Source organism: Acidihalobacter sp. (genome assembly GCF_037381185.1).
Taxonomy (GTDB): Bacteria; Pseudomonadota; Gammaproteobacteria; order DSM-5130; family Acidihalobacteraceae; genus Acidihalobacter_A.
The window spans coordinates 1-53468 of record NZ_JARRQY010000046.1 but is presented as its reverse complement, the minus strand read 5'-3'; the positions used below and the strand labels follow the sequence as shown (position 1 = coordinate 53468).

Here is a 53468-nt window from a genome sequence, read left to right as displayed (position 1 = left end):
TAGCCGTCGGCGAGCGACAGAACGGTCGCGGCAAGTGGCTCGGCCAGTTGTCCGGCCAGTTCGGCGCTTTCGACAAGCAGCACCTTACGCACGCCTTCAAGCCTGGCGGCCTCTTCAGCGGCTGGCCTGGCGGCCTGGCCGGCCACCAGCACATCAATGTCGGAGCCGAGCTTTACGGCCGCCGAGAGCGCTTTGGCCGTCTGTTCGGAGAGCGATTGATTGTCGTGTTCTGCAACGAGGAGAATTGCCATCTGTCTATGCCCTCCAATCACCGTTCAAAGGACGCCGGCTTCGTTCCGGAGCTTGTCGACCAACTCGGCAACAGCGCCCACTTTGACGCCTGCCTTCCGGCCCTGCGGTTCCTCGGTCCTCAACACCTTGAGCCGAGGCCTGATTTCGATGCCGTAGTCGGCCGGCGCCTTCTGCTCGAGCGGCTTTTTCTTGGCCTTCATGATGTTGGGCAACGAGGTGTAGCGCGGCTCGTTGAGGCGCAGGTCGGTGGTGACGATGGCCGGAAGCCTGAGTTCGACCACCTGCAGGCCAGTATCCACTTCGCGGGTCACAGTGGCCTTGCCGTCGACAAGCTCCACTTTGGAGGCGAAGGTGCCCTGCGCCCAGCCCAGCAATCCGGCCAGCATCTGACCGGTCTGGTTGGCATCGTCGTCGATCGCCTGCTTGCCGAGCATGACCAGTTCCGGCTGTTCCTCTTCGGTCACGCCTTTAAGAACCTTGGCCACATCCAGCGGCTGCACCTCTTCGTCGGTCCGGACCAGAATTGCTCTGTCGGCGCCCATGGCGAGCGCTGCGCGTAACGTTTCCTGCGCCTTGTCCGGACCGATGGACACGGCCACGACCTCCGAGGCCACCCCCGCTTCCTTGAGGCGGATCGCCTCCTCGACCGCGATTTCGTCGAAAGGATTCATCGCCATCTTGACATTGCTCAGTTCGACGCCCGAACCATCCGCTTTCACGCGCGGCCGCAGATTGGCGTCGATCACCCGTTTGACGGACACAAGTATTTTCATCGTGGTCACCTCCGCGTTCAGACATCCTTCAGAAGACGCAGTGCGTCGAAAATCGCCGCATGGGTGTTGCGCGCCGCGACCGCATCGCCGATACGGAACAACTGGAAGCTGCCTTGCGGATTGCGCACCACTGACTGGGGCTCGCCGACGATCAACTGATCGTGGGACATCTCCCCGTGATTGCTTGAGTGTGGCTTGAGATCGAAATACAGCTCATCGAGCGGAATCGTGCCATGGTTGATGATCACCTGATCCACCATACGTTGCTTGGCAACGCCGCCGTAGTCGCTGCCCACGTGGGCAATCAGCTGCCCCCCCTCCCGCTCCACCGCAGTGAGTCTGAAAGTGACCGTGAAGGTAACGTCCTGCTTCTGCAGCGAACGCATATACGGGACCAGGTTCATGCCCATGACCTCCGGCGCAAACGACCGGTCCGGCGACATGATCTCAACCTCGGCGCCAGCATCGGCGAGAATTTCGGCCGCCTGCAGACCGGCGTGATCCCCGGCGTCGTCGAATATCAGCACCTTGTCGCCCGGCTTGGCGTCGCCGGAGATGATGTCCCAGGCGGAAACGACGAGTTCGTTGCCCTCGGCCAGCACCTCGGTATGCGGCAGCCCGCCCGTGGCGACGACTACCACATCCGGGTTCTCAGCCTGCACGGTCTCCGCCTCAGCCCAGGTATCGAAATGGAAAACGACGCCCAGTTTCTCGCACTGACTCATACGCCAATCGATGATGCCAATCATTTCCCGGCGCCTGGGACTCTGCGCGGTGAGACGGACCTGCCCGCCCGGTTCGCTGGCCGCCTCGAAGACAACAACGTCGTGACCGCGTTCGCCGGCCACCCGCGCGGCCTCGAGTCCGGCGGGACCGGTTCCGACGATCACCACCTTCTTGCGAACCTCGGCCTTGGCAATGGTCTGGGGCATCGTGAGTTCGCGCCCTGTCGCTGCATTATGGATGCAGTAAGCCGAGCCCCCCTGATAGATCCGGTCGAGACAGTAGTTCGCCCCGACGCAGGGGCGTATGTCGTCTTCGCGTTTTTCGACGATCTTGCGCACGAGATGCGGATCGGTCATATGCGCGCGGGTCATCCCGACCATATCGACCTTGCCAGCCGCGATCGCGTGACGCGCGGTCGCCACGTCCGGGATCTTCGCGGCATGGAAGGTCGGGAAGCCGGTGGCCTCACGGACCTCGCCGGCGAAATCGAGATGCGGGGAATTCGCCATGCCCTGAATCGGGATGACGTCGGTCAGTCCAGCGTCGGTGTCGATATGCCCCCGGACCACGTTGAGGAAGTCGACCAGGCCGCTGTCTCGGAGGCGCCTGGAGATTTCCAGGCCGTCATCCTCGCTCAGACCGCCATCGAGCATTTCGTCGCCGGTATAGCGGACACCGACGATGAAGTCGGGACCGACGCGATTGCGGATCTCACCCAGAACGTCGAAGGCAAAGCGCAGCCGGTTGTCCAGGGAGCCGCCATAAGGGCCGTCGAGTTCGTTCGTCAGCGGTGACCAGAACTGGTCCATGAGGTGGCCGTAGGCCTGCAGTTCGATGCCGTCCATGCCGCCGGCCTTCATGCGTTCGGCCGCATCGGCATAGTCCTTGATGATCCGCTCGATGTCCCAGTCTTCCATCTTCTTGGGAAACGCGCGATGGGCTGCTTCCCGACGATGAGACGGCGACACCACCGGCAGCCAGAACTCCTTGTCCCAACGCGTACGGCGCCCGAGATGCGTGAGCTGGATCATCACCGCGGCACCCTGCTCGTGCACCGCGTCGGTCAGATCCTTCATCCATGGCACCACCTCGTCCTTGTAGACGAGCAGGTTGTTGAACACCGGCGGGCTGTCCTTCGAGACGGCGGCGGAACCGGCCGTCATCGTCATGGCCACCCCGCCCTTCGCGCGCTCCACGTGATAGGCACGGTAACGCCCTTTGGGCATCCCATCTTCCGGATAGGCCGGCTCGTGAGCCGTCACGATGATGCGGTTGCGCAACGTCAGGTGCTTGAGCTGAAAAGGCTGCAGGAGAGGATCGTTCGACATCTGCCGGCTCCGAGTTGGGTCACGCCGAGAGCGTAGCACAGGAATGTACATACATGTACATTTGATGTTCATATGTGTTTTTAAAATTGACATGCCTGTATATTCCGATAGCATTCGCGCATGGAGCAGACATCGAGCGATAGCGGCTGGCGCGGTTCCCAGGACGCCTGGCTGGCAGCAGCCTACGAGGTTCTATTGGAAGCCGGCGTGGATGCCGTCAGAATCCTGCCATTGGCGAAGAAGCTGGGATTGTCGCGGACAAGTTTCTATTGGTTCTTCAAGGACCGCGAGGAACTGCTCGATGCGCTGGTCTCGCGTTGGCGCGAGAAAAACACCGGCAACCTGATCAAGCAGTCGGAGGCCTACGCCGAAACGATCGCCGAGGCCATGCTGAACGTCTTCGACTGCTGGTTCGACAGCGAACTCTTCGACGCGAAATTCGAATTCGCGATCAGAAGTTGGGCTATCCAATCGCCTGAACTACTCGCCGAAGTCCAGCGAGCCGACCGGCGACGCCTGGATGCCTTGACGCGCATGTTCGGTCGGTTCGGACAGGATGAACCGCATGCCGACGTTCGCGCACGCACTGTCTATCTGGTGCAGATCGGCTACATCTCCATGCAGACGGAAGAGGAAGTCTCCGCGCGCAGGAAGCGCATTCCGGCATATGTTGAAATCTTTACCGGAAAGGCGCCCGAGCAGAGGGAGCTTGACCGCTTTTTCGCGCGGCACGGCCATGCCGGATAGCGGCAGTGCGAGGCGATGATGAGCGACAACTTGAAACTCGGTGTGATCGGCGGTGGCGGATGGCTGGGTGGCGCCATCGTCGCATCGCTGCTGGACACGGGGCTTGCAGACCCTGAACACCTAACGCTTTCCTATCGCAGTGAACGGCCGGACCGTTTCCCGGGCGCTCGCTGGACGCGCGACAATCAGCAACTGGCCGACCGATCAGACATCGTCATTGTCTCAGTCCGGCCGGCGGACTGGCCCGCTCTCGCCATCAATGCGCAGGGCAGGCTCGTCATCTCGGTGATGGCCGGCATCCGGCTGCAACAACTCTCCGACCAGCTCAACACGAAACGTGTCGTTCGCGCTCTGCCGAATGCAGCGGCGGAGGTCGGAAAGTCCTACACCCCCTGGGTAGCGTCGTCCGACCTCGATGATCGTGATCGCCTCGCGGTACAGCGCATTTTCGCCACGTGCGGCAACGCCGACGAAGTGACCAGCGAAGCGGAAATCGACTACCTGACCGGCCTTGCCGGCTCGGGTCCGGCGTTTCCGGCCCTGCTAGCGACGGCAATGATGAATGACGCCATCAAGCGCGGCTTTCACCCGGACGTCGCCCGCCGCGCAGTGGATGCGGTCATTGTCGGGGCCGGCCGACTGGTCGAACTTCGCGACGAATGCCCGGGCGACACGGTGGAAAGATTCCTCAGTTACCAAGGTACGACCGCGGCGGCCATTGAAGCGATGCGTTCTGCCGGCTTCGACGCTGCCGTCCGCTGCGGCCTTGCCCAGGCGTTGGAGAAATCGGTGGACATGGGCAACTGCCCCGCTTCCTGATGGATGTCGAATACGGGGCTGAGTTTCGCTGCGGCTTCGTCCGCCGTGGCCGCCCAGCCTACGCCTCCACGGTCACCCGCCCGACCGGATTGGAACAGCAGGCCAGAATATAGCCCCGGGCTACGTCCTCGTCGGTAATCCCGGCGTTGTGCACCATGTGCACCTCACCCCGGGTTTTGCGAATCTTGCAGCTGCCCATGGTGCAGCCAGAAGGAAGCGCCAACCCCGCTGCGCGAGCGGCCCCGAGTATGGTGTCGGTCTCCGTGCATTCCGCGGTGACGCCGGAAGACGCAAACTCCACGACCACATCGACACGCTCGTCCGGGAACACATCCCCCGGCACCGCTTCGGTTTCCGGCAGTGGCGCGTGGAAGCTTTCCTGATGGTAGCGATTCATGTCATAGCCAAGGCCCGTCAGCGCTTCACGCACGGCCTGCATGAACGGCGCAGGGCCGCAGCAGAAGACCTCGCGTTCGAGATAATCCGGCGCCATCAGGCCCAGCATCAGCTGGTTGAACATACCCCGATAGCCGGTCCAGGGCTTGTAGCGATCGGTCTCCTCGACCACCCATTTCAGATCGATGCCGGTCGCGCGCGAGGCCATGCGCTCGACCCGCTCGCGGAAAATGATCTCGGAGGGGCGACGCACGCAGTTGACGAAGACGATGTCCGGATCGCGCCCGGAATCGTAGAGCTGGGTAGTCATCGACATCATCGGCGTGATACCGGAACCTGCCGAAATGAAAAGGTATTTATCGGCCGGGTGGCGCGCAATCGAAAAGCTTCCGCCAGGCCCTTTTGCCCGCAGCCGCATTCCCGGCCGCAGATTGTCCAGCATCCATTGGCCACCGATCGAATCGGCCTGCGCCTTCACGGTGACGGTCAGGGAGGTCGGTCGCGAGGGGGGAAGAGGAAATCGTGTAAGTCCGGTAAATCGGCCCACCGCGGACGGGCAGCTCCAAGGTGATGAACTGTCCGGGATCGAAACTGAACAACGCCCCCGACGGCGGCCGGAAACAAAAGGTCATCACGTTGGGTGTTTCCGGAAGAAAGGAAACGCATTCAAGCTCTTCAGCCTCCCTCCAGAACTCGAGCTTGGGTTTTGCGACAACGTTCATGCCGTCAGCCCGCCACGAGCCGAACCGGGCTCAGCGCCTTTTCAATCCGGTCCACATACCAATCGACGAATTGCGCCACGCCGCTTTCTTGATCCGGCGAGTAGGGCCCGGGGACGTAGGCGGGCGAGAAGATACCCCATTGATTGGTCTCGACGACCTCGCGATCCTCGTTGTTGGTCGCTACCCAGACCTCCGTCAGGCATTTGAGATCATAGTCGACGCCCTCGACGGCGTCCTTGTTCACCAGCCACGTGGTGGTAACCTCGGTTTCCGTCGTGCTGATCGGCATCACCCTAAAGGTCAGAGAATGGTCTGGGAGGAAATGATTCCAGGTCGTTGTGTAGTGGAACATCAAGAGCGGGCCGGCATCGGGAATCGCGACACGACCGAGGTTCCTGGCGACCGCCGGCTTGCCGTCCAGCGTGTAGCTCAGGGCATTGGCCTGCAGCGGCATCCGGGCCAAGCGGAACTGCCCTCCTCCGGCAAGCCTGAATTGCGCAGGCGCGCCGGCAGCTTCACAACGGTCGAAATGCGCCTGGAGCGACGCCGACACGGAGCCGTCGGCAGCCACACCCGCCACTTCGGGATCGAGCGAGAAGGAGCGGCAGAGCGACGGATGGTTGCTGGAACAGTGGTAGCACTCGCGGTTGTTCTCCCAGACCAGCTTCCAATTGCCTTTCTCGACGATGGTCGAGGTATAGGCGACTTTTGCATTGGCGAGATCATGGACCTCGAGATAGCGGTGCGCCAGCTCGGCAAAAGACTCGAAATCCGGCGGTGTGTCGGACAGGCAGATATAGATCAATCCATCAAGGTGGCGCAGGCTCACGGTCTTCAGCCCGTGCTTTGAGGCATCGAACTCGGCCCCCATGTCCCCTGCCCAGATCAAAGTGCCGTCCAACTCATAGGTCCATCGATGATAGGGACAGACCAGCTTCGCCACCTGCCCCTCACGTTCCTTACAGATCAACGAACCGCGGTGGCGGCAGGTATTCTGGAACGCACGGATTTCACCATCCTGAGCTCGGACGATGACGACCTCATAGGCACCGACACGCAGGAATCGCATAGAGCCATTCCCTGTAGAAAATATGCTGCAGATCGAGTTCGTAGATGTCGGGAGAGGTATAGAAAGGCTGATCAAGGGAATAGCCTGAAACCCGTCGCGCAAGCAGATCCGAGATCGATGATGCGGTAGCTGCCATCTGAGGACTCCATAGTCTCTTTGTTGAAAAGAACTAAAAGTCTCTTCCTTACAGGGCAAGCTTACAACAGCATATTTTCTCATCTCAGATTAGAATAATTAACCCTTAAGCCTCCCACAACATCTAAGCAAACGCTTCCGTAAAACCCCTATGCCCAGCCCATACGACCTCCCTTCCATGACTGCGCTGACCTGCTTCGAGGCGGCCGCCCGAAATGTGAGCTTCAAGAAGGCCGCAGAGGAAATGAGCGTGACGCCCGCCGCGGTCAGCCATCAAATCAAGGCGCTCGAAACGGACCTTGAATGCAGCCTATTCCGGCGCCATCACCGCGGGGTCGAACTGACCGAAAAAGGCGCATTTCTGTTCGTTGCGATTCAGCGCGGCTTCGAGACGATCTCCGATGCTGTCGCCGAGCTACGGGAACGCCCGGAAACAGTCGACGTGACAATCCGCAGCTCGACGGCCGTCAGTTCGCTCTGGCTCACGCCGAAGATTTCAGCCTTCTGGAAAATCCACCCCTCCATTACGGTTTCGCAGATCGTGAGCGATGTACCGGGAATGCACTGCCGCTGCGATCTGAGCATCCACTACGGAGATCCGGTTCCAGGATCGCATCATCGCCTTGGGAACGCCGGCTTTGGCCGGCGAGCACGACATTACCCGAGTGGACGACCTGCGGAAGGCCCCCCTGATTCATCTGAGCAATGAGGAAACCGTCTGGATGGCCTGAAACGGCTGGTTCCAGGCGCTAGGTCGCCCCGCGGCCAAGGGCCGGAGCTTCTACGTGAACAATTACATGATCGCACTGCAAGCGGCTCAGGACGACATCGGCGCTGTGCTGGGTTGGGAAAGCCTGATCAGAAACCTCGTGCAAGATGGACGGCTTGTACAACTGGTGCCGGAGAGCATCCCATCCCCTGCAGCGTTTCATCTGAAAATCCATCCCCGAGCAAGCTCTAAGGCCCGCCTGTTCACAGACTGGCTTACCAGGACTTCCTGATCGACCGATACATTGGCTTGGCAGCACACTGAACGGCTCACCGGGCATTTTGCCCCCGCACAGGAGCCCGACGGTCACGTTCGTGACTAACCGCAAGCGCGTACTGCCAGACTGCCCGGGGGGAAGCATGCGTAGACAGTATCCAGGGTAACTTTCGCGCGAATATCAGCCGAAGAAGCGCGAAGCGCTTGGCCTCACCTGATGGACGCGCTCGGAGACCGGCAATATCACTGGCCCAAAACCACGCCAATTCGATAGACTTCCGCGGATGTCCAGCACTCTGAAAACCGCCTCTCAACACACCCCCATGATGCAGCAGTACCTGCGCATCAAGGCGGAACAGTCCGACCGTCTGCTGTTCTACCGTATGGGCGATTTCTATGAGCTGTTCTACGACGACGCACGCCGCGCCGCGCGGCTGCTCGATCTGACCCTGACCGCGCGCGGCCAGTCCGCCGGCGAGCCGATACCCATGGCCGGCGTACCGGTACACGCTGCCGATCAGTACCTCGCCCGCCTGGTGCGCCTGGGGGAATCCGTGGCGATCTGCGAACAAATCGGCGATCCGGCCGCCAGCAAGGGCCCGGTCGAGCGTCAGGTGGTGCGTATCGTCACTCCCGGCACGGTCACCGACGATGCCCTGCTAAACGAGCGCCAGGACAATCTCATCGCCAGTGTGCACCAGGCCAAGGACGGACTTTACGGTCTCGCCGTGCTTGATCTGAGCAGCGGACGCTTCGTGATCGGCGAGGTGCAGGGCGACGAGGCCCTGCTCAGCGAATTCGAACGCCTGCGTCCGACGGAACTGCTGTATTGCGACGGGGCACGGCTGCCGGGCGAGGCGCGTCCAGGTTTCACCGCCTATCCACCTTGGCATTTCGACCTCGAAGTCGCCACACGCCTGCTCACCAAGCAGTTCGGCACGCGCGATCTGGCCGGTTTCGGCTGCGATGCGCTGCCGGCCGCGGTGACCGCAGCCGGAGCGCTGCTGCACTACGTGCAGGAAACCCAGCGCAGCGCCCTACCCCACATTACCGGTCTGCGTGTGGAGCGTCGCGAGGAAGCGGTCATCCTAGACGCCGCCACGCGGCGCAACCTCGAACTGGAATGGAACCTGTCCGGCGGCCAAGCGCACACACTGGTGGACGTGCTCGATCAGACGGTCACGCCCATGGGCGGCCGTTGCCTGCGGCGCTGGATCAACCGCCCGCTGCGCGACCGTTCGGCGCTGCGCGCACGCCAGGGCACCGTCAGCGCTTTTCTGGAAAACGACGCGCATGCAGGGTTGCGCGAAGCCTTGCGCGGCATCGGCGACATCGAACGTATCCTGGCCCGCGTCGCCCTGCGTTCGGCCCGCCCCCGCGACCTGACGACGCTGCGGCGCGCGCTGGAAGGACTACCGGCCCTGCGCGTCCAGCTCGAAACGCTCGATGCTCCATTGCTGTCCAACCTCGCCGCGAACCTCGGTGAGCATCCGCAAACCGTGGACCTGCTGCAACGCGCTCTGATCGAGGAACCGCCCGTATTGCTGCGCGACGGTGGCGTAATCGCTCCCAGCTATGACAGCGAACTGGACGAACTGCGCACCCTTTCGGAGAACGCCGACCAGTTCCTCGTCGACCTGGAGGCCCGCGAGCGCGAACGTACCGGCATCGCCAACCTCAAGGTGGCCTACAACCGCGTACACGGCTACTACATCGAAATCTCGCGCTCCCAGGCCGAACGTGCGCCGGTGGACTACACCCGGCGCCAGACGCTCAAGGGCGCAGAGCGTTTCATCACACCGGAACTCAAGCGCTTCGAAGATCAGGTACTGTCGGCGCGCGAACGCTCCCTGGCCCGTGAGAAAGCGCTTTACGACGAGCTGCTGGAACACCTGCAGCCCGAACTCGGCGCGCTACAGCGCTGCGCGCAGGCGCTGGCCGAACTCGACGTTCTGGCGACCCTGGCCGAGCGCGCCGAAGCGCTGGACTACTGTGCGCCCGAACTGAGCGATGCGCCGGGCCTGTTGATCGAGGGCGGACGGCATCCGGTGGTCGAAGGTGTGCTCGATGAGCCCTTCGTTCCCAACGATCTACGCCTCGATGATCGGCACCGCATGCTGGTCATCACCGGCCCGAACATGGGCGGCAAGTCGACCTACATGCGCCAGACAGCGCTGATCGTACTGCTGGCGCACATCGGCAGCCACGTTCCCGCCCGACGCGCCGTCATCGGTCCGATCGACCGCATCTTCACCCGTATCGGCGCGGCCGACGATCTGGCCTCCGGCCGCTCCACCTTCATGGTGGAAATGACCGAAGCGGCCAACATCCTGAACAACGCCACACCGGACAGTCTAGTGCTGATGGACGAGATCGGCCGCGGCACCAGCACCTTCGACGGCCTGTCGCTAGCCTGGGCCTGCGCCGAACAACTCGCGGAAACCACCCGCGCCTTCACCCTGTTCGCTACGCACTACTTCGAGCTGACCACTTTGCCGGAAGAACACGCAGGGGTGGCCAACGCACACACCGAAGCCATGGAGCACGGCGACGAAGTCGTCTTTCTGCACCAAGTTCGCGAAGGACCGGCCAGCCAGAGCTATGGGCTGCAGGTGGCACGCTTGGCCGGCGTTCCGACCGCCGTGCTCAAACGCGCTCGCAAACGCCTGGAAGCGCTCGAAATGCGTGCCGCTGGCGAAGTCGAAACACCGCAGCTCAGTCTGTTCGGCGCCACTCCCCAGCCCGCAGAAGCGGAACCTCATCCTGCCGTGGAAGCCCTGCGTGAACTCGAACCCGACGCACTCACTCCACGCCAGGCTCTGAACGAGCTGTACCGCCTGCGCGAACTGCTCGGGGACACCGGTTAGAGATTGTACAAGAGCGTCCCGCGGGTGTAGTTGCGCGCCGTCCCGAGGTAATATTGTTCACCGACGGACCCCCCCGCCGCGCGGCGCTCGCCGAATACTTTTGGAGGAACCATGACGTTTGTCGTCACCGACAACTGCATCAAATGCAAGTACACCGACTGCGTGGAAGTCTGCCCGGTCGACTGTTTCCACGAAGGTCCCAACTTCCTGGTCATCGACCCCGACGAGTGCATCGACTGCACGCTGTGTGAGCCCGAGTGTCCGGCCGAGGCGATCTATCCCGAGGATGACCTGCCCGAGGGACAGGAAGCGTTTCTTGAACTCAACGCCGAGCTGGCACGCGACTGGCCGGTGCTTACCGTGCGCAAGCCGGCGCCGGACGATGCCGAGGAATGGAACGGCAAACCGAACAAGCTGCAGTATCTGGAGCGGTGAGCCGTCTGATGCGGCGCACCCAGAAACGAGAAGCCCCGCTTGAAGCGGGGCTTCTCGTTTCTGGGGTTATAAATCGATGTCTCAGATGCGATCAAAGTTTAAGGCTCTGATTGATTAGCGCGGCGAACGTCTCACTCCACTAATCGCGAAGTTTGTCTCAGGAGGGGAAATCGACGTTTCCAGTTAATCAACGCATGAGTGAAAGACGATGTACCTGCTGGCTACGGGAGCCGATTTCGGGCGCGATTCGGCGTGAAGTAATTTTGATTTGAATCGGTGACGCGCCCGAGCCTCTTTCTTTGCATGCCCAAAGAAAGAGGCGAAAGAAAGGCACCCGAAAGGCCTTATCCCTGACGGGCAAACCTCGAGCGCACACCCCGGCCCGGGGCACCGCAGGCACTTGCCCTCCTGGCAAAGCCTGCTCGGGCGGCGTCCTGCCGCCCGACCCCGCGCCGGGGCGCACGCTCGAGGCAAAGCCACACGGGAACCGGGAAGTCAAAACAGAACGCAACCCAAACGTTTGATTTACTACCCAGGTGACACAGAACAATTTCGCTTCGGACTCGCCCAGTTTTGACGTTCGCCCCCCCTGATCGCTTGCCTCGCGGGCGTGCGCCTGAGCGGGAATGGCCGGCAGGACAACGGCCAAGCAGCTTTTGGCCAGGATGGACAATAGCTGCGGGCCCCGTTCAGGGGTACGTTCGCGAGGTTGCCCGTCAGGGACAAGCGATCCCGGGGGTGCGTTTCTTTCGCCGGTTTCTTTGCGCACTCAAAGAAATCGGCTCGGGCGCGTCACCGCGATTGAGCGAAGTTCCACATCTCGAATCGCGCACGAAACACGCTCTGACGGTCAGAAACAGCGCCCAAATCCATCCACCGCCAAAATCAGCGACAACCCCTAGTCGAGCGCGTCGTGATCCACCGTACCGACGTCCTCACCCGCCATCTGCCGACGCACGAAACCAACGTCCTCGGAATTCAGCGCGAACGGGAAAGAACGGATGTCGGTCGGGCTGGAATCCCCGTAGGGGCGGTTGCAGGCGGAGACTTCCTCGTCGGACTTGCCGGGGCAACCGGAGGTCTGGAACGGCTTGCCGGAAGCGATCAGATCCTCGACTTCCTGCTCGTCCAAACCAAAATCGATGATCCGGCCCTGGTCGTCGAACTTCATGTCGTCGATCCGGCCGCCCGCGTAATCGATGATGAAACGACCGAGCTGCACACGCCGCCACTGATCCTTGGACACCGGCGGCCAGTCCTCCATCAGCGAGCCTTGCTCGGGGAAGAAGGCGAACATGTGATTGTGGCCGCCCATGTCGCGCATCTTCTGGCAGACCTCCATCATCTCCTGTTCGGTCTCGCCCATGCCGGCGATAAGGTGGGCACCGAACTTCTCGGGGCCGAAAATCTCGGCCGCCCATTCGATCGCCTGCCAGTACTTGTCCCAGCGGTGCGGGCTGTCGACCGTCTTACCTCGAGTGCGTTCGAAAATCTCCGGGGTCACCGCATCAAGCGCCACGGTGAAGATGTCGGCACCCTCGTCGCGCAGCGTGACCAGGTCTTCGTACTTCATCGTGGTCGGGTTGGAGAGGATGGAAACCGGGATGTGCGGCACTGCCTTCATCCACTTGCGCAGCAGCACCAAGGTATCGTGATCGGAGTTCGGATGCGTGATCATGGAGATGCACATGCGTTCGAACTGACCTTTGTCCGCGTTCGCCTTGACCCGCTCGATGACCTCGTCGTAGCCGACAGTCGGCCAGTCGACTCGGATGAAGTTGCGGTCGGCATAATCACGCGATTCCTCGCGGTGGCGCGCTAGCCCGCAGTAGCTGCAGTTCGCGCGGCAGCCCTCGGGGTAGGTCACCAGTAGATTCAGGCAGTGCGTGCAGGCGGTGCGGTGCATGCTGCCGGGCACGAGACCGAGTGTGATCGCGGCGGCAGTGGAAAGCTGCACGTAGTTCGGAGAACGCATCTCCGGCGTCTTCACGTGGTAATCCGGCCGATAGAAATTGACCGGCGTCACGGTGTCAGGGCTGGCACTCACTGTTCAATCCTCCAAACTATCGGCGGCTTGGCCGCAGGTTATAGCAATGTTTCATCCACAACCGCTTAGCGCATCAGTGCGGAAGCGGTGAAAAATACTCGTCGAAGGCGATCCAGCCGCGGCGCATCATCACGTCCTCGTTCGCGGCGACGGTACGCCAGTGCTGCTCCAGGTACAAGCGCCGCTCCAGCGCCCGAGCGATGGTCGTTTCGAACTGATCGCGTACGTCTTCGTCGTAGTCTTCGAACGCACCCTCGTCGCCGCCCAGATATTCGGCAGCCGCCTCGCCGGCACGCTCGCCGGACACCACCGCCGCGGAAATCCCGCCGCCGGTGATGGGATGGGTCAGTCCGGCGGCATCGCCGACGAACAGACAGCGCCCGACGACCAGGAACTCGCGCAGGCCGCCGACCGGGATGGCGCCGCCGGTACGATAGAGAATCTGCTCGCCGACCAGGCCTTCGCGCACCAACTGATGGTGCAGCGATTCGAGCGGTTCCTTAAGGTTATCCTCGAAGCGCTTGTCGGCCCCAAGCCCGAGATTCGCCAGATCGCCCTTGGGAAACAACCAGGCGTAGCCGCCCGGAAAATCGTCGGAGAGCCAGATGTCGGTATCGGCATAAGGCTTGAGCAGCGGCACGGTGTATTGACGCGTCTGCACCACCTTGAGCGGCGGCAGCTTCATCTGCGCGGCAACCGGTGAATGCGGCCCGTCGGCGGCGACCAGCACCCCGTAGCCGATCTCGATGGTCTCCCCCTCTCGGCTCAACGTGGCAATGCGTGCCTCCGCATCCAGTCCGATCAGGCGGGTGTGCGTCCACAGCGTCGCGCCGGCCGCCTCGGCCTCCTCGGCGATGGCCTGATCGAAGCGGGCTCGGTCGATCATGTAGCCGGGAAACTCGGAGTCATGGCGCTTCCCGGAGGGGAGGATGCTCTTCATACCAGTGATACGCTGGTGCAGCACGCCCTCCGACTTGGCGTAGGCACCCATCGGCATGGGAATGAACTCCGCGCACTGCACGGGTTCACCGACCCTGCGGTTGCGGTCGACGCCGAGCACCTCGAGACCGGCCTGCGCCGCGACGCGCGCGGCCGAGGCACCGCCCGGACCGAGACCCACCACCAGCACTTGCACGCGCTTCATGCCGAGGACTCCCGTATGGGCGCAGCTTCGGCAACGGCATTGCGAATGACCGTGACGAAGTCCTCCGCGGAAAGCATCAGCATCTCGGCATCGGCGTTTGAAAAGAAGGCCTCGACGTTGCGCTCCAGATCGGCCAGCGGCGTATCCTTCAGCGCCGCCTCCAGATCGAGCACAACGCGTCGTGGCTTGACGAAGAAATCGCCTGTGATCCAGACCTGCTTGAGGTGCTGGCGCGGCTGATCCACGGCCACGCTGGCGCGCAACAGGCCTCCGCGCGAACGATATACGCCGTCGAGCATGGGCGCATCGGCCAGCGGGCGGTTGTGCTGGTAAATCCATTCCGGCGTGTCGATTTCGACCAGCGCTTCCTCAAAGGCGGACCGCTCGGCCGCATTGATCGTCTCGGCCGACTCGAATTCGACGCCGAAGGCTTCGCCGACCGCATCCCTGATATTCCGCTCGACCACGTCCAGCGCCGGTGCGCTGCCAAGCAATTCGCTCAGGCTGACCACACGCTCACGAGCCGAACTGATCGCCTTGTCCGACAATTTCTCGGCCGGAATACGCAGCACGCGCAACATACGTTCGACGTCGAAATCGAGCAGCAGCGTGCCCTGGTAGAGAATCGAGTCGCCGTCGAACGCGCCTCCGGTGCCGGACACCTTCCGCCCGTCGATCTCGATGTCGTTGCGCGGGCGAAAGCGCGCATCCACCCCCAGGCGCGAGATACCGTCCGCCACCGCGGTGCAGATACGTTCGGCGATCAGCCCCATCTCCGCAGTGCCCAGTGCCTTGCGGTCCAGGTAAAGTTCCCAGCCGAGCACGGTTTCGTCGAAATACAGCGCACCGCCGCCGGTTACGCGGCGTTGCACGTCGATCCCCTGATCCAGACAATAGTCCAGGCGCAGTTCCTGCTCGACGTGTTGGTGGAAACCGATCAACGCGGAGGGCTCGAAGCGCAGGAAGCGCAACGTATGCGGCGAGTCGCCCGCCTGATGGCTGGCCAGCAGCGCCTGATTCAGCGCGAAATTTTCCGCCGCCCGCAGTATCCCGGTATCAATGACGCGCCAAGCGCGTCCTGCCGCACGGGTCATGCCGAGCAGCACCCCGCGCCGGCCGTATCGGCACCTTCAGTGACGATACGGATACCGCCCAAGCCACGGGCAGCGGTGCGCGCAAGAGCGCGCCGCTGACGTTCCTGTTCAATGATCGCGTTCAGGTCTATATCGAGTCCGGCGTCTTTGCCGTCCAGCGCCATAACCTCGTCACCGACGGCGATCGAGCAGCACGCAGGCGTCACCTTGACTCGCCGGTCGAGCCGCGCGGCCAGTTCGACCGAGCCGTCTGCCGGATGGGCAATGCCGTTGAGACCGGCCATCACCGCATAGCTGTCGATCTGCGATTTCGCCATACCCGTCGGACGCGCGCAACCCAGCAACAGCGGCGTCTGCGGCAGCGCCTTACGTGCATCCATAAAGAAACGGCCAACCGCATGGCTGTCAGGCGTCTCGAAGGGGCGACTCTCGGGCGCATAGAACGGCATGACCACCACCAGAACCACGGCGTCAGGCAGATGGCGCTGGATCATTTCCAGCGCGTTCCATTCGCCGAGCAGGCGGCCATAGTGCAAGCCGATGACGATGTGCGGGACGACCTTCATTTTGGTCGCCACGAGGCTCTCGAGGGTCGCTTCGAAGTCGTCGACGCTGCGGCGCAGATGGTAGACCTGGGTAATCGTATCCTGCGCGCCGATGACATCCATCATCGCTGCGTCGATACCTGACTGCTCCATGCTGAGCGCGATGTCATCGTCGACCAGCGCGGTGTGCAGGGCGATCTTGAAGCCGGGGAATTCGTCCTTGATGCGACGAATGGTCGAATAATAGGCGTCGTATTCCACCTGGTTCTGGTGGTTGGAACCGCCGGTCAGCAGCATCCCCTGGGCGCCGTCTTCGATGATGCCATTGACTACCCGCCAAAGGTCCTCCGGCGTGCGTGCCGGCATCATCGGATCGAGAATCTTGGCTTTGCAGTGGTCGCACTGCAATTTGCAGTCGCCGCCGGTAATGGACACCGCCGGCCATGCGCTCTTGCCGCAGTCCTTCAACTCGGAAGTTTGGAACACCTTGAATGTCGGCGTATAGAAATTAATCGCGGGAGCAGCGGTTGCCTCCACGGCACCGAACTCGCTTTCCATGGCGCCAACCAAACCAGCATCGAGGGTGATGTCCTCGAGCGGTTCGACATGGCGCAGACGTTCCAGCCAATCCGACATTGCAGAGTCCTATACGAAAACGGGGGCGAAGCTACGCGGCTAGCTGCCGCTGCCCCTTCCGAGTGGTCAATCACCACTTACGAGGTGCGGCCAATGGATCCAGCCGCGCTCAGGGGCCGGTCCGGGGCATGCCCCGGACCGGCCCTGAAATCAGCCTCAGCAGCCGCCGAAGCCGTCAGCGTCCATCTTGGCCTCGAAGGCAGCCAACGCATCGGCCCCGGTCTTCAGCTCGGCAGTGTCGCCGTCCCAATCCGCAGCGCTGATCTTCACCAGCCATCCTTCACCATACGGATCGTCATTGATCAGACCCGGGTTGGCGGAAACGGCATCGTTGATCGCAGTCACTTCGCCGGCCACGGGGGTTTTCGCCGGACCGACCCACTTACCGGATTCAACGGTAGCGCAGGACTTGTCCTTCTTCACGTCTTTGCCCACCTTCTTCGGCGTGTAGGACACGATCTGCCCGGCCAGTGAACAGGCATAGGAAGTCAGGCCGACCGTGACGGAGCCGTCACCTTCCTGGCGCACCCAGACGTTATTGTCTACGCTGTAAAGCAAATCTTCGGGGATGTTACAACCGCGCACGGCGCCCATTGGCTTCCTCCTAATTGGAACGGTTAAGGGATGTGCATAAACAGGGAGATCGGGCTCCCCTTATTAGAACGAAATCACTTTATCGCAGCGCAATACCAGATCGGCCAACTCGCTGGCTCTGGCCACCCGATCGACCTCTTCGATCAGGCCGGACGCTTCATCGATTCTATATCCAGGTAAAGCGGGCTGGCAAACATGCAGAGTCACACCCGCGCGCTTAGCATCGCGGATGAATTCAATGATCCGCTTGCCGCCCTCCATCGCCCGAAGACCCTCGGCTACGCCGCGCTCCATCAGGCGCACCCCCTCCATCGTGAAAAAGATGTGAACCTCCACATCCATTGCTGCGAAGATGGACCCAAGGTAGAACGGCGTGGCGCAACGGTTAGGCGTAGATGGCCCACTGGTCATCAGAATGACGACTGTCTGTTCGTCGTTGTCCAGGTACTGATCGGCGTCGACCATATATTAGCCCTTAAACGTCGCCGTGAAATTCGTCGCGCGCATGGCGACACGCAAATTTCAGCGCAGCTTGCGATGACAATGGATATCCTCGTCACGCGCCCGCTTGCAATAACCCTCATGCGCTTCCTCACCCGTGAGAAAACTCTCCAGGGCACGGTCTGCCCCATCCGCCGCCTCGACACGCGCGATCCAGGCATTGTAGGGATCGCTGTTGAGCAGCACCGGATTCTCGAGCACCTCGGGATTACCCTCGATGATCGAACAATGAATGAAATTAGGGATCGGCCCGGCCCACTTGCCGCTCTCGATCGTCGCCACCGGCTTGCCGGGCGGGCGCACCGTCCCCGGACGCCGTACCCGAACATGCAGGATCTTCCCGGCGATGGACTGGGAAATATCGGTCATCCCGACGGTCAGGGAGTCATCGTGTTCACGCCGCAGCCAGATCTGGAACTCGGCGTCGTAATATAGCTCGGGATGGAACTCGCAGCCATTACATTCCATGTCACCTACTTACCGTTGAGTGTCGGAAGCCATGAGCAGCAGCCTGCAGGCGGCATTACGGCGGCACGGCGTTATGCTGGGCGGCGTACCGCCGCCCAGCCTCCGTCGAGGAACGGACTTAGATGATACCCTTCTCCTGGAGAAGGCCGATAGAGTCGCTGATGTTCTCGTGCACACCGAGCTTGCGCGGCGACAGGCCGAGCGCCAGACCGAGCAGCTGGGTGAAATAAATCACCTTGACGTTGCTCTTGATACCAAACTCGGTCTCTGCACGCACTTGGTGCATTTCCAGGCCGGAATGGCAGGTCGGGCACTCGGTGGCGATGACTTCGGCACCGGCGTCCTCAGCGGCCTGGATGATGTTGAGCACCAGCTGGGTCGAGGTATCGGAATCCGACAAGGTGTGGGCGCCGCCGCAACAGGCCGTCTTGAGCGGAAAATCGATGTTGACCGCACCGGCAGCGCCGAGTAGGTCGTCCATGAAATGAGGCTTATAGCTGGATTCCGAATCCGGCCCCTGATCCTTCTCGGGGAAAATCTGCCGCGGACGCACGTACATGCAGCCGTAGTAGTTGGCGACCTTGATCCCGTTCAGGCTTTTCCGCATCTTCTGCTTGATGCCCTCGGTGCCCAGCTCTTCCATCAGCCACTCAAGCAGATGCAGGGTCCGCACGTCGCCCTCGTAGACCGGGTCGTCGGCCTTCTGCGCCAGGTCTTGCACGGTCTGCAGGGCTTTTTCGGAGGTCGCGGTCTCGTATTCCGCCTTCTTCAGGTTGTGATAGCAGCCGTTGCAGGGAGCCATCACGGTATCGATGCCCATTTCCTGCGAGGCCAGCGCCATCACCCGCGACGACAGATAGGTCTGCAGCATAGGATGGATATTCTTGACCTCCATCGCTCCGCAGCAGTTGTAGTCACGGATGTTTTCCATTTCCAGGCCCAGCGCCTTGACCAGCACGCGGGTGGACTTGTCGTAGGGACCGCCCGATCCTTCCAGGGCGCATCCGGGATAATATGCGACCTTACCCATGGGCGGCCTCCTTCTGCTCTTCAACGTATGCTTTCAGCACTTCGCCGGTCTTGCCCCAGGACTTGGTGCGCGGGGTGATGGCGAAGTTGAGCCCCATCTTCAGCATCTGCGCGACGGGCATGTATTTCATCATGCGCTGGCCAAAGGTCATCAGCCATTCCTGCACCAACGGCTGGTTGGTCTTCTTGAAGAAGCCCATCATCACGCTCGCATCCTCGATGCGACCGGTGTGATAGATCTCATCCCAGAAGGTTTCATCGAAGTGCGTCGACGGGCTCTTCTCGGTGATGCCCTGATCTTCCATCCAGTGCGCCAACGCCTTCATCACGCCTTCCGGACGCACGTCCTTCGGACAGATGTTCGTACACTTGTTGCACGACACGCACTGCCAGATGATGTCCTTGTCTTTAAGGATTTCGTCTTTCAGACCGAGACGCGTCAGGTAGATCCAGTAGCGCGGGTTGAACTGCACGTTCTGCGCGTACATCGTGCACGAATTGGTGCACGAACCGCACTGCCAGCAACGGTGCACATTTTCGCCACCGCCGTACTTCTGGATAACGTCCTCGAAGTCGTCATCGTAATCGCGCAAGGTGCGCGGGGTTATCATGGTGTTCCAGCTACCGGAGACATCGACGCCGTCGACCACGAGCGACTCGTGGTTCAGCAGCCGTTCCGGCTCGATCAGTGATTTCTCGTGAATCGCCATTCCGCTCTCCGTGTATTCCCAGCAAATTAATGCAAGGTGCGGTCCGCATCTCCGCCTTCGACGCTCTTGCGTCCACCGGCATCGACGCCAAGCAATTTGAGTACAAACTCCAGGGGATGCTGATTGCCGCCGAATTCCGCCTGCACCATACCAAGCCCGTTCGACATCGCCTTGACATAGTCCGCATAGGCCTGCGCCAACAGCATATCGATCAGGAACGGCAGATCACGATAGAAACCCGCTTCCGTGAGCGCTTCCGCGAACCAACTGCGTGCGCCCTCGTAGGTTTCCGGACGATTATCCAATGGAATCTCCGGCATGCCGTCATTCCCACGGATGAACTCGCGCAACGCGCCGCTTGCGGTCTCTTCGTCCCACACCCAGCGCGTCATGAGCGGCATGCCCTCGGGATCGCGGAAATGCAGAATTTCTGCCGCCAGATCCCAGATGGCCCGCCTCTCCTTCTTGCGCTCGGCCGGAACGATCTCGCAAAACTCACGCATGCGCTCCGTTACCGATCCATCGCCGTAGACCAGCGTTTCCGCCAATTCCTCGGCCTTGGAAGCATCGAGTTCGGCAAAAAATGCCGCCAGCTTGCGCCGTGCAGGGAAAACCGCGCTGAGCACGATCAGGAAAGCCTCGCGACTCAACCCCCAGTCTTCCGTACGCGTGACAGGAAAAGCCTTCTGCATCAGTTCCTGCTTGGTACGCAGCGCTGCCAGCAGCGTTTCGAGCCCACCCTCGAACTCGTTCACCTCATCCAGCAACACCTGAAGCTTGTTGCCCGTGATCGTGCCGTCAAACACGACCTCGAGCTTCGCAGGGCGGATGACCGTCGGGTCATCCGCGCCTTGCGCCGACTCAGCTTGCTTCCCGAACCAGAGCATTGAGATCAGCCACCGTCCGCGAACCAGCCGCCGCACCCTGAGAGATCGAATCGTCGATCGTCTCCGGGCCATAGGCCGCGCCGCAGGAGTAAATGCCGCGACGGGTCGTGCCGCAGGTGTTGGTGTAATGTTCGGCACGTTCGATGAAGCCATGCTTCTCGAGGCCGACGCCGAACACCTTGGAGATTTCGGGGTTGTCCTCGTTCGGATCCATGCCGATGGCATGCACCACGATGTCGAACGGAATGATGATCGGGCGCTTGACCAGCGTGTCCTCACCCTTGACCAGCAGGCGGCCGTCGGGGGAAGCCGTGACTTCGGCGATACGCGCCTTCACGAACTTGGTCTTGAACTCTTCCTGCGATTTCCAATAGAACTTGTCTTCGTACAAACCGAATGTACGGATGTCCATGTAATAGATGAACACATCGGTCTGCGGCGAGATTTCCTTGATTTCCATCGCCAGGTTCGCCGAAACGGTGCAGCAGATCTTGGAGCACCATTCGCGGCCGATCTGACGGTCGCGCGAACCCACGCACAGCAGGATCGCCACGCGCTCGGGCACACGGCCATCGGACGGGCAGGCGATCTTGCCGCTCGACACCATCTGCTCCATCTGCGTGGTGGTCAGCACATCTTCGAAAGTGCCGAAGCCCCACTCGGGCTTGTTGATGGAATCGAAGTGCGTGAAGCCGGTGGCCAGCACGATGGCGCCGGCAGCGACTTTCTCGCCGTTGCTCAGGGTAGCAGTGAAATCGCCGGCCTCGCCTTCGAGCGACTCGACCTTGGCACTCTTGTGCACGGTAACGGCCTCATCCTCCTCGACGCGGCTGACCATGCGGCCGATCGCATCCTTTGCCCACTCACCGGAAGGCACCAGCTTCGCATAGCCGGACAGAATCGGGGCGCCGCCCAGAATCTCTTCCTTCTCGACGACCACGGCCTTGTAGCCTGCGGCGCTCACCGTTGCAGCAGCGGACAGGCCCGCCGGGCCCGCCCCCACAATCAGCACTGTGTCCTGCATTATGCCTGTCCTCCGTATGCCAACTCGGGGTTATAGAGATATTCGATATTTCCCTTTTCGACTTCTTTCAGATATTCCTGGAAGTTCTTCTTCGCCTCGGACCAGGAAATCCCCATCTTCTCGACCAGGTCCTCGCAGGGCGATGCATGCCACTGCAGCTGGACGATCTTGAACGGATCTGCGCCGCAAGCCAGCGCCGCGAACTGCACGTCGGCGACGATCGGAATCGAGAAATCCTGGTCGTGCGCCTTACCGATCCACTGGTTCTTGTCCATGGTGGTCACGCAGCCCGTGTCGTTGGCGAGCATGACGTCGGCGTTCGCCTCCTCACGGGCCACACGGATCTTACGGTCCATGGTGAACGACCGTGTGAACTCGCGCTCGGAGATGATGTGACGGAAGCCGAAGCCGCAGCAGTCGTACCAGGTCGAATAGTCGATGGTCTGCGCGCCAAGGGCTTGCGCGATCGAGGTAATGATCGCCGTACGGTTGCCGCCGAGCACATCAGGATCGTACACCGCATCCTCGTGCACCATCTTGTAGTAGTGGCAGGCCACATGGGTGGTGGTGCGGATGTTCGAGACGTCGATCTTCTGCAGCTCGGAGGCGATGCGGTTGCGCATCACGTGTACCCACTCGGAATAGTGGATGATCTCTTCCGGGATGACCAGCTTACCGTCGACCAGGCGACCCAGCTTGCCGAGGATCTTAGTGACCTTCTCGCGCAGCTCGGCAGACTCGATCAGGTACTTGCGGATCTCCTTGTAATTGCCGAAGGAGGTCCCGCAGTGCACCAGCGGGAAGAAATGCCCCAGCTCGTGGCCGTGCTGCTTGCCGGACACGTAGGCCTGGTGGAAATTGCGCAGGAACACGGCCGCCAACGCTTCGACGTTGCCGATACCGGAACCATGGTAGTTCCACGCGGTGCAGGACGTCTGATCAGTTTCGTCGAGGTAGTCCTTGCCCGGCACGAAACCGAACTCGTTCATGAACCACATCAGCGATGTCGGGTAACCCGGAATATTGCCGCATTGGCCACAGGACTTGTGATGCCAAAGCTGCTTGGTGGGGACCTTCTTGTCCCAACCGAACAGCGTCTTCACCATCTTCGGCTCGTGTTCGTCCGTGATGCGGTGAATGATGATTTCGCCTTCTTTTTCGAGCTCGTACATGTGCTCGCGGACGTCGTCCATGCGATCACCGAGATCGACGGTGCGGCGGTCGACGTGCTTGCGCACCCAGTCGGTGGCTTGGACGGCTTCTTCACGGGACAGGTCGGTCTGCTGGAAGAACGAACCGTGACCGGCTACGCCCTGACCTTCGGTGTTCGAAGTACCGTTTTCATCGCCAGGATTCATGATGAACCTCCTCAATAGTGGTCGGATTCCTTCTGCCGCCGCTGCTCAGGCGGCGCGGAATCGTTCAATCGTCGTCTTCCTGCTCCTCGAGCCACTCTTCGTATTCTTCGCGCTTCTCGTCGATGAAGTCTTCGATGACGTCGAAGAGGTTTTCGTCCATGAGCTCCAGCGACTTCATGACGCCGGTCATTTCCCAAATCGTGTACATCTCGACGGAGGTCTTCAGCGAAACCTCCCAGGCCGTTTCGACCGTCTGCAGGGTCTTGACCGGGATCGCCTTGCGAAGAACCGCCAGATCACCCTCGACCTTCTGAATGTTCGGGCCCCAGTCGGGGAAGTGATCGGGCTGGATCATGTCGGGAGACAACTGGTTTCCCGTCGTGATGAGTTTGAGCATCACGCGACCGAAGGGACGAAGCACGTCCTTGGCGGACTGCATCTCGTGCTTGATGGCAACCTCGCGCATGATCGCGACCAGACCACCGGGGGAGTTTTTGAAGGGACAACGCGCTGCGCAGGTCATACATTGCGCACAGGCCCAGATCTTTTCCTGCATCGCATCATAGATCTGCTCGACGTTCTCGGTCCAAAGCAGTTGCACGATTTCGCGCGGGCTGTAGTCATAGAACTGCGCCGACGGACAGGTCGCGGTGCAAATCCCACAGTTGAGACAGCCATTCAACTCATGGTCGTAGCGAAAGTCACCACGAATGTCGTCATAGATTTGCTGCATCTCGGCATAAGTAGCCATACAAGCACCTCATTTTCCAGATTTCAGCCTGCGTTCGCACCGCTTCGCAGATCTTTTGGGTAAACCCAGAACCGCAGTGCGCGGTCACTCCTCAACCTGCTAGTGATTCCATAGACGGAACGGCTAGCTGGGCACCGAATGCCGCCCATGCCACAATCCCGCCCCGCAGGTTATATACGTCATCCAGACCGCGCTGCGCCATGAAAGCGCAAGCTTGCGCGGAACGCGCGCCGCTCTGGCAATAAAAGACAATCCGTTCGCCGGAAGAAAATTCAGTCGCACGGACCGGCACCAGATGCAGCGGCATGAGTTCAGCGCCATCAATCACGCCCCGCGACATTTCCGCCGGTGTACGCACGTCCACGAGACGAAACCGCTCGCCACTTTCCTGCCACTGGCGGAGCGTTGCCGCATCGACTTCGTGAAACCCGTACATCCCAAAAAACCTCCTTATGGGGACTAATGCATATGCTTATGCGGTTTAAGCATATTAACACATTCTGCTGAGGCCCCACCCTGGTCGTCAACCACAATGTCTCTATGGGGTTATTACCGCCCAACCCAGCGCAGCACCACCGTTGCGCCGGTCGCAGCCCGCGGCTTGGGCAGAGTCGACGGCGCGGTCCATGCGGTATTCTGGCGCTGGGTTCTACTAACGATTAGACACCGGTGATAATCTAATGGTCCGGATCCACCCCCATAGTTTACCTTCCATCTCGGGAGACCACCGCCCACATCACCGAAGACAGGCAGGAGATCGGCACATTGAACAAAAGTAAATTTCAGGAAAACACGCGTTACGCCATCACCCTTAAAGACGAAAGCGGCCGGCTACGTCCCGCCAATGTCTATGTCTACAAGCTGCACGACGATTTCATGGTCGTACGCTTCACGGACAAATCGGGCATGCTTCACAAAGTCCCCTATGGCGACGTGACCAAGATCGTCAAGACCACCGAAGTGGAGCCCGACGCCCGCTTCATGGTCCCGGACGTTCTTCTCAGTGCGAAAACGTGGCAAAGTCGTACCTCAATGCAGGCCTACAGCTCCAGCCCACGGGTAGGCAAGTAGGCTCTACCAGCGCGCGGGGCCGGCATCCCCGCCCCCGCGTATCAGCTGCCCTGAGAACGGCACTTCAAAAGCTGTCGGCCAGCTGCGCCGCAATCCTCCTGCTGGCATCGACTACGGCAAGCTTTGCCGCGTCGGCGATCGATCTGCCGGATCTCGGCGATCCGGCCGACGCCGAGTTCTCGCCTGTTCAGGAAGCCCGGCTGGGCCGGGCCATCGAGCAGAACATCCGCACCCAATTGCCACTGGTCGACGACGTCCAACTCAACAGCTACATCCAGGCGCTCGGCGAACGCTTGGCCGCCAACGCCCCCGAACCCCACATCCCGTTCACTTTTCTCATTGTCCGAGATGCATCCATCAACGCCTTCGCCGCCACGGGCGGCGTCATCGTCGTCTATTCCGGATTGATCGAAGCGGCGCACAGCGAGTCGGAACTGGCCGCAGTCATGGCACATGAGATAGCGCACATAACCCAGCGCCACATTGCCCGCACCCTGGAACAGAACCAGCGCATGAGTCTTGCGACCATGCTCGCCGTACTCAGCGGAATCGCCCTAAGCGCCAACGCACCACAGATCGGCAGCGCCGTGACCGCAGGCGCTGTCGCCGGCAGCCTGCAGAACCAGCTCAACTTTTCACGCGCCTTCGAACGTGAGGCTGACAGCATAGGCATCGACATTCTGGGTCGCGCCGGATACCGGCCGATCGCCATGGCCGATTTTTTCGCCCGACTGGCGCGCACCGAGTCGCCATCCGACGCCGGCGTTCCCGAACTGCTGCGCACTCATCCGGTCACCGGTGACCGCATTGCCGAAGCCGAAGCGCGCGCCGCTCAGCAGCCGAACACTGGACGCAACGACACGCTTACCTTCGAATTCGCCAAAGCGCGACTGCAGGCCTTGCTGACGCCACCGCGGACAATCATGGAAGCCTATACCAAAGCGACACCGCAGGTCCGCACGCGACCCGAGGTTCGTTACCGCTACGCGCTGGCGCTGCGGCGCGCCGGCCAGGCGCGACAGTCGCTCGCAATCCTGCAAACACTGGTCGCCCAATACCCCAACAGCATCGCCATGCGCCTGGCACTCGCCATTAGTACCAGCGACTCCGGACAGCCCGACGCGGCACTGCGACAGTTGCGCCGACTCGACAAACTCTACCCACGACAGGAAGCCATCGTAATCGAACTGGCCCGTCTCGAAATAAAACACGGACAGGCCGCCGCGGCACTGCGGCATCTGCGCGAACTCGTCGAAACCCGGTCCGTGCAGCCCGAAACCCTTCACCTGGAAGCACAAGCCGCAGCACGGGCCGGACGGCCGGCATTCAGTCACGAAGCACTGGCGCTGTACCACTTCCGCCTCGGCAACAGCACCTCTGCTCTCGAGCAGATCGAACTCGCCCTGCACACCCCCGGACTCGGCGCCGTAGAGGAAACACGCCTACGCAGCCTGCGGCGGCAGATCCAAAGACACCTCCCATAGCCCTTCCTATCGACACGATTCCGTGCTCGTACGTCAATGAATACCTATATACAGACTCCCCCAGCAGATCTCACGCCTTTGCCGATCCGTGGATAAATGGAATAAAGCGTTATGGACACGCATCAGTAGCAACTGAGATCGTCTGAATGAGGTTATGGAATCATTAATATAGAAGAATGCTTATAAACATCCTGATTTGTTGTGAATTAATTCGATCACGCTATAGTGGAATCCGAGCCAAAAAGTGCCGACGGCGCCATTTGGCGCGACCCCACATAAGACACGACCAACACCTCGTAGAAAGGTGCCACTCTTAAGGAGGCTGACATGCGGAATCCCGTAAGGCTCGTTACAACCGTGGCCGCCATGGCCGCACTCACGGGAAGCCTTGCGCTTGCCTTACGTCGCGATGAAGGCCCGCTTCCCCGACCGCCAGAAACTCTTCGACCAGATCTGGGATCCCCGGCACATGAACCCGCATACGATCATGCCTCCCTTCGGCGCTAACCGGATCCTCGACAAGAGCCAGATCAACAAGATCATCGATTTTCTCTACACCCACTGAAATCTCATGGAGCAAGAACGCATGAACAACACCCGTCGTGTCTTCCTCAAGGGGAGCTTGACCGCGAGCGCGCTCGGCGTCGCCGCCGGTGCGGGCCTGCTGACACCCAGCAGCGTGCTGGCCGCGACCTGGCCGAAAGGCGCCTTCGAGCGCAAGGACCTCAAAGAAGCGATGAAAATGATCGACGGTTCGAGTAGCGCCGAAAGCGGTCACGTGACCCTGCGGGCACCGGACATCGCCGAAAACGGCGCCGTCGTTCCCGTCACCATGTCGTCCGACCTCGATAACGTGGTCAGCCTGACCCTGTTCGCCAAGGACAACCCCTATCCTCTGAATTCCAACTACGTTTTCAGCAATGGAGGCATGCCTTACGCCTCCAGCCGTATCAAGCTGAGCAAGACGATGGAAGTGATGGCCGTTGCCCGCACCTCCGACGGCAAGCTCTATAGCACCAAGAAGCAAGTCAAGGTCACCATCGGCGGCTGCGGCGGCTGACGCTAACCTTACGATCAAGCAAAGGACGATACGCATATGCCTAGCAACACCATTCGCATCCGTGCCCAGGTCAAAGGTGGCACGACCGACGTCAAGTCACTCATCAAGCATCCGATGGAAACCGGCTTGCGCAAGAACAAGGCCGGCAAGCCGATTCCTGCCCATTTCATCGAACAGGTAACCGCCGAACTCAACGGCAAGCAGGTCATGCTCGCCAACTGGAGCATCGGCATTTCCAAAAACCCCTTCCTGTCGTTCAAGGTCATGGGGGGCAAGGTGGGCGACACACTGAAGCTCAGCTGGGTCGACAACAAAGGCGAATCCGATTCGATCGAGACCAAGCTCTCCTGAATCGTCCCGCCGGGCCACACACGAGGGAGGAGATAAACACGATGAAAAAGCTCATCACAATCGCCGTGACACTGACGGCTATGCTGCTGGCGATGCCCGGAACCTCCCTGGCATCGCCACAGCAGGACCTGAAGAACTTCAGGCAGTACTTCGAGAAGCGCTTCCCCGACACGCCGTTCAAGGACTTCGCCAATGGCGCTCTGGCCAAGGGCATCGGCACCCCTGACATGATCAGCCAATGGCAGGACATGATGCAGTTCCCGCCGTTCGACTTCGCACTGGCCAAGGGCAAGAAGCTGTTCAACACGCCGTTCCCAAACGGCAAGACCTACGCCAGCTGCTTCAAGAACGGCGGCATAGACATTCGCCAGTACTATCCATATATCGACAACAAGACCGGGCAGGTACATACGCTGGAAAGCGACATCAATGCATGCCGCGTAAAGAACGGTCTCAAGCCGCTGGGCTGGAAGAAGGGCGACATTGCCGACATCTCTGCCTATATGGCTAGCACCTCGGATGGGCAGCCTCTACAGGTCAAGACGCCCACCACTCCGGCCGAGCTTGCTGCATACCAGCACGGCAAGGCGTTCTTCTACGCCAAGCGCGGGCAGCTCAACATGGCCTGTGCCGATTGTCACATGGTGCATGCAGGCCAGTGGATCCGTGCAGAGATCCTCAGCCCGGCGATCGGTCAGCCCACGGGCTTCCCGACCTACCGCGCCAAGTGGGGTGCGCTGGGCACGCTGCAGCGCCGTTTCGCCGGCTGCAACAACAACATCCGCGCCAAACCCTTCAAGGCGCAGAGCACGCAGTACAAGGATCTGGAGTACTTCCTCACCTACATGAGCAACGGCGAGCCGGTCAACGCGCCGGCATATCGCAAGTAGGCGATTCCTGATGCCTCCACCACTAAGCCCGGTTCGCCGGGCTTTTTTCTGCCCGCCGTACGGTAGAATGGGATCCACTCGAATACGCACGATCCCCCTCCCGGCATGGCACACGCCTCTTCGCAGTCCCTGCTCCACGACCTGTTCATCGGACGTCAGGCGATCTGCAACACCCAGCTCGGCGTCTACGCCTATGAACTGTTGTTCCGCACCGCGCACCGTACGGCGCTGCCCGACACGGCTCGCGCCGACGCCGCAACGTCCTCAGTCATACTTGCCGCATTCCAGGACATAGGCATCGACCGTCTTGCCGGCGACAGGCCGGTTGCCGTCAATCTCAGCCCGGGGTTGCTGGAACTGGTAGCCAGCCTCCCCGCACCACCCGAACGGGTGATCCTCGATCTGCCGCTGACCCTGGCGCGCCCTCACACTCTTCCTGCGCTGCAGGAGCTGAAAGCACTCGGCTACACCCTCGCGCTGGACGATTTCGAGTTCGACACGCGCCTCGCCGCGACCTACGACCTCGTTGACATGATCAAGGTCGACATACGCACCGCGGACAATTCCACACTGGCACGCCTGCCCAAACTGCTCAAGCGGCTGGGCGTACTCAGCGTAGCCAAGAAGGTCGAAACGATGGAAGAGTATGAACGGCTGCGCGATCAGGGTTACGAGTTGTTTCAGGGCAAATTCCTGAGTCGTCCGCGCACGCTGAAAGCAAAGACACTCACCGCCAACAAGCATGCACTGCTCACCCTGCTCTGTACTCTATATGACCCACACAGCGAAATCGGACAGATCGAGAACGCACTGGGCAGCGATCCCGGCTTGAGTTACAAACTGATGCGGCTGATCAACTCCGCCTTTTTCAACCCACCTCGAACGATCAATTCTCTGCACGACGCTATCGTCATCCTGGGTCGCCGACGGCTTGCCACCTGGGTCGCACTGACCGCCCTGGGCCGTCTCGACGACCGTCCACCGGAAATTTTCAGAATTGCACTGGCACGCGGCAAGATGTGCGAAAGGCTCGCGGAACATACCGGGCATCCCGGCAGCGATGGCTTTGCCGTCGGCCTGTTTTCGGCGCTACACCTGCTACTCGGACAATCGCTGAACAAATTGCTGCTGCCACTGCCGATTTCGGAACGCCTGAAATGCGCCATCCTTGCACACGAAGGCCCGCTGGGCGAACTGCTGTCGACGGTACTCGCCTACGAACGCAATCGCTGGAAAACCGTCACACACGCGGCACTGCCGATGGATCTGCTGCGCCAAGCGCGCCTCGAAGCCCTGGAGTGGGCCGACTCGCTAAGCGGTATGCTGACAGGCAGCGAATAGAACCGGTGGGCGCGGACCTCGCCCACCGGGCTTGGCTCACCCCAGAGCCGCGGTTTGCGCCGCATGCGCATCAGCCACCGTCAGCGTGGCCATGTTGACGATACGCCGCACGGTCGCCGAAGGGGTCAGAATGTGCACGGGGGCCGCACAGCCCAGCAAAATGGGGCCGACTGCCACGTTGCCGCCGACACTCGCCTTCAGCAGATTATAAGTGATGTTGGCGGCATCTACGTTCGGCATGACCAGCAGATTGGCCGCGCCCTGCAACGTCGTATCCGGCAGAATTTCCTTGCGCACGGATTCGCTCAACGCGCTATCGCCATGCATCTCGCCATCGACCTCCAGATCCGGGACCCTCTTGCGCAGCATCGTCAGTGCTTCTCGCATCTTCGCGGCTGACTCGTAATCGCTGCTGCCGAAGTTCGAGTGCGACAGCAGTGCCACCTTCGGCTCTATACCGAAACGCCGCACGGCCTCAGCGGCCATCAGCGTGATCTCCACCAGCTCCTCGGCACTCGGGTCCGGGTTGACGTGAGTATCGGCGATGAACAACTGATGCGTCGGCAAAATGAGTGCATTCATCGCCGCGTAGACGCTGCAGCCCTCACGGCGGCCAAGGACTTGATCGATGAAACGCAGGTGGCGGTGAGTGGTGCTGATAGTGCCGCAAATCATGCCGTCGGCCTCGCCCTTTTGCAGCAGCATTGCACCGATCAGCGTGGTTCGGCGGCGCATCTCGAGTTGCGCGATCTGCTTGGTCACACCACGGCGCGCCATGATGGCATGGTAGGCCTGCCAATACTCGCGGAAACGATCATCGTTCTCTGGATTGACCACCGTAAAGTCGCGCCCCGGCTGCAGCCTCAGGCCGTAGCGAGCGATGCGGCTTTCGATCACCGTCGGTCGACCGACCAGAATCGGCGTGGCAAGGCCGTCGTCCACGAGCGTCTGCACGGCACGCAGCACGCGCTCCTGCTCGCCCTCGGCAAACACCACCCGCTTGTGTTCCGGTTGGATCATACGGGCCGAGGAGTAGATAGGCTTCATCAGCGTACCGCTGTGATAGACGAACTCCTGCAAGCGCTGCTTGTAGGCCACGAAATCCTCGATCGGCCGGATCGCGACACCGTCGTCCATCGCCGCACGCGCCACGGCCGGAGCGATCTTCACGATGAGGCGCGGATCGAAGGGTTTGGGAATCAGATATTCCGGACCGAAAGTCAGATCCTGAATGTCATAGGCTGCAGCAACGATGTCGCTCTGCTCCTGGCGCGCCAGATCGGCGATCGCCTGCACCGCGGCAATCTCCATGTTGCGCGTGATCGTCGTCGCACTGACATCCAGGGCTCCCCTGAAAATGAAAGGGAAGCACAACACGTTGTTGACCTGATTGGGATAATCGGAACGCCCCGTGGCGATGATCGCGTCCGACCGAATTTCCCTGGCCAGTTCAGGAAGAATCTCCGGCGTCGGATTGGCGAGAGCGAATATCAAGGGCTGCTCCGCCATCGCCTTGACCATATCCGGCTTGAGAACTCCGCCAGCCGATAACCCCAGGAACAAATCCGCCCCCTCGATGACCTCACCGAGCGTGCGCGCATCGGTGCGCTGCGCAAAGCGTGCCTTATACTCGTCCATCAATTCGGTGCGGCCCTCATGAACCACGCCTTCGATATCAGTCAGCCAGATGTTCTCGACCGGCAACCCCAGGTCGATCAGCAGATCGAGACACGCCAGCGCGGCAGCACCGGCACCACTGACCACCACCTTGATCGAACCGATATCCTTGCCCACCACCTTCAGACCGTTGGTCACCGCTGCGGCGACTATGATCGCGGTTCCGTGCTGATCATCGTGGAAAACGGGAATGCGCATGCGCTCGCGCAAACGCTTCTCGACCACAAAGCATTCCGGCCCCTTGATATCCTCCAGATTGATGGCACCGAAGGTCGGCTCCAGCGCCGCGACGACGTCGACCAAGCGTTCAGGATCACGTTCGTCGATCTCGATGTCGAACACATCGATGCCGGCAAATTTCTTGAATAACACCGCCTTGCCTTCCATCACCGGCTTGGAAGCCTCCGCACCGATAGCCCCTAAGCCCAGCACCGCGGTGCCGTTGGTGACGACACCCACCAAGTTGCCGCGCGCGGTGTAGCGGAAGACGTTGAGCGGATCGGCCACGATCTCTTCGCAGGCGGCAGCCACGCCTGGCGAATATGCCAGCGCCAGATCGCGCTGATTGACCAGCTGCTTGGTCGGCGTAACGGACAGTTTTCCGGGACTGGGACACTCGTGGTACTTCAGGGCAGCTTGGCGCAGCATATCACTGGACGACATCAGTTCTCCTTTAAGCCGCGGCTCCGCCACAGCGCAAAATAGCTAGGTACGATAGACCGGCAAACGGCATGCATCCTGCGTTACCGGACGGCCGGTTCACGCCGCGAAACTGCAGGGAGCGAAACCGCTTGGTATCGCCCATGGCACCTCGAGACGGGTTCTGTGAACACGTGCAGACTTAAGCATAGACCGGGCCTGCGCCTCCAGCCAGTGCGTAGCCGCACACGATACGAAATTGCCCCCCGGACCGACACGTGCCAGGATCGGCAGTCGCCCTGCCCGCTCGGATAATTGGAACACGACATGGAATGGCTGCTTAACCCTCAAGCCTGGATCGCCCTGGTGACGCTGACGGCACTGGAAATCGTGCTCGGCATCGACAACATCATATTTATCTCGATCCTGGTGGGCCGCCTGCCGGAACACCAGCGCGACCGGGCACGCATCCTCGGACTCGGCCTGGCCATGCTCACTCGGCTGGCGTTGCTGCTGTCTCTGATCTGGATCACCGGACTGACCAAGCCATTGTTTTCGGTGTTCTCGTACGCCATATCCGGGCGCGATCTCATTCTCTTCGGCGGTGGTCTGTTCCTGCTGGCGAAGAGCACCTTGGAAATACACGGGGCGCTCGAAGGCAATAAAAGCGCGGAACGCAAATCCGTTGCCGCCGGTTTGACGAGCGTGCTCGTGCAGATCACACTGCTGGACGTCGTGTTCTCGCTCGATTCGGTCATCACCGCCATCGGCCTGGCCCAGCAGTTGGCGGTGATGATGCTCGCCATCGTGCTCGCGGTGCTGGTCATGATGTTCGCCGCCAAACCGGTTGGAGAGTTCGTCGATCGCCATCCAACCATCAAAATGCTTGCGTTGAGTTTTCTGGTTCTGGTGGGAGTGACCCTGATCGCCGACGGCATGGGCTTCCATATTCCCCGCGGCTATATCTACTTCGCCATGGCCTATGCCGTCGGCGTGGAAATGCTCAACCTGCGCGTGCGCCGTCGGGGCGCGGTGCCGGTCACGTTGAGCAAGGCCTACGAGGAGGACAATCACTGAGAGGACGGGATAATCTTGAAGTAAAGCACGCGGTCCCGGATCCCGCGCCGAGCACGTGAATCGGGTTAGCGATTTAAATGGTGGGCCGTGTTGGGCTCGAACCAACGACCATCGGATTAAAAGTCCGGTGCTCTACCAACTGAGCTAACGGCCCTGAAAGGGCGCAATCATACCTTTTCCGCGCCGCTGCTGGAACCCCGCAACGGCACGGAAAAACAGCGGCTACACCGCTTCCAGCTTGCGCAGTCGATTCGGCAGCAAATGCATGTCGGCCAGTGCCGCCACCAGCGCGCTGAACACCGTCGCCTCGCCCTCGTAGACCAGGCGGTAATACTCGACCTTCATGGTCAGCGCACTGCCGAAAATGATCGAAGCGAGCGTCATGTACGAGCCCAACGCCAACGTCGACACCCCGGTCACACCCTGGCCGATCGTGCAGCCCATGCCCAGCACGCCGCCGACTCCCATCAGGAAACCACCGACCACGTGCCGCACGAAATCGCTCCAGGACGAGAACCATTCAAAACGAAAGCGGCGTGTCAGGAGCGCAAACAACAACGACCCCAGCACCACGCCGCCCGCCGCCATCATGCCAAAGGTGACGAGATTCTTGGCGAAGCCAGTGCTGATGTAATAGGAAAACTGACCGCTGGGGGAAACGAAGGTGAAGGACTGCGCCCCGACGGCAGCCGGCGGAACATCCATGAAAGCCGCATCACTCTGCCACTGCTGGCCGAGCGGCCCGGCCGTCACCCACCAGGCCACCACCACGGCGAGCCCGACCACCAGTCCGCCGAGAATGTTGTCGAAACTGGAACGAAAATCCTTGGATTTAAATGCCCAAGCGATCAGCGCAACACACAGAACAACGCCGACCACACTGCTGACCAACGCCGCCGAGGACAAGCCGAACAGCCCGGCGAGAATATCCCCAATACCCTGGGTGTTGCTGCCATGGGCACTCAGATCGATGAAGGCGGGCTGCATCCAGCGCAGGAACACCTGATATCCGAAATTGGTGTACATCATCAGATAGGCGCCGATGCCCATCATCGCAAAGACGAGGACCGACTTCAGATTGCCGCCGCCGATACGGACCATGGTCTTGTTGCCGCAGCCGCTGGCGAAAGTCATACCGACCCCGAACAGGAAACCGCCGACCAGATAGCGCGGCCAGGCCAGGCTGGAAGTCAGATAGGGCGGAAACGAAGTGCTGTTACTCGCCACCATGGACATCTTGGCCATGCCGGTCCACTGCAGTAAAAGCACACCGGCGATCGCTACGGCGATGGCGAAAAACCAGGCGCGGATGCGACCGGTATCGCCCATGTTGACCAGATCGGATACCGCGCCCATGGTGCAGAAATTGGTTTTGTTGACCACCGCACCCATAACCACCGCAATACCCAGACCCGACAACAGGATCTGCTGGGTTGAACTCAAAGCCATACCGCCGCCCTCCAGAGCTTCCTTCGTTAACCATTGCCCCGACGGCGCTCAGCCGTCCGTACCGATTTCTGAAAGATGCGACGGAACGAAGGATTATTCCGCCTGCGGCTGGTATCGCGTTGGATCGGCGATTCCCGCCCCGGCAAATCCCTGCGCGCGCAAACGGCAGGCATCGCAACGGCCACAGGCACGCCCTTCGGCATCGGCCTGATAGCAGGTCACCGTCTGCGCATAGTCAACGCCAAGTTCCACACCGCGGCGGATAATCTCGGCCTTGGTCAGTTCGATGAGCGGAGCCTGCACCTTGAAGCCGTCACCTTCGACACCCACTTTGGTCGCGAGGTTGGCCAAGCGCTCGAATGCCTCCACGAAAGCCGGCCGACAGTCCGGATACCCCGAATAGTCGACGGCGTTCACGCCGATAAAGATATCGCGTGCATCGAGGACTTCCGCCCACCCCAGAGCCACCGACAGGAACACGGTGTTGCGTGCCGGAACATAGGTCACCGGAATACCCTCTTCCGGTGTTTCCGGCACAGCGATCGCCGCATCCGTCAGCGCGGACCCGCCGATCGCACTCAAATCCAGCCGAATGACTCGATGCTCCACAGCGCCGCCGACCCGTGCAACGCGCCCGGCCGCCTCTAGTTCGGCAGAGTGGCGCTGGCCATAGTCGAAACTCAGTGCGTAGCACGCGTAGCCCTGCGCACATGCCATGGCCAGAACCGTCGCCGAATCCAGTCCACCCGATACCAGTACCACCGCCTTTCTCATCGTCCCGGCTCATCTCCCCAAAGGTATTTGTGCAACTGCACCTGCATGCGCACATGTAGCCTGTCGTCCAATATCCACTGCGCCAGCTCGCGCGGTTCCAACTCGCCGTACGCAGCTGAGAGCAGCACCTCGACACGGTCGGCCAGCGCATGTTCCCGCAAACGCTCACACGCCCACTCGTAATCTGCGCGGCCGGCTATCACCAGCTTGACCTGATCCTGTGGACCGAGGTGTTCGAGATTACTCCAAAGATTACGTCGCTCCTCGCCGGAACCCGGCGTCTTCAGGTCAACCACCTTAATCACCCGGGCGTCGACCTGAGCGACATCCAACGCCCCGCTGGTCTCCAGAGATACTTCGTAGCCGGCATCGCACAGGCGTGACAGCAGTCCATGTACTCCGCGTTGGGCCAACGGCTCGCCGCCGGTCACCGTCACATGCCGCACACCGTAGCCATCAACGCGTGCGCAGATATCGTCCACGTCCATCCACTCCCCACCGCTGAACGCATAGGCGGTATCGCAGTAGGTACAGCGCAGTGGACATCCGGTGAGGCGGACGAACACGGTCGGCCAGCCCACGCTGCGCGCCTCGCCCTGCAACGACAGAAAGACTTCGGTGATGCGCAGGCGCGCACCACCTGCTGAACGGTCGCTGGGAATGGAATTCATCGCCTCTGAAACTCGTGCGCGGCGCCCCGAAGGTACGCCGCGCGTAAAATTCGTGTCGATACGACGGCATCGCAGGAACAGCGAAGCCATCGTGCGCGATTATGCGCTCAATGGCCCTCGCGCTTCATCCTGCTCAGGCGGTCGGCCGCCAAGCGCGACGCCGTCGTGCCCGGATACTGACTGACCACGGCCTGCAGCGTCTTGCGCGCAGCGGCCCACTGCTGCAACTCGTACTGGCTGTAACCGATCTTGAGCATAGAGGCAGAAACCTTGTTGCTCTGCGGATAGTCGTTCACCACATTCTGGAACTGCACCAAGGCCTGCGAATACTGCTTCTCGACATACAGGGCCTCACCTGTCCAATACTCCGCATTCGCTACGTAAGGACTCTTCGGATATGCCTTCTCGAAGGCCTGGAAAGCAGAGATGGCCTCCTGGTAGTGACTGTTCTTGAGCAGATCGAACGCTTTCTGGTAAGCCGCCAGGTCCTGACCATTCGGGGTTGGAGCGACCGTCTGTTGCTGGCTGCCCGAGCTGCCGCCGGCCGGCGGATTCACGGAGGCCGGCGGAACCGAGGTGCCCGAAGCCGCAGGCGTGGCAGCCGCGGTGGCTGAATTGCCTGCAGTCGAAGTCGTGCCACCCGATGCCGCGGCCTCCAGGGCCTGCAAACGCTGGTCCGTGCTCATGTAGAGCTGGCGTTGGCGATTGCGCAGACTCTGGACCTCATGCGCGAGTTCCTGGTTCTGACCACGCAATTCACGAACCTGCTGCTGCAGATTACTGACCTGCTGATAGAGCTGGACGACCGCCTGGATATCGGTCGGCTGAGCGGCTGCGTCCACCTGCCCTGCCGTCTGATTGCCGCTTGGCTGGGCGTCAGCCGCCCAAACAGGTGAGACCGGCGCGAGCATACCCGCACACAATACCGCACACACCGCCACATGAGATAAACGCATAAGCCGCTCTATCCATCGATTCGTTGCGCTGCGATCCCTGAGGCCTTCCATGAACCGAACGCTGTTTGTGTGATCCCGGCCTCATCTGAGGCCGGGATCGTGCTCCATTCAACGCGTCCGCTTACTGCGCGTTGGGATATACGATATTCACCCGGCGGTTCTTGCTCCAGCAAGCCTCGTCGTGCTGCAGGCAGACCGGATTGTCTTCACCGTAGCTGATCACGCTGAGCTGCTGCGGGCCAACACCCTGCAGTTCCAGCAGCTTGGCCACGGCCTGCGCACGCCGCTCACCGAGCGCCATATTATAAGCACGCGAACCGCGCTCGTCGGTATTGCCTTCGAGCTTGATATGCAGATTCGGGTGCGCAGCCAGATACTTCGCATGGGCGCTGATCACCGACAGATACTGCTGTGCGATCTCGCTGCTATCGAACGCGAAGTAGACCGTGCGCTTGGACAGCGGACTATTCGGATTGTTGAGCTGGTCGGCCGTCAGGCCACCCTGGTTCTGCAGTGCGCTGGCCTGACCGGCCTGACCGGCCTGACTCTGACCAGTCGTGCTGGAAGCCACCCCTGCACCCGCGGCGCCGTTCTCGGCCCCCGTCGTCGGCTGCACCGTCTGCGCGGTGGGCGCACAGGCCGCCAGCAGCACGGCAAATGCCGCCGCAACAGCCACTCGATAAATCCGCATCATGTTGTATTCCCCTTTAGCACTATCGACGAAAAGACGAAGACTCACTGTCCTCGCTACTGGGCAGGCTGATCGCCGAATGGCGACCAGGCCGGTTGACTAACGTTCTCAGGGCCGCTCAAACGCTGGCGGACGCGCCCATCAACGCTGACCGCAGACAACACGCTCCTGCCCTGGTAATCGGTGCTGTAGATCACCATGCTGCCATTGGGCGCGAAGCTAGGCGACTCGTCCAACTGCCCCTTGGTCACGACCTGCATCTGCCCACTGTTGAGATTTAGCAGGGCGATACGAAACGCACCTTGATCACTGTGCACGAACGCGATCTTGCCGCCATCGGGCGACACCGCCGGCGCAGCATTGTAGTTGCCGTCGAAGGTCAAGCGCTGCGCCGAACCTCCATCCAGCGACTTGACGTACAACTGGGGCGATCCCCCTCGGTCGGACGTGAACACGATGGACTTGCCGTCCGGCATCCAGGCCGCACCGGTGTTGATCGAAGCGTCATGCGTGAACTGGGTCAGTTTCTTCGTCGCCAAATCCATGATGAAGATCTCGGCATCGCCGTGACGCGACAGCGTAAGGGCAAGCTTGCGTCCATCCGGTGAGAAGGCAGGCGCGCTATTCAGTCCGGGCCTGTTGGAGATCAACTCGCGCTTGGCGGTGGCCAGATTCTGCAGATAGACCTGCGGATGGCCGGCCTCGAAGGAGACGTACGCCAAGTACTTGCCGTCCGGCGACCAGGTGGGCATCGACAACGGCTTCGGCGAACTGTAGACCACATGCGGATTGTAGCCGTCGGCATCCGCCACCATGATACGGTAGCGCACTATACGCTCGTTCTTGACCTCGGTGCTGACATAGGCGATATGCGTATCGAAAGCGCCACGCTGACCGGTCAGCTTCTGATAGATGAGGTCGCTGATACGATGTGCCGCGCGGCGCAGCTGCACCTTGGTGGCGCGGATCGTATACCCCATCAGCTGCTGGCCCTGCAGGGTATCGAACAGCTGAAAGCGTACGCTGTACTGACCGGGCGAGGTCTCCTCGACGCCCCCGATGACGACATCGCTCACGCCGACCTGGCTCCAGGCGTTGAACTGAATATTTCCCGGCTGGGTGGGTCGCTGCGGCATCTTGGCCGGCGGCAGCGGCGCGAACAGGCCGCTACGCCGCAGATCGTTGGCGACGATCTCACCGACTTTCTGTGGCGGCTGCGGCGTCTGCCCATGCCAGGCAAAAGGCACGATGCCGATGGGTGTGGCGCCGATCGCTCCCTGGGTGATCGTGATATTCAGAGCAGCCTGTGCGGTGGCGGCAAACGCCGACAGCAGCAGGATGGCGAGTCGAACTAGGCGTCTCGGATTCATCATGGCTCGTTTGGCTTGAAGGTAAAGTTCAGGGTGGCCTGGAACACCTGCGGGTTAGGCGCCAGCGGCAGCGGCTCGGAACGCTTGACTGCCGTTTCGACCGAGCGCCGGAATAGCTCGTCCCCGGTACACTGCCCGATCTGCAAGCTGAGGATATACCCCCCCTGGTCCTGTTTCACGGTAACCTGGCAACTCTGGCCGGGTTGGTAACCGGGCGGTATCACCCAGTTACGCTGAATCGTAGCCTTCAACTGGCCGATCCAGCTGCTCTGCAACTGCCGGTTGCGCCGAGCCTGGATCGCCTGCTGCTGCTTCTGCAACGCCGCCGCTTCGGCGGCCATTTGCTGATCGAGCATTTTCTTTTCCGCAGCGGCCTGTTGCGCTTTGCGCTTGGCCTCGGCCGCCGCCTTCGCCTTGGCTGCCGCTTCGGCCTTGGCCTTGGCTTCAGCCGCCGCCTTCGCCTTGGCTGCCGCTTCGGCCTTGGCCTTGGCTTCGGCCGCCGCCTTCGCCTTGGCTGCCGCTTCGGCCTTGGCCTTGGCTTCGGCCGCCGCCTTAGCCTTGGCTGCTGCTTCGGCCTTGGCCTTGGCTTCGGCCGCCGCCTTAGCCTTGGCCAACTGTTCGGCCATGCGCTTGGCTTCGGCCTTGGCTTTGGCCGCCTGTTCAGCCTTGCGCTGGCTGCTCAAATCAATCAACTGCGCCTGTATCGGTTGTCCACTGACGGCAGGTGTCGGGGCACTTCCCAAATTCAGACCGATCCCAAACAGCACCAGCACGATCAGGTTGAGTATCACCGCCGCGGTCAATGCCCACGGATGACGGCGCAGTTCTTCCCACATATCAGCGCTTCTTGCCAGGCGGAGGCTCGGTGATCAATCCGACCTTTCCGGCACCGGCCTGCTGCAGAATGGTCATGGCTACAACGACCCGCCCGTAATCGACATGGCTGTCGCCCTTCACATAGACCGGCAATTTGGGATCTTGTTTCAATTCCTGACCGACAATGTGACGCAAAGCCGCGGTATCCAGCGCTTGTGTGGGAGGTGCGCCGCGATTGACGAAAAAGCGTCCCTGCGAATCGACGGTGACCGTCAGCGGCTCTTGTGCCTGAGTACTCTTGGGAATCGGTTTGGCCGCCGCCTTGGGGAGATCGACCTGGACACCCTGCTTGAGTATTGGTGCGGTTACCAGAAAGATAACCAACAGCACCAACATCACGTCGATGTAAGGCACAACGTTGATCTGCGCCATCGGGCGGCGTCGGTGCGAACGACGGGACACGCTCAGGCCTCCGCCTTCACAGCCGCCAGCTGGCGTTGCAACAGGGCGAGAAATTCGTCCTGGAAGTTGTCATAACGATTGATCAGGCGCTCTACCTCGTCGGCATAGCGATTGTACGCGACCACCGCAGGAATGGCCGCAAACAGCCCCATGGCGGTGGCGATCAGCGCTTCGGCGATACCCGGAGCGACCATGGCGAGCGAGGCTTGCTGCACGTTCCCCAGAGCCATGAAGGCATGCATGATGCCCCAGACGGTACCGAACAGCCCCACATACGGGCTGACCGAACCGACGGTTGCCAGAAACGACAGCCATTGCTCAAGCTTGTCTTCCTCGCGCGCCAATGCCACCCGCATGGAGCGCTGGGCGGTATCGATCAGCGAATGCGGTACGACATCCTGGCCGGGCTTGTGCAAACGCAGATATTCGCGGAAGCCGGCCGAGAAAATCGTTTCCAGGCCACCGCGAGGCGTCTTCGCCCGGATGCCCTCGTACAACTGCGACAAATTGCTTCCGGACCAGAAACGATCCTCGAACAGCGCGGCCTGCGCCCGCGCGGTGCGCAAGGTGCGCCACTTGATGAAGATCATGGCCCAGGACAGCACCGACGCGATCAGCAGAATGAGCATGACCAACTGCACAAGAACGCTGGCGTTGAGCACAAGATCGTAGAAAGACGGATCAACAGACACTATTTACGGCCTCCAAAAGCAGGCGCGGCATCGCCGCCGGCTTGAAAGTCTGAGCGTCAAGGCACGCGACCTTGATGCGGCCTTGCGCGAGCAACACACGCTTGTCGTCATCATCGCGCAGTACTTCCTGCGCGAACGCGATGCTGGCCCTACCTGCCCGAACCACACGCGATTCGACGACCAGTGCATCGTTGAAACGGGCGGGAGACAGGTAATCCACCTCGGCCGAACGCACCGCGAATACGAGGCGCTCCTCCTCCTTCAGGCGGTCCTGCTCGAATCCCAGGCCCCGCAGCCATTCGGTGCGGGCTCGCTCCATGAACTTCAGATAATTGGCGTAATACACCACACCGGCCATATCCGTGTCTTCGAAGTACACGCGAATCGGCCAGGCAAAGACACTCATCGACAATCCTTTCAGCACATCACCTGCTGTGGTGGACGAATCCCTGCTACTAGGTCAGGGCGCATATTCTGTCAAATTCGGCCAACAAGCGCAGGCCCTTTACAGTAATTTCACAATCTGGGCGCAACGGCCAAGCAGCCGACAGCGTCCGAAGGACGCCAGCGTACGTTGAATCCGCGGGAAGGAGCAGCGGCCGCCAAGCGGCGACCGCGGAGAATAAGAAGCCGGCCATTGACGCTGCAACCACCCGAGGGAAAGATAGGGCTGCAGCGCCGTGGCCGGAACGGAGCGACCGGTAGGCCCCACCGCAACAGCTGCGGCGGAGAAATATCAATTGCCCGTGCTGCTCGTCGTGTCGGGCACCTGCGTCGTAGGTGCCGGCACCGCCGTCGCCGGAGCCGGTACAGTCGTCCCGGCTGACGGGGTCTTGGACTGGTTGTCGGATTTTCCGCAACCGGCGAGCAGCGCCATGCCGATCAATGCCACGGGGGCGATAACGTTGATTTTCATTACAAGCCCTGTTTCGGTTTCGATTCCTGCCGCACATCCGGACCAAGTGGCCGACGACGGCGCCGAATATTCCGAAGCGTCTCGTGACGCTTACATGGGCACCAACGAATCAAACTCCATGCCAAAAATCACAGGCTTTTGCAATCAGGCACTTACATCATGCCTGCCCGCACAGCCCCTAAAAACCTGTCGCCAAATGACGACAAGAACTGGAAGATAAAACTTAATTTATTGATTTTATTATATTTTATAGCGTCTCATACAGGAGACGCAAAAACCAGCCCAATTCGGAAAACAACTAAATTCATCCCGCGGACAAAGCGTACACGATGAGGAACGCGGTGTGCGAGCTTCGGCACGACGAGACCGTCGGCGCCATGCTCACAAGCGCGCAAAAGACTCCGCCTGCCGGCTATGGCGCTCTCAGGGTTTCGACACGGTTCCGAATCAATACGCGGCCCGCAGCCAATGGCCGACTCTACTGAGAGCATTGTCGAAGGCAGCGCAGGATCTCTCAGCGGCGACGCTTGAACAGCGCAGGGTCTATATGGTGTCTGTTCAGCAGCTTGTAGAATTCGGTCCGGTTCCGCTTGGCCAGGCGAGCCGCGGCGGTAACGTTGCCCTCGGTCAGCATGAGAATACGCGAGATGTATTCGCGCTCGGCATGCTCGCGCGTCTCGACCAGCGACGGCAGTTCGGTAGGTGCTTCGTTCAGTGCCCGTTCGACCTGACCGGCGGAAATCAGCGGCGTGGTCGACAACACCACAGTACGCTCGACTACGTTGTAGAGCTGGCGCACGTTGCCGGGCCAGTCGTAGGCGATCAACCGCGCCATCGCGTCCGGGGAAAAACCTTTCACCTCGGGCATGGACTCACGCTCGACCAATCCCAGGAAATGACGTGCGAGCAGCGGGATATCCTCACGCCGCTCGGCCAGGGTTGGCAGAGTCAGTGTCACCACATTGAGACGGTAGTACAAATCCTCGCGGAAACGGCCCTCGGAGGCCGCAGTGTCCAGGTCGCGGTGGGTGGCGGAAACGATGCGCACGTCCACCTCAACCGATTCGACGCCACCGACGGGCCGCACCTCCCGCTCCTGCAGTACGCGCAATAGCTTGGCCTGCGTGGTCAGCGGCATGTCTCCGACCTCGTCCAGAAGCAGCATCCCGCCGTCGGCGGCCTGGAACAACCCCTGATGGTCGTGCGTGGCGCCGGTAAACGCACCCTTTCGATGTCCGAACAGCTCGGACTCGATCAGCGTATCCGGAATGGCGCTGCAGTTGACCGCGACAAAGGCTTGCTCGCGCCGTCGGCTGGCCCGATGGATGGCATGCGCCAGCAGTTCCTTGCCCGTACCGCTCTCGCCGCGGATCAGCACGTTCGCATCCGAACGTGCCGCCAGTCGTGCCTCGGCCAACACCGCCTCCATCGCGGGGCTGCGCGTGATGATCCCCTCGCGCCAGGCCTCCTCGCTGTCAGCATCGCTCGAGACACCGCCGCCCAGACTCAACGCCGCCTCGATCTGCGCCTGCATCTCCTTGTGATTGAACGGCTTGGTCAGATAGCCGAACACACCGCGCCGCGTGGCCTCGACGGCGTCGGGAATGCTGCCGTGCGCGGTCAGAATAATGACCGGCAGAGTCGGCCAAGTATGGGCAATGGCGTCGAACAACGCCAGACCGTCCATCCCTTCCATCCGCAGATCGCTGATCACCACGTGCGGACGGAATACCGGGATCTTGGCCAGGGCCTCAGCGCCGCTGCCTGCGGTTTCGACATCGAAACCGGCCACATTGAGGCGTAGCGAGACGACGTGCAGCAGATCCTGCTCGTCGTCAACGAGGAGCAGTCTTGCCCTGGCTTTGGTCTTGGAATTCACGATCTTTCACCTGGTTGATCTGTTGTTCTATGCGTGTCAGCGCTTTGAGCTTGGCTTCCAGCGAGCTTATCTTGTCCTGCGCCCGGACGAAGGCTCCATGCTCCGCGGCCTGACGGCCTGCTACGGCCCGCAGATAAGCGGCCAGCGGAGAATCCGGCAATCGCTTCAACAAACCCAGCACGTCGTCCGGCTGCAGGCAGCCGGGCACTGCGACACCCAGCGCCGCCAGAGTCAAACGCACATCGTCGCTGTTCTTGTCCTGCAACCGCGTCTGTGCCTCCGCACAGACGACCTGCCGCCGTGCGGGCGCCATCGCCGCAACCTGCGAGGCCTGACGCAGTACCGGGTTTTCCGAACCGACCGTGGATGCAGCCGTACTCGGCCCACGCAAGTTGGCACACCCCGCCAAGCAAAACATAGCCACGCCAACTGCAGTCCAGCGCCTCACGCGTCCATCCCTCTCATATCTGCAGGAAGCTCGACTTTGAACACAGCGCCCTCACCTTCGCCTCCCTCGACCAGGCGCACCGTGCCGCGGTGCGCCTCGACATATTCCTTGACGATCGCCAGACCGATTCCCGAGCCGCTACCCGCTCCACCAGGCGGCGGCGAACCACGGTAGAACGCCTCGAACAACCTCTCGCGATCGGCCACCTCCACACCGGGCCCCTGATCGGCGACGCGCAGCACCGCTTTGCGCGCATCGGCACGCACATCGAAATACAGCATCGAACCGCGCGGTGCGTACTTGATCGCATTCGACAGCAGATTGTCGATCACCTGACGCAATTTCGTCTCGTCTCCCCACAGATGCGCCGGATCCAGCGAACGCATAACCTTGAGATCGCGGCCCTCTAGCGCTGGTCGATGCTCGGCCAGCGAGGCCTGTACCAGCTTGGACAGATCCAGCGCCTTCAGACCCAAGCTGGCGAACTGTCCCTGCAGGCGGTTGTACTGAATCAACTGGTCGATACGCTCCTGTAGCTGATCCGCGCTGGCGTGCAGGATACGCACCAGTCCGGTCTGTTCCGCATTGAGCGACCCTACCACCTGATCCTGCAGCAGTTCCACGCTCTCGAGCAGTGTCGTCAACGGCGTCTTCAGATCGTGCGACATATCCCGCAGAAAACGTTGCTTGCCCGCCTCCAGCTCCAGCAGGCGCCGCCGCGTCCAATCCAGGCGCTCGCCCAGGTACTCCAGGTCGCGCGGCCCGCGTACGCTGACCGCCTTCTCGAAGTCGCCATCGCCGAGCCGGTGAATGGCGCGATCGATCTGCCGCATCGGACGCAGAATCAGGCGACTCAGGCCGAGCGCAAGAATCACGCTCACCACCACCAACGCCAGCGCGCCCCAGAGCAGGAACTGCTGCAGGCGCCGCGCATCGGTGCGCAAAGCCTCCACCCGCTGCGCGACGGCATGGCTACTGTCGGTCCACAACGCGCGAGCCTGCCCGCTCAGATCGGCGAAGCTCTGACCCACCGTGTCCGGCAACTGACCGTCCGGAGCTGCGACGACACTCTTGACCAAATCCGCTTCACCCTGCCCCAGACGACGTATCCGCGTCGCCAGCGACGGAGAGACGTGCAAGGATTCCAGGCGCTGAAGCGTGTGGTTGAACTGTTCATGGCTGGCGCTGAACACCTGCATCAGGCCGGGATCGGCAACCACCTGGTACTGGCGGGCGCTGCGCTCCATGGTTACCAGTTCCTCCATCAGAATGAGGCTGCCCTGGGTCAGCTGCACGGCCTGGTACACCGTGTCCTCGCTCTGGCTGGAGAGGCGGTTGACGGCATAGGCCGAGGCCACCACCACGACGATCAGCGGCAGCGCCACCAGCGTGAAACTCAGCGTTACGAGACCGGCCAGTGAACGGGGTGACCACGGCTTGCTGCTCTTCTCGGTCGACGACGGCAGACTGCGCGGCATCTCAGAGCGCTCCACGGCGTCGGGCATGCCTCATGCCCCTCCTCCGTCCGTCCCGCCGAACAGATCACCCGCAGGCGCCGCCCCCCTGGGCGGCTTGAGGTCGAAATGCTCCCATGCGCGGCGCCCGGCGATGCGTCCACGCGCGGTGCGCATGAGGAAGCCCTGCTGGATGAGATAGGGCTCGATGACGTCCTCTATGGTGCCGCGTTCCTCTCCGATCGACGCCGCCAGGTTGTCCACACCGACCGGGCCTCCATCGAAATGCTCCATGATCGTGAGCAGCATGCGCCGGTCCATGCCATCCAGACCGAAGCGGTCGACGTTAAGCAGGTCCAGCGCACGGTCGGCGACCTCCGCCGTGATGTCCTGCCGCGCCTTGACCTGCGCGTAGTCGCGCACGCGCCGCAACAGGCGATTGGCGATGCGCGGCGTCCCGCGCGCGCGCCGCGCGATTTCATCGGCCCCGTTCGGATCGATCTCAACTCCGAGGATACCCGCCGCACGCGACACGATATGTGCCAGATCCTTCGTGCTGTAGAACTCCAAGCGCTGCACGATGCCGAAACGGTCGCGCAGCGGCGAAGTCAGCAGACCCGCTCGCGTGGTCGCCCCGACCAGCGTGAACGGCGGCAGGTCGAGCTTGATCGAACGCGCCGCGGGACCCTCGCCAATGACGATGTCGAGCTGGAAATCCTCCATCGCCGGGTACAGAACCTCCTCCACCACCGGGCTGAGCCGATGGATCTCGTCGACGAACAGCACGTCGCGCGGCTCGAGGTTGGTGAGCAGCGCGGCCAGATCGCCGGGGCGTTCCAGCACCGGACCGGAGGTATGCCGCAGATTGACGCCCAGTTCGTTGGCGATGATATGCGACAGCGTGGTCTTACCCAGGCCGGGCGGGCCGAAGATCAGCGTATGGTCCAACGCCTCGCCGCGTTCGCGCGCGGCATGGATGAAGATCTCCATCTGCTCGCGCACCGCCGGCTGGCCGACATAGTCGCCCAGGCGGCGCGGGCGGATTCCGGCCTCCTGCGAGGCCTCCTCGACACTTTCGCGTCCGTTCAACAGCGGCCTTTCGATCATCGCACCACCGCCTTGAGCGCCTGGCGGATGATATCTTCGGTGCCCATGTTGTCGGTCATCGCGGCAGCGACCATGCGGCTCGCTTCCTGCGGCTTGTAACCCAGCGAGATCAGCGCGTTGACCGCCTCGTCCTCGGCTGCGCCCGGTGCTGCAGCGGACACCCCCGCCGCAGGAGCCGCCGCCGGCGCCGCACCGGCCTCCAGCGCGCCGAGACGATCGCGCATCTCGATGATCAGGCGTTCGGCCGTCTTCTTGCCGATACCCGGCAGGCGCGTCAGCCGCGCCGCGTCGGCCGCCAGCACACAACCGGAAAACGTCGCCGCATCCATACCCGACAGGATGGCCAGCGCCACCTTCGCACCAACCCCGTTCACCTTGAGCAACTCGCGGAACAGGCCGCGTTCGGCCTCGGCCGCAAAGCCGAACAGGCTGTGTGCGTCTTCGCGCACCTGCAGATGGGTATGCAGGACGACTTCCGCGCCTACCTCAGGCAGCGCGTAAAAGGTCGACATCGGGGCTTCCACCTCGTAGCCCACGCCGCCCACCTCGAGCAGCAGGTACGGTGGGCGCTTGACCAACAACTGTCCGCGCAGGCGCCCGATCATCGCGCCTCCCGCCGCAACACGCTGCGGGTACTGTCGGTATGCGCATGGCACAGCGCGACCGCCAGCGCATCCGCCGCGTCGCTGGCCGGCGACTTGGCCAGCCCGAGAAGCATCCGCATCATATGCTGCACCTGCCCCTTGTCCGCTGCTCCGCTGCCGACCACGGCCAGTTTGACCGCTCGCGGCGTGTATTCGAAAACTTCCAGGCCGGCCTGCACGCAGGCCGTGATCGCGGCACCGCGCGCGTGGCCCAGCGTCAGCGCCGACGACGCGTTCTTGGCCACGAACACCTGCTCCACCGCCAACACCTCGGGATCGTATTCGGCCACCAGCGCCGCGACCTCGGAAAAGATGCGCCCCAGCCGCGGCGGCAACTCGCCCGTCCCCAGCCGGATACAGCCGCTGGCGATATGGCGGCTGCTGCGTCCGTCACTGTCGATCACGCCATAGCCGGTGACGCGCGACCCAGGGTCGATGCCGAGAATACGCATTGGAGTCGCGCTGGCGAGGCCGGGCCTAGCCGGCCGCCATCTGTTCCAGCAGCTCGTCCGGGAACTCGGCGTTGGAGTAGACTTCCTGCACGTCGTCCAGGTCTTCCAGCGCATCGAGCATGCGAATCAGCTTCTCGGCCGTCTCCACGTCCAGTGGCGTGCCGTTGCTGGCGCGCTGGGTCACCTCGGCCGACTCGGGCTCCAGCCCGTTGGCCTGCATCGCATCGCGTACCGTTTCAAAGTCCTCGGGGGTGGTAAGCACCTCCACCGAACCGTCGTCGGACGCCACCACGTCGTCCGCGCCCGCCTCCAGCGCGGCCTCCATGACGCGGTCTTCATCCACACCGGACGGATAGCTCAACACGCCGGTATTGCTAAACATGAACGCGACCGAGCCATCGGTGCCGAGATTGCCGCCGGCCTTGGTGAAGGCATGGCGCACCTCGGCCACGGTGCGGTTGCGGTTGTCGGTCATGCAATCGACCATCACCGCCACGCCGCCGGGGCCATAGCCCTCGTAGCGCACTTCCTCGTAGTTCTCGCCGCCCAGCTCACCGGTGCCGCGCTTGATCGCGCGCTCGACGGTGTCCTTGGGCATGTTCGCGCCCAGCGCCTTGTCCACGGCCAGACGCAGGCGCGGGTTGGTCGCGGGATCACCGCCACCGCCCATGCGCGCGGAAACCGTGATTTCGCGGATCAGCTTGGTGAACAGTTTGCCGCGCTTTTTATCCTGGGCCCCTTTGCGGTGCTGGATATTGGCCCATTTGCTATGCCCTGCCATGCGAATCCCTCTAGATCGTCCAATCGCGCGATTTTATCATCCCCGGCCGTCGAAGGTGCCTCCGCGCAAAAAGCGGCACGCCGCCTCGGCGACCGGGCGGGAATAAAGCATGCCGAAGTGGCCATGTGGCACGCTCAGATGTTCGCCGACCCAAACCGCCCGTGTCTCCTGCACGCTCACGGTGCCGTCGTGCGGCGACGCCAGCGGGGCGCCGAACAAGGTTCCCATCCCGAGGCCGCCGCGCGTACCGGCCACCATGCCCAACTCACGCGCTCCCTGCCAGCCCGGCGCACCGCCCAACAGGCCGCGCTCCAGGCTGCGCCCCAGCAGCGCACGACGCAACAGAGGCCAGTTCGCCACATGCCGTGCCGCCGTACTGCCGATCAGCGGCGTACCCAGCATGAGCACCCGCCCCGGCCGCTGCAGCGGCGCCTGTTCGAACAGATGCAGCAGCACCAGCCCCCCCAGGCTGTGCGCCACGAAATGCACGACATCGGCATCGAGTCCGTCCACGAACCGCGCCAAATGCCGCGCATTCTCTGCCGGACTGCGCCACAGGCTACGGTAGTGGAACGGCCTGACCGTATAGCCGCAATCGCGCAGCCGACGGCGCAGCGCAGCCATTTCCAAGCCGGTCATCCACAGCCCGTGCAGGGTGACGACGACTTCACGCACCGTTCCAACTCCTTAATCAGATATCCAGCGCAGGATGGCTTCGCGGTTGCTCCACGAACCGACCCGCCTTGCGGCGAGCGCCCGCGGCAACCAGCAGACCGCGGCATGTTCGGACGGGTTCGCTCTGACCTCGATCCGGGCGGGCAGGATCAGACGGAACACGTGCTCGAGATTGTGCGTCGCATCCGGCGCATAACGGAAGCGCCAGGGCGGCACGATGGGGAAACGCTGCGTCTCGCCGCAATCCTCCGGCACCGCATCGAGCCCGGTCTCCTCGCGCAGTTCACGCGCGGCAGCAGTGGCAGCGGATTCCCCCCACTCCAGGCTACCGGTCACCGACTGCCAGAAGCCACCCGGCGCCCGACGCTCCAGCAGCAACACCTCGCCGCCCTGCGTGGCGACCACCACCAGCACCGATTCCGGGCGCTTCCAGGTGGTCACCATCGAGGTGAACCCTTATTCCTGACGGCGGATGCGCAAATTCAGTTCGCGCAGCTGGCGTTCGCTGACCGGTGCCGGCGCATTGGTCAACGGACAGGCCGCGGTCTGCGTCTTGGGGAAGGCCATGACGTCGCGAATCGAGGCGCTGCCGGTCATCAGCATGACCAGGCGATCGAGGCCGAAGGCGATGCCGGCATGCGGCGGACAGCCGTACTTGAGCGCTTCGAGCAGGAAGCCGAACTTCTCCTGCGCTTCCTCGGCCTCGATGCCGAGCAGCTCGAACACCGCCGACTGCATCTCCGGCTGATGGATACGCACCGAACCACCGCCGACCTCGCTGCCGTTGAGCACCATGTCGTAGGCCCGCGACAGCAGCTCGCCCGGCTCGCTGCCAAACTTCTCGGGGCTGTCCACGCAGGGCGCGGTGAACGGATGGTGCAGCGAAACCCAGCGCTTTTCCTTGTCGTCGTACTCGAACATCGGGAAATCGACGACCCACAGCGGGCGCCAGCCGCGTTCTACCAGTCCCCGGTCGTGGCCGAGCTTGACGCGCAGCGCGCCGAGCGCGTCGTTGACGATGCGCGCCTTGTCGGCTCCGAAGAACAGCAGATCGCCGGTTTCGGCACCGCTGCGGTCGAGCAGATCGACGATCACCGTATCCGGCAGGAACTTGAGGATCGGCGACTGCAGACCCTCGCGGCCGGCATGGATGTCGTTGATCTTGATGTAGGCCAGGCCCTTAGCCCCGTAGCGGCCAACGAAGGTGGTGTAGTCGTCGATCTCCTTGCGCGACAGCTCGCCGCCGGCCGGCAGGCGCAGCACGACCACACGCCCATCGGGATCCTTGGCCGGGCCGGAGAACACCTTGAACTCGACCTCGCCCATCAGATCGGTAACGTCGACGAACTCCAGCGGAATGCGCATATCCGGCTTGTCGGAACCGAAACGATGCATCGCGTCGGCATAGCTCATGCGTGGGAACGGATTCGGCAGCGCGACTTCCAGCACGCGCGCGAACAGCTCGCGGATCATGCCCTCGGCGACCTGCATGACGCCGTCCTCGTCCAGGAACGAGGTTTCCATGTCGAGCTGCGTGAATTCGGGCTGGCGATCGGCGCGCAGATCCTCGTCGCGGAAGCATTTGACGATCTGGTAGTAACGGTCCATGCCGCTCATCATCAGCAACTGCTTGAACAGCTGCGGAGACTGCGGCAGGGCGAAGAAGCTGCCGGGATGGGTACGGCTGGGCACGAGGTAGTCACGCGCGCCTTCGGGCGTAGCCTTGGTCAGCATCGGGGTCTCGATGTCGAGGAAACCATGTTCATCGAGGAAGCCGCGCAGTTCGCGGGTGATCTGGGCGCGCAACTGCAGGCGGCGCTGCATCTCCGGACGGCGCAGGTCGACGTAGCGATAGCGCAGGCGGGTCTCCTCGCCCACCTCGCCCTCGTCAAGCTGGAACGGCGGCGTCTCGGCCGCATTGAGAATCTCCAGCTCCTGACCGAGCACCTCGACCTGACCGGTCGGCAGCTCAGAATTTTCGGTACCCTCGGGACGGCGGCGCACACGGCCGCGCACGCGCAGCACGTATTCGTTGCGCACGCGCTCGGCGGTCATGAAGATCTCGGGCAGATCCGGATCGAACACCACCTGGGCAACGCCCTCGCGGTCGCGCAGGTCGATAAAGATGACCCCACCGTGATCGCGGCGGCGGTTGACCCAGCCGCAGAGCGTCACTTCCTGGTCGATCAGGGCTTCGTCGATGGCCCCGCAATAATGGCTACGCATACTCACAATCAACCGTTCCCGTCGGTCTGTGCGCCGCGTTGGCGACCTGCCGCGCGTGGCACACACGGCGGCCCCCACCCCGGAGCATTCGGTTAAAACAAAAAACGCCGCAGGCTGCGGCGCAAGACTCGGCAATGTTACGGCCTGCCCCGCAGCGGCGCAAGCAGTGTCCCGCAGCGCCCGCGCCTCCCACTCAGCGCCCCGGCATGAAGATTTCATACTCCAGCCGCCCCATGCGAAACGACAACAGCCACAGGCCGACAAACGTCGTCAGCAGCACCGCTCCAGCAAAGCCGAAACCGTAGAACGCCGGCCCCAGGCGTAGCGTCAGCACCGTCAGCACCGTCAGCACCGTCAGCACCGTCAGCACCACGTTGCTCGCGGCGAACAAGGCTGTCAATGCCATGGCGCTACGCAACATATCCAGATAGAACAACACGTTGAGAATGGCCAGCAGCAGCACCTGCATACCCACCGCGGCAACGTCGATCTGGAACAGATAAAAGTACAGCTGCGAGATACCCAGCGCCTCCAGCAGCCGCGGACCGACCACGAACAGCGCCACCACGGTCAGCCCCTGAACCTTGAAGATGTCGTACAGGCCCTGGCGCACCGACAACAACACCATCGCATCCTTGAACTGGCACACGTGCTGGAGCGTATCGCCCTCGCGCACGGCGTTGTAGTAATTGCCGTAGGCCTCGACGAAATCCGTTTCGATGCGCACCAGGAACACGGCCATGCCGGGAATGATGGACAGATAGGCCAGGAAGATCGGCAAATCGTAGATCAGCGAGGCGCGCAGCGGCCCGACCACGGCATTCGAGGTGACCGGGTACATCCAGAAGATGAACTTGTCCGCCCAGATGGCGAAGTTATAGAAAAACCCGGTGGCCGCGAGGCTCAGATAAATCTTGCTGCGGTCGAGGAATTCGAACGCCAGCAGTTGGCGCCCCGGATAGTAGTGCACCACCAGCGCCAGCAGCAACACCTACCCGATCACGAAACCGCTCAGCAGGCCATGCAGGCCGTAGGGGCGCAAAAGCAGCGCCATGGCCACGGTGATGCTGTAGCCGGAGAAGAACGCCGCGACGATGCGCCGGTACTCCTTCATCCCCGAGAGGAACACCACCACCAGCCACACGCCGCACTGCACGGCGAAGCCGCAGAGCATCAGCAGGCGGTAGACGAAGTCCGTAGCGCCGAACAGCGTCGTCAGCACCAGCGTGCCCAGCGCACTGCACACGATCAGCGTTAGCAGGCCGTTGAAAATTTCCCCGATTTAGCGGCTATCGTGTTGATCAGGGTCCATTGGCGAGGTGCCCCTTCGAATCTGGGGCCTGATTTTTCCCGAAAACAGCCCAAATCCCGAT

At 61.7% G+C, this 53468-nt stretch carries 53 protein-coding genes, 1 tRNA gene and 3 pseudogenes; 14 read left to right on the top strand and 43 right to left on the bottom strand.

Features of this window, described 5'->3' with window-relative positions:
- The 3 genes and pseudogenes from P8014_RS15335 to P8014_RS15325 all read right to left on the bottom strand — a co-directional run.
- Positions 1-251 (bottom strand): annotated as a pseudogene (locus P8014_RS15335) (electron transfer flavoprotein subunit alpha/FixB family protein); the annotation flags it as partial.
- A gap of 24 nt (positions 252-275) precedes the next feature.
- Positions 276-1025, bottom strand: coding sequence for an electron transfer flavoprotein subunit beta/FixA family protein (locus P8014_RS15330; RefSeq protein WP_337818200.1), 750 nt, complete (start codon positions 1023-1025; stop codon positions 276-278).
- A 17-nt stretch (positions 1026-1042) separates the two neighbouring features.
- Complete coding sequence (locus P8014_RS15325; RefSeq protein WP_337818199.1) at positions 1043-3079, bottom strand: NADH:flavin oxidoreductase; 2037 nt, start codon at positions 3077-3079, stop codon at positions 1043-1045.
- Between the two features lie 120 nt (positions 3080-3199).
- Here P8014_RS15325 and P8014_RS15320 point away from each other — a divergent pair, with 120 nt between their 5' ends.
- Entirely contained in the window at positions 3200-3826 is a 627-nt protein-coding gene (locus P8014_RS15320; RefSeq protein WP_337818198.1) for a TetR/AcrR family transcriptional regulator, read from the top strand.
- Between the two features lie 18 nt (positions 3827-3844).
- Positions 3845-4645 (top strand): pyrroline-5-carboxylate reductase dimerization domain-containing protein, encoded by an 801-nt coding sequence (locus P8014_RS15315; protein ID WP_337818197.1) that lies wholly within the window; start codon positions 3845-3847, stop codon positions 4643-4645.
- A 58-nt stretch (positions 4646-4703) separates the two neighbouring features.
- Here the strand turns inward: P8014_RS15315 and P8014_RS15310 are convergent, their stop codons facing one another.
- Together P8014_RS15310 and P8014_RS15305 are read right to left on the bottom strand one after the other, a co-directional pair.
- Positions 4704-5519: an iron-sulfur cluster-binding domain-containing protein gene (locus P8014_RS15310; protein WP_337818196.1), complete on the bottom strand. Its 816-nt coding sequence runs from the start codon at positions 5517-5519 to the stop codon at positions 4704-4706.
- A 248-nt stretch (positions 5520-5767) separates the two neighbouring features.
- Positions 5768-6832: an aromatic ring-hydroxylating dioxygenase subunit alpha gene (locus P8014_RS15305; protein WP_337818195.1), complete on the bottom strand. Its 1065-nt coding sequence runs from the start codon at positions 6830-6832 to the stop codon at positions 5768-5770.
- A 313-nt stretch (positions 6833-7145) separates the two neighbouring features.
- Here P8014_RS15305 and P8014_RS15300 point away from each other — a divergent pair, with 313 nt between their 5' ends.
- From P8014_RS15300 to fdxA, 4 genes and pseudogenes are all read left to right on the top strand, one after another.
- Entirely contained in the window at positions 7146-7676 is a 531-nt protein-coding gene (locus P8014_RS15300; protein ID WP_337818194.1) for a LysR family transcriptional regulator, read from the top strand.
- 40 nt (positions 7677-7716) lie between these two features.
- A pseudogene (locus P8014_RS15295) lies at positions 7717-7968 on the top strand (hypothetical protein); the annotation flags it as partial.
- A gap of 268 nt (positions 7969-8236) precedes the next feature.
- Positions 8237-10819: a DNA mismatch repair protein MutS gene (mutS, locus tag P8014_RS15290; protein WP_337818193.1), complete on the top strand. Its 2583-nt coding sequence runs from the start codon at positions 8237-8239 to the stop codon at positions 10817-10819.
- 111 nt (positions 10820-10930) lie between these two features.
- Positions 10931-11254, top strand: a complete 324-nt coding sequence (gene fdxA / locus P8014_RS15285) for a ferredoxin FdxA (RefSeq protein WP_337818192.1) — start codon at positions 10931-10933, stop codon at positions 11252-11254.
- An 898-nt stretch (positions 11255-12152) separates the two neighbouring features.
- Here the strand turns inward: fdxA and P8014_RS15280 are convergent.
- The 14 genes from P8014_RS15280 to P8014_RS15215 all read right to left on the bottom strand — a co-directional run bounded on the left by P8014_RS15280 (position 12153) and on the right by P8014_RS15215 (position 24478).
- Positions 12153-13301 (bottom strand): radical SAM protein, encoded by a 1149-nt coding sequence (locus P8014_RS15280; RefSeq protein WP_337818191.1) that lies wholly within the window; start codon positions 13299-13301, stop codon positions 12153-12155.
- A gap of 73 nt (positions 13302-13374) precedes the next feature.
- A complete protein-coding gene (locus P8014_RS15275) occupies positions 13375-14445 on the bottom strand; it encodes an NAD(P)/FAD-dependent oxidoreductase (protein WP_337818190.1) in 1071 nt (356 codons plus the stop codon).
- The gene (locus tag P8014_RS15270; RefSeq protein WP_337818189.1) at positions 14442-15539 is read right to left on the bottom strand and encodes a biotin/lipoate A/B protein ligase family protein; all 1098 of its coding nucleotides are present in this window, start codon (positions 15537-15539) and stop codon (positions 14442-14444) included. Before P8014_RS15270 ends, P8014_RS15275 begins: the two co-directional genes overlap by 4 nt.
- A complete protein-coding gene (locus P8014_RS15265; protein ID WP_337818188.1) occupies positions 15536-16720 on the bottom strand; it encodes a radical SAM protein in 1185 nt (394 codons plus the stop codon). The genes P8014_RS15270 and P8014_RS15265 overlap by 4 nt, the downstream gene beginning before the upstream one ends.
- 156 nt (positions 16721-16876) lie before the next feature.
- Positions 16877-17314, bottom strand: coding sequence for a glycine cleavage system protein GcvH (gcvH, locus tag P8014_RS15260; protein ID WP_337818187.1), 438 nt, complete (start codon positions 17312-17314; stop codon positions 16877-16879).
- 63 nt (positions 17315-17377) lie between these two features.
- A complete protein-coding gene (locus P8014_RS15255) occupies positions 17378-17779 on the bottom strand; it encodes a DsrE family protein (RefSeq protein ID WP_337818186.1) in 402 nt (133 codons plus the stop codon).
- 57 nt (positions 17780-17836) lie between these two features.
- Complete coding sequence (locus P8014_RS15250; RefSeq protein WP_337818185.1) at positions 17837-18283, bottom strand: glycine cleavage system protein H; 447 nt, start codon at positions 18281-18283, stop codon at positions 17837-17839.
- Between the two features lie 118 nt (positions 18284-18401).
- Positions 18402-19313: a CoB--CoM heterodisulfide reductase iron-sulfur subunit B family protein gene (locus P8014_RS15245; protein ID WP_337818184.1), complete on the bottom strand. Its 912-nt coding sequence runs from the start codon at positions 19311-19313 to the stop codon at positions 18402-18404.
- Complete coding sequence (locus P8014_RS15240) at positions 19306-20022, bottom strand: 4Fe-4S dicluster domain-containing protein (protein WP_337818183.1); 717 nt, start codon at positions 20020-20022, stop codon at positions 19306-19308. The genes P8014_RS15245 and P8014_RS15240 overlap by 8 nt, the downstream gene beginning before the upstream one ends.
- Before the next feature lie 26 nt (positions 20023-20048).
- The gene (locus tag P8014_RS15235; protein ID WP_337818182.1) at positions 20049-20909 is read right to left on the bottom strand and encodes a hypothetical protein; all 861 of its coding nucleotides are present in this window, start codon (positions 20907-20909) and stop codon (positions 20049-20051) included.
- Complete coding sequence (locus P8014_RS15230) at positions 20884-21912, bottom strand: FAD-dependent oxidoreductase (protein WP_337818203.1); 1029 nt, start codon at positions 21910-21912, stop codon at positions 20884-20886. The genes P8014_RS15235 and P8014_RS15230 overlap by 26 nt, the downstream gene beginning before the upstream one ends.
- Positions 21913-21932: 20 nt before the next feature.
- A complete protein-coding gene (locus P8014_RS15225; protein ID WP_337818181.1) occupies positions 21933-23291 on the bottom strand; it encodes a heterodisulfide reductase-related iron-sulfur binding cluster in 1359 nt (452 codons plus the stop codon).
- Positions 23292-23355: 64 nt separating this feature from the next.
- On the bottom strand, positions 23356-24024 hold the full coding sequence (locus P8014_RS15220; protein ID WP_337818202.1) for a 4Fe-4S dicluster domain-containing protein: 669 nt from the start codon (positions 24022-24024) through the stop codon (positions 23356-23358).
- Between the two features lie 109 nt (positions 24025-24133).
- Positions 24134-24478 (bottom strand): rhodanese-like domain-containing protein, encoded by a 345-nt coding sequence (locus P8014_RS15215; protein ID WP_337818180.1) that lies wholly within the window; start codon positions 24476-24478, stop codon positions 24134-24136.
- 329 nt (positions 24479-24807) lie between these two features.
- Between P8014_RS15215 and P8014_RS15210 the strand changes: the two genes are divergently transcribed.
- The 7 genes from P8014_RS15210 to P8014_RS15180 all read left to right on the top strand — a co-directional run bounded on the left by P8014_RS15210 (position 24808) and on the right by P8014_RS15180 (position 30239).
- Positions 24808-25113 (top strand): hypothetical protein, encoded by a 306-nt coding sequence (locus P8014_RS15210; RefSeq protein ID WP_337818179.1) that lies wholly within the window; start codon positions 24808-24810, stop codon positions 25111-25113.
- A complete protein-coding gene (locus tag P8014_RS15205) occupies positions 25056-26597 on the top strand; it encodes a M48 family metalloprotease (RefSeq protein ID WP_337818178.1) in 1542 nt (513 codons plus the stop codon). Before P8014_RS15210 ends, P8014_RS15205 begins: the two co-directional genes overlap by 58 nt.
- Before the next feature lie 394 nt (positions 26598-26991).
- Positions 26992-27162 (top strand): hypothetical protein, encoded by a 171-nt coding sequence (locus P8014_RS15200; protein WP_337818177.1) that lies wholly within the window; start codon positions 26992-26994, stop codon positions 27160-27162.
- 21 nt (positions 27163-27183) lie between these two features.
- The gene (gene soxY / locus P8014_RS15195; RefSeq protein WP_337818176.1) at positions 27184-27657 is read left to right on the top strand and encodes a thiosulfate oxidation carrier protein SoxY; all 474 of its coding nucleotides are present in this window, start codon (positions 27184-27186) and stop codon (positions 27655-27657) included.
- A 36-nt stretch (positions 27658-27693) separates the two neighbouring features.
- Positions 27694-28008: a thiosulfate oxidation carrier complex protein SoxZ gene (gene soxZ, locus P8014_RS15190; RefSeq protein WP_337818175.1), complete on the top strand. Its 315-nt coding sequence runs from the start codon at positions 27694-27696 to the stop codon at positions 28006-28008.
- A 41-nt stretch (positions 28009-28049) separates the two neighbouring features.
- A complete protein-coding gene (gene soxA / locus P8014_RS15185; protein ID WP_337818174.1) occupies positions 28050-28898 on the top strand; it encodes a sulfur oxidation c-type cytochrome SoxA in 849 nt (282 codons plus the stop codon).
- Between the two features lie 105 nt (positions 28899-29003).
- Positions 29004-30239 carry an HDOD domain-containing protein gene (locus tag P8014_RS15180; RefSeq protein WP_337818173.1) on the top strand — a complete coding sequence of 412 codons (1236 nt, stop codon included), beginning with the start codon at positions 29004-29006 and terminating at the stop codon, positions 30237-30239.
- Between the two features lie 36 nt (positions 30240-30275).
- On the opposite strand, the gene P8014_RS15175 is transcribed toward P8014_RS15180, so the two are convergent.
- A complete protein-coding gene (locus tag P8014_RS15175) occupies positions 30276-32579 on the bottom strand; it encodes an NADP-dependent malic enzyme (RefSeq protein ID WP_337818172.1) in 2304 nt (767 codons plus the stop codon).
- Between the two features lie 303 nt (positions 32580-32882).
- On the opposite strand from P8014_RS15175, the gene P8014_RS15170 reads away from it, so the two are divergent.
- Positions 32883-33632 carry a TerC family protein gene (locus tag P8014_RS15170; protein ID WP_337818171.1) on the top strand — a complete coding sequence of 250 codons (750 nt, stop codon included), beginning with the start codon at positions 32883-32885 and terminating at the stop codon, positions 33630-33632.
- Positions 33633-33710: 78 nt separating this feature from the next.
- On the opposite strand, the gene P8014_RS15165 is transcribed toward P8014_RS15170, so the two are convergent.
- The 23 genes and pseudogenes from P8014_RS15165 to pelG all read right to left on the bottom strand — a co-directional run bounded on the left by P8014_RS15165 (position 33711) and on the right by pelG (position 53368).
- Positions 33711-33786: transfer RNA gene (locus P8014_RS15165), tRNA-Lys, on the bottom strand.
- Positions 33787-33854: 68 nt separating this feature from the next.
- Complete coding sequence (locus P8014_RS15160) at positions 33855-35081, bottom strand: YeeE/YedE family protein (RefSeq protein ID WP_337818170.1); 1227 nt, start codon at positions 35079-35081, stop codon at positions 33855-33857.
- 93 nt (positions 35082-35174) lie between these two features.
- A complete protein-coding gene (gene queC, locus P8014_RS15155; protein WP_337818169.1) occupies positions 35175-35855 on the bottom strand; it encodes a 7-cyano-7-deazaguanine synthase QueC in 681 nt (226 codons plus the stop codon).
- Positions 35852-36526 carry a 7-carboxy-7-deazaguanine synthase QueE gene (gene queE / locus P8014_RS15150; RefSeq protein ID WP_337818168.1) on the bottom strand — a complete coding sequence of 225 codons (675 nt, stop codon included), beginning with the start codon at positions 36524-36526 and terminating at the stop codon, positions 35852-35854. The genes queC and queE overlap by 4 nt, the downstream gene beginning before the upstream one ends.
- A 107-nt stretch (positions 36527-36633) precedes the next feature.
- On the bottom strand, positions 36634-37482 hold the full coding sequence (gene ybgF, locus P8014_RS15145) for a tol-pal system protein YbgF (protein ID WP_337818167.1): 849 nt from the start codon (positions 37480-37482) through the stop codon (positions 36634-36636).
- Between the two features lie 121 nt (positions 37483-37603).
- Positions 37604-38176 carry a peptidoglycan-associated lipoprotein Pal gene (gene pal / locus P8014_RS15140; RefSeq protein ID WP_337818166.1) on the bottom strand — a complete coding sequence of 191 codons (573 nt, stop codon included), beginning with the start codon at positions 38174-38176 and terminating at the stop codon, positions 37604-37606.
- Between the two features lie 53 nt (positions 38177-38229).
- Positions 38230-39546: a Tol-Pal system beta propeller repeat protein TolB gene (gene tolB / locus P8014_RS15135; RefSeq protein ID WP_337818165.1), complete on the bottom strand. Its 1317-nt coding sequence runs from the start codon at positions 39544-39546 to the stop codon at positions 38230-38232.
- Positions 39543-40379: a cell envelope integrity protein TolA gene (gene tolA, locus P8014_RS15130; RefSeq protein ID WP_337818164.1), complete on the bottom strand. Its 837-nt coding sequence runs from the start codon at positions 40377-40379 to the stop codon at positions 39543-39545. The genes tolB and tolA overlap by 4 nt, the downstream gene beginning before the upstream one ends.
- A gap of 1 nt (position 40380) precedes the next feature.
- A complete protein-coding gene (gene tolR, locus P8014_RS15125; protein ID WP_337818201.1) occupies positions 40381-40827 on the bottom strand; it encodes a protein TolR in 447 nt (148 codons plus the stop codon).
- Positions 40824-41513, bottom strand: coding sequence for a protein TolQ (gene tolQ, locus P8014_RS15120; protein WP_337818163.1), 690 nt, complete (start codon positions 41511-41513; stop codon positions 40824-40826). Before tolQ ends, tolR begins: the two co-directional genes overlap by 4 nt.
- Positions 41503-41919, bottom strand: coding sequence for a tol-pal system-associated acyl-CoA thioesterase (ybgC, locus tag P8014_RS15115; protein ID WP_337818162.1), 417 nt, complete (start codon positions 41917-41919; stop codon positions 41503-41505). Before ybgC ends, tolQ begins: the two co-directional genes overlap by 11 nt.
- Before the next feature lie 330 nt (positions 41920-42249).
- Complete coding sequence (locus P8014_RS15110; protein WP_337818161.1) at positions 42250-42429, bottom strand: hypothetical protein; 180 nt, start codon at positions 42427-42429, stop codon at positions 42250-42252.
- A 514-nt stretch (positions 42430-42943) separates the two neighbouring features.
- Positions 42944-44308, bottom strand: a complete 1365-nt coding sequence (locus P8014_RS15105) for a sigma 54-interacting transcriptional regulator (protein WP_337818160.1) — start codon at positions 44306-44308, stop codon at positions 42944-42946.
- Complete coding sequence (locus P8014_RS15100) at positions 44265-44573, bottom strand: hypothetical protein (RefSeq protein WP_337818159.1); 309 nt, start codon at positions 44571-44573, stop codon at positions 44265-44267. The genes P8014_RS15105 and P8014_RS15100 overlap by 44 nt, the downstream gene beginning before the upstream one ends.
- A gap of 179 nt (positions 44574-44752) precedes the next feature.
- Positions 44753-46261, bottom strand: a complete 1509-nt coding sequence (locus P8014_RS15095) for an ATP-binding protein (RefSeq protein ID WP_337818158.1) — start codon at positions 46259-46261, stop codon at positions 44753-44755.
- A 3-nt stretch (positions 46262-46264) separates the two neighbouring features.
- Positions 46265-47317, bottom strand: coding sequence for a Holliday junction branch migration DNA helicase RuvB (gene ruvB / locus P8014_RS15090; protein ID WP_337818157.1), 1053 nt, complete (start codon positions 47315-47317; stop codon positions 46265-46267).
- Entirely contained in the window at positions 47314-47922 is a 609-nt protein-coding gene (ruvA, locus tag P8014_RS15085; protein ID WP_337818156.1) for a Holliday junction branch migration protein RuvA, read from the bottom strand. The genes ruvB and ruvA overlap by 4 nt, the downstream gene beginning before the upstream one ends.
- Positions 47919-48413: a crossover junction endodeoxyribonuclease RuvC gene (gene ruvC / locus P8014_RS15080; protein WP_337818155.1), complete on the bottom strand. Its 495-nt coding sequence runs from the start codon at positions 48411-48413 to the stop codon at positions 47919-47921. The genes ruvA and ruvC overlap by 4 nt, the downstream gene beginning before the upstream one ends.
- Before the next feature lie 25 nt (positions 48414-48438).
- On the bottom strand, positions 48439-49194 hold the full coding sequence (locus tag P8014_RS15075) for a YebC/PmpR family DNA-binding transcriptional regulator (protein ID WP_337818154.1): 756 nt from the start codon (positions 49192-49194) through the stop codon (positions 48439-48441).
- A gap of 36 nt (positions 49195-49230) precedes the next feature.
- Complete coding sequence (locus P8014_RS15070) at positions 49231-49869, bottom strand: alpha/beta hydrolase (protein ID WP_337818153.1); 639 nt, start codon at positions 49867-49869, stop codon at positions 49231-49233.
- A gap of 12 nt (positions 49870-49881) precedes the next feature.
- Positions 49882-50313 carry a dihydroneopterin triphosphate diphosphatase gene (gene nudB, locus P8014_RS15065; RefSeq protein ID WP_337818152.1) on the bottom strand — a complete coding sequence of 144 codons (432 nt, stop codon included), beginning with the start codon at positions 50311-50313 and terminating at the stop codon, positions 49882-49884.
- Positions 50314-50325: 12 nt separating this feature from the next.
- Positions 50326-52095 carry an aspartate--tRNA ligase gene (gene aspS / locus P8014_RS15060; RefSeq protein WP_337818151.1) on the bottom strand — a complete coding sequence of 590 codons (1770 nt, stop codon included), beginning with the start codon at positions 52093-52095 and terminating at the stop codon, positions 50326-50328.
- Positions 52096-52288: 193 nt separating this feature from the next.
- Positions 52289-53368, bottom strand: a pseudogene (gene pelG, locus P8014_RS15055) (exopolysaccharide Pel transporter PelG).
- Between the last annotated feature and the right edge of the window lie 100 nt (positions 53369-53468).

Coding starts and splice junctions, on each gene's coding strand:
- P8014_RS15075 (WP_337818154.1), bottom strand. CDS start 49,194: ATGGCAGGGCATAGCAAATGGGCCAATATCCAGCACCGCAAAGGGGCC.
- ybgF (WP_337818167.1), bottom strand. CDS start 37,482: ATGCGTTTATCTCATGTGGCGGTGTGTGCGGTATTGTGTGCGGGTATG.
- P8014_RS15275 (WP_337818190.1), bottom strand. CDS start 14,445: ATGAAGCGCGTGCAAGTGCTGGTGGTGGGTCTCGGTCCGGGCGGTGCC.
- P8014_RS15175 (WP_337818172.1), bottom strand. CDS start 32,579: ATGTCGTCCAGTGATATGCTGCGCCAAGCTGCCCTGAAGTACCACGAG.
- P8014_RS15265 (WP_337818188.1), bottom strand. CDS start 16,720: ATGTCGGATTGGCTGGAACGTCTGCGCCATGTCGAACCGCTCGAGGAC.
- P8014_RS15305 (WP_337818195.1), bottom strand. CDS start 6,832: ATGCGATTCCTGCGTGTCGGTGCCTATGAGGTCGTCATCGTCCGAGCT.
- P8014_RS15330 (WP_337818200.1), bottom strand. CDS start 1,025: ATGAAAATACTTGTGTCCGTCAAACGGGTGATCGACGCCAATCTGCGG.
- P8014_RS15170 (WP_337818171.1), top strand. CDS start 32,883: ATGGAATGGCTGCTTAACCCTCAAGCCTGGATCGCCCTGGTGACGCTG.
- P8014_RS15325 (WP_337818199.1), bottom strand. CDS start 3,079: ATGTCGAACGATCCTCTCCTGCAGCCTTTTCAGCTCAAGCACCTGACG.
- P8014_RS15300 (WP_337818194.1), top strand. CDS start 7,146: ATGACTGCGCTGACCTGCTTCGAGGCGGCCGCCCGAAATGTGAGCTTC.
- mutS (WP_337818193.1), top strand. CDS start 8,237: ATGTCCAGCACTCTGAAAACCGCCTCTCAACACACCCCCATGATGCAG.
- soxA (WP_337818174.1), top strand. CDS start 28,050: ATGAAAAAGCTCATCACAATCGCCGTGACACTGACGGCTATGCTGCTG.
- queC (WP_337818169.1), bottom strand. CDS start 35,855: ATGAGAAAGGCGGTGGTACTGGTATCGGGTGGACTGGATTCGGCGACG.
- nudB (WP_337818152.1), bottom strand. CDS start 50,313: ATGGTGACCACCTGGAAGCGCCCGGAATCGGTGCTGGTGGTGGTCGCC.
- P8014_RS15245 (WP_337818184.1), bottom strand. CDS start 19,313: ATGGGTAAGGTCGCATATTATCCCGGATGCGCCCTGGAAGGATCGGGC.
- ybgC (WP_337818162.1), bottom strand. CDS start 41,919: ATGAGTGTCTTTGCCTGGCCGATTCGCGTGTACTTCGAAGACACGGAT.
- aspS (WP_337818151.1), bottom strand. CDS start 52,095: ATGCGTAGCCATTATTGCGGGGCCATCGACGAAGCCCTGATCGACCAG.
- soxZ (WP_337818175.1), top strand. CDS start 27,694: ATGCCTAGCAACACCATTCGCATCCGTGCCCAGGTCAAAGGTGGCACG.
- tolB (WP_337818165.1), bottom strand. CDS start 39,546: ATGATGAATCCGAGACGCCTAGTTCGACTCGCCATCCTGCTGCTGTCG.
- P8014_RS15215 (WP_337818180.1), bottom strand. CDS start 24,478: ATGTACGGGTTTCACGAAGTCGATGCGGCAACGCTCCGCCAGTGGCAG.
- tolA (WP_337818164.1), bottom strand. CDS start 40,379: ATGTGGGAAGAACTGCGCCGTCATCCGTGGGCATTGACCGCGGCGGTG.
- P8014_RS15235 (WP_337818182.1), bottom strand. CDS start 20,909: ATGCTCTGGTTCGGGAAGCAAGCTGAGTCGGCGCAAGGCGCGGATGAC.
- P8014_RS15250 (WP_337818185.1), bottom strand. CDS start 18,283: ATGGAATGTAATGGCTGCGAGTTCCATCCCGAGCTATATTACGACGCC.
- queE (WP_337818168.1), bottom strand. CDS start 36,526: ATGAATTCCATTCCCAGCGACCGTTCAGCAGGTGGTGCGCGCCTGCGC.
- fdxA (WP_337818192.1), top strand. CDS start 10,931: ATGACGTTTGTCGTCACCGACAACTGCATCAAATGCAAGTACACCGAC.
- P8014_RS15225 (WP_337818181.1), bottom strand. CDS start 23,291: ATGAATCCTGGCGATGAAAACGGTACTTCGAACACCGAAGGTCAGGGC.
- P8014_RS15160 (WP_337818170.1), bottom strand. CDS start 35,081: ATGGCTTTGAGTTCAACCCAGCAGATCCTGTTGTCGGGTCTGGGTATT.
- P8014_RS15315 (WP_337818197.1), top strand. CDS start 3,845: ATGAGCGACAACTTGAAACTCGGTGTGATCGGCGGTGGCGGATGGCTG.
- ruvA (WP_337818156.1), bottom strand. CDS start 47,922: ATGATCGGGCGCCTGCGCGGACAGTTGTTGGTCAAGCGCCCACCGTAC.
- pal (WP_337818166.1), bottom strand. CDS start 38,176: ATGATGCGGATTTATCGAGTGGCTGTTGCGGCGGCATTTGCCGTGCTG.
- P8014_RS15220 (WP_337818202.1), bottom strand. CDS start 24,024: ATGCAGCAAATCTATGACGACATTCGTGGTGACTTTCGCTACGACCAT.
- P8014_RS15270 (WP_337818189.1), bottom strand. CDS start 15,539: ATGACCCGTGCGGCAGGACGCGCTTGGCGCGTCATTGATACCGGGATA.
- gcvH (WP_337818187.1), bottom strand. CDS start 17,314: ATGGGCGCCGTGCGCGGTTGTAACATCCCCGAAGATTTGCTTTACAGC.
- ruvC (WP_337818155.1), bottom strand. CDS start 48,413: ATGCGTATTCTCGGCATCGACCCTGGGTCGCGCGTCACCGGCTATGGC.
- P8014_RS15095 (WP_337818158.1), bottom strand. CDS start 46,261: ATGCCCGACGCCGTGGAGCGCTCTGAGATGCCGCGCAGTCTGCCGTCG.
- P8014_RS15110 (WP_337818161.1), bottom strand. CDS start 42,429: ATGAAAATCAACGTTATCGCCCCCGTGGCATTGATCGGCATGGCGCTG.
- P8014_RS15240 (WP_337818183.1), bottom strand. CDS start 20,022: ATGGCGATTCACGAGAAATCACTGATCGAGCCGGAACGGCTGCTGAAC.
- P8014_RS15180 (WP_337818173.1), top strand. CDS start 29,004: ATGGCACACGCCTCTTCGCAGTCCCTGCTCCACGACCTGTTCATCGGA.
- ruvB (WP_337818157.1), bottom strand. CDS start 47,317: ATGATCGAAAGGCCGCTGTTGAACGGACGCGAAAGTGTCGAGGAGGCC.
- P8014_RS15255 (WP_337818186.1), bottom strand. CDS start 17,779: ATGGTCGACGCCGATCAGTACCTGGACAACGACGAACAGACAGTCGTC.
- P8014_RS15320 (WP_337818198.1), top strand. CDS start 3,200: ATGGAGCAGACATCGAGCGATAGCGGCTGGCGCGGTTCCCAGGACGCC.
- soxY (WP_337818176.1), top strand. CDS start 27,184: ATGAACAACACCCGTCGTGTCTTCCTCAAGGGGAGCTTGACCGCGAGC.